Source organism: Streptomyces sp. NPDC002669 (genome assembly GCF_042889165.1).
In the GTDB taxonomy this organism is placed as follows: domain Bacteria; phylum Actinomycetota; class Actinomycetes; order Streptomycetales; family Streptomycetaceae; genus Streptomyces.
In genome coordinates, this window is record NZ_JBIAQQ010000017.1 from 114,953 (window position 1) to 172,623 (window position 57,671).

Annotated in this window: 47 protein-coding genes (2 of these 47 running past the window's edge); 35 read left to right on the plus strand and 12 right to left on the minus strand. The window is 73.4% G+C overall.

What is annotated here, in order from left to right:
- The 7 genes from ACFYW1_RS24330 to ACFYW1_RS24360 all read left to right on the plus strand — a co-directional run.
- Positions 1-345, plus strand: partial view of a LysR family transcriptional regulator gene (locus ACFYW1_RS24330; RefSeq protein WP_388996898.1) — the final stretch only. It extends 540 nt beyond the left edge of the window; 345 of the gene's 885 nt are visible here — the last part of the coding sequence; the start codon falls outside the window, past its left edge; it ends in the stop codon at positions 343-345.
- Positions 346-473: 128 nt separating this feature from the next.
- Positions 474-1,355 carry an ABC transporter substrate-binding protein gene (locus ACFYW1_RS24335; protein ID WP_388996901.1) on the plus strand — a complete coding sequence of 294 codons (882 nt, stop codon included), beginning with the start codon at positions 474-476 and terminating at the stop codon, positions 1,353-1,355.
- 243 nt (positions 1,356-1,598) lie between these two features.
- Positions 1,599-2,531, plus strand: coding sequence for a carbohydrate kinase (locus ACFYW1_RS24340; protein ID WP_388996904.1), 933 nt, complete (start codon positions 1,599-1,601; stop codon positions 2,529-2,531).
- Between the two features lie 198 nt (positions 2,532-2,729).
- Positions 2,730-4,007: a beta-ketoacyl-[acyl-carrier-protein] synthase family protein gene (locus ACFYW1_RS24345; protein ID WP_388996906.1), complete on the plus strand. Its 1,278-nt coding sequence runs from the start codon at positions 2,730-2,732 to the stop codon at positions 4,005-4,007.
- Between the two features lie 13 nt (positions 4,008-4,020).
- Positions 4,021-5,886, plus strand: coding sequence for an acyl-CoA dehydrogenase (locus ACFYW1_RS24350; RefSeq protein WP_388996909.1), 1,866 nt, complete (start codon positions 4,021-4,023; stop codon positions 5,884-5,886).
- 282 nt (positions 5,887-6,168) lie between these two features.
- Positions 6,169-6,444, plus strand: coding sequence for an acyl carrier protein (locus tag ACFYW1_RS24355; protein WP_388996911.1), 276 nt, complete (start codon positions 6,169-6,171; stop codon positions 6,442-6,444).
- Entirely contained in the window at positions 6,441-7,664 is a 1,224-nt protein-coding gene (locus ACFYW1_RS24360; protein WP_388996914.1) for a beta-ketoacyl-[acyl-carrier-protein] synthase family protein, read from the plus strand. The genes ACFYW1_RS24355 and ACFYW1_RS24360 overlap by 4 nt, the downstream gene beginning before the upstream one ends.
- A gap of 305 nt (positions 7,665-7,969) precedes the next feature.
- Here the strand turns inward: ACFYW1_RS24360 and ACFYW1_RS24365 are convergent, their stop codons facing one another.
- Positions 7,970-8,986 carry a DUF2382 domain-containing protein gene (locus ACFYW1_RS24365; RefSeq protein WP_388996917.1) on the minus strand — a complete coding sequence of 339 codons (1,017 nt, stop codon included), beginning with the start codon at positions 8,984-8,986 and terminating at the stop codon, positions 7,970-7,972.
- A 289-nt stretch (positions 8,987-9,275) separates the two neighbouring features.
- Between ACFYW1_RS24365 and ACFYW1_RS24370 the strand changes: the two genes are divergently transcribed.
- Together ACFYW1_RS24370 and ACFYW1_RS24375 are read left to right on the plus strand one after the other, a co-directional pair.
- Entirely contained in the window at positions 9,276-9,998 is a 723-nt protein-coding gene (locus ACFYW1_RS24370; protein WP_388996920.1) for an adenosylcobinamide amidohydrolase, read from the plus strand.
- 55 nt (positions 9,999-10,053) lie between these two features.
- On the plus strand, positions 10,054-10,962 hold the full coding sequence (locus tag ACFYW1_RS24375; protein WP_388996922.1) for an NAD(P)-dependent oxidoreductase: 909 nt from the start codon (positions 10,054-10,056) through the stop codon (positions 10,960-10,962).
- A gap of 55 nt (positions 10,963-11,017) precedes the next feature.
- Here ACFYW1_RS24375 and ACFYW1_RS24380 read toward each other — a convergent pair whose 3' ends face one another.
- Positions 11,018-11,998, minus strand: coding sequence for an RNA polymerase sigma factor SigF (locus tag ACFYW1_RS24380; RefSeq protein WP_388996925.1), 981 nt, complete (start codon positions 11,996-11,998; stop codon positions 11,018-11,020).
- 391 nt (positions 11,999-12,389) lie between these two features.
- Positions 12,390-13,031, minus strand: coding sequence for a TetR/AcrR family transcriptional regulator (locus ACFYW1_RS24385; protein ID WP_388996928.1), 642 nt, complete (start codon positions 13,029-13,031; stop codon positions 12,390-12,392).
- A gap of 162 nt (positions 13,032-13,193) precedes the next feature.
- Here ACFYW1_RS24385 and ACFYW1_RS24390 point away from each other — a divergent pair, with 162 nt between their 5' ends.
- The 12 genes from ACFYW1_RS24390 to ACFYW1_RS24445 all read left to right on the plus strand — a co-directional run bounded on the left by ACFYW1_RS24390 (position 13,194) and on the right by ACFYW1_RS24445 (position 28,441).
- Positions 13,194-14,624: an amidase gene (locus tag ACFYW1_RS24390; RefSeq protein ID WP_388996931.1), complete on the plus strand. Its 1,431-nt coding sequence runs from the start codon at positions 13,194-13,196 to the stop codon at positions 14,622-14,624.
- Between the two features lie 179 nt (positions 14,625-14,803).
- Positions 14,804-15,724: an NADP-dependent oxidoreductase gene (locus tag ACFYW1_RS24395; RefSeq protein ID WP_388996934.1), complete on the plus strand. Its 921-nt coding sequence runs from the start codon at positions 14,804-14,806 to the stop codon at positions 15,722-15,724.
- A complete protein-coding gene (locus ACFYW1_RS24400; protein ID WP_388996937.1) occupies positions 15,721-16,440 on the plus strand; it encodes a GNAT family N-acetyltransferase in 720 nt (239 codons plus the stop codon). Before ACFYW1_RS24395 ends, ACFYW1_RS24400 begins: the two co-directional genes overlap by 4 nt.
- 247 nt (positions 16,441-16,687) lie before the next feature.
- Entirely contained in the window at positions 16,688-17,908 is a 1,221-nt protein-coding gene (locus ACFYW1_RS24405; protein ID WP_388996940.1) for a PP2C family protein-serine/threonine phosphatase, read from the plus strand.
- A 170-nt stretch (positions 17,909-18,078) separates the two neighbouring features.
- Positions 18,079-18,750, plus strand: coding sequence for a TetR family transcriptional regulator (locus ACFYW1_RS24410; RefSeq protein WP_388996943.1), 672 nt, complete (start codon positions 18,079-18,081; stop codon positions 18,748-18,750).
- On the plus strand, positions 18,747-19,520 hold the full coding sequence (locus tag ACFYW1_RS24415; RefSeq protein WP_388996946.1) for an SDR family NAD(P)-dependent oxidoreductase: 774 nt from the start codon (positions 18,747-18,749) through the stop codon (positions 19,518-19,520). Before ACFYW1_RS24410 ends, ACFYW1_RS24415 begins: the two co-directional genes overlap by 4 nt.
- Positions 19,521-19,576: 56 nt before the next feature.
- Positions 19,577-20,617, plus strand: a complete 1,041-nt coding sequence (locus ACFYW1_RS24420) for an NAD(P)-dependent alcohol dehydrogenase (protein ID WP_388996949.1) — start codon at positions 19,577-19,579, stop codon at positions 20,615-20,617.
- A gap of 233 nt (positions 20,618-20,850) precedes the next feature.
- A complete protein-coding gene (locus tag ACFYW1_RS24425) occupies positions 20,851-22,065 on the plus strand; it encodes a cytochrome P450 (RefSeq protein WP_388996952.1) in 1,215 nt (404 codons plus the stop codon).
- Between the two features lie 50 nt (positions 22,066-22,115).
- Positions 22,116-22,895, plus strand: coding sequence for an SDR family NAD(P)-dependent oxidoreductase (locus ACFYW1_RS24430; RefSeq protein ID WP_388996955.1), 780 nt, complete (start codon positions 22,116-22,118; stop codon positions 22,893-22,895).
- Positions 22,896-23,206: 311 nt separating this feature from the next.
- Positions 23,207-23,719, plus strand: a complete 513-nt coding sequence (locus ACFYW1_RS24435; protein WP_388996958.1) for a hypothetical protein — start codon at positions 23,207-23,209, stop codon at positions 23,717-23,719.
- 133 nt (positions 23,720-23,852) lie between these two features.
- A complete protein-coding gene (locus tag ACFYW1_RS24440; protein ID WP_388996960.1) occupies positions 23,853-24,518 on the plus strand; it encodes a nitroreductase in 666 nt (221 codons plus the stop codon).
- A gap of 494 nt (positions 24,519-25,012) precedes the next feature.
- Entirely contained in the window at positions 25,013-28,441 is a 3,429-nt protein-coding gene (locus ACFYW1_RS24445; RefSeq protein WP_388996963.1) for a phosphodiester glycosidase family protein, read from the plus strand.
- Between the two features lie 222 nt (positions 28,442-28,663).
- On the opposite strand, the gene ACFYW1_RS24450 is transcribed toward ACFYW1_RS24445, so the two are convergent.
- Genes ACFYW1_RS24450 through dhaK form a run of 3 tightly spaced genes read right to left on the minus strand, consistent with a single transcriptional unit; the run spans position 28,664 to position 30,727 of the window.
- Positions 28,664-29,074 carry a PTS-dependent dihydroxyacetone kinase phosphotransferase subunit DhaM gene (locus tag ACFYW1_RS24450; protein ID WP_388996966.1) on the minus strand — a complete coding sequence of 137 codons (411 nt, stop codon included), beginning with the start codon at positions 29,072-29,074 and terminating at the stop codon, positions 28,664-28,666.
- The gene (gene dhaL / locus ACFYW1_RS24455; RefSeq protein WP_388996969.1) at positions 29,071-29,688 is read right to left on the minus strand and encodes a dihydroxyacetone kinase subunit DhaL; all 618 of its coding nucleotides are present in this window, start codon (positions 29,686-29,688) and stop codon (positions 29,071-29,073) included. Before dhaL ends, ACFYW1_RS24450 begins: the two co-directional genes overlap by 4 nt.
- Before the next feature lie 46 nt (positions 29,689-29,734).
- A complete protein-coding gene (gene dhaK / locus ACFYW1_RS24460) occupies positions 29,735-30,727 on the minus strand; it encodes a dihydroxyacetone kinase subunit DhaK (protein WP_388996971.1) in 993 nt (330 codons plus the stop codon).
- Positions 30,728-31,263: 536 nt separating this feature from the next.
- Between dhaK and ACFYW1_RS24465 the strand changes: the two genes are divergently transcribed.
- The 3 genes from ACFYW1_RS24465 to ACFYW1_RS24475 all read left to right on the plus strand — a co-directional run bounded on the left by ACFYW1_RS24465 (position 31,264) and on the right by ACFYW1_RS24475 (position 35,050).
- Positions 31,264-32,097 carry an NAD(P)H-binding protein gene (locus ACFYW1_RS24465; protein ID WP_388996974.1) on the plus strand — a complete coding sequence of 278 codons (834 nt, stop codon included), beginning with the start codon at positions 31,264-31,266 and terminating at the stop codon, positions 32,095-32,097.
- 368 nt (positions 32,098-32,465) lie between these two features.
- On the plus strand, positions 32,466-34,280 hold the full coding sequence (locus ACFYW1_RS24470) for a CocE/NonD family hydrolase (RefSeq protein WP_388996977.1): 1,815 nt from the start codon (positions 32,466-32,468) through the stop codon (positions 34,278-34,280).
- Positions 34,281-34,417: 137 nt separating this feature from the next.
- A complete protein-coding gene (locus ACFYW1_RS24475; protein WP_388996980.1) occupies positions 34,418-35,050 on the plus strand; it encodes a DUF2461 family protein in 633 nt (210 codons plus the stop codon).
- 275 nt (positions 35,051-35,325) lie between these two features.
- On the opposite strand, the gene ACFYW1_RS24480 is transcribed toward ACFYW1_RS24475, so the two are convergent.
- Positions 35,326-36,255 (minus strand): LLM class F420-dependent oxidoreductase, encoded by a 930-nt coding sequence (locus tag ACFYW1_RS24480; protein ID WP_388996983.1) that lies wholly within the window; start codon positions 36,253-36,255, stop codon positions 35,326-35,328.
- 323 nt (positions 36,256-36,578) lie between these two features.
- Here ACFYW1_RS24480 and ACFYW1_RS24485 point away from each other — a divergent pair, with 323 nt between their 5' ends.
- The 5 genes from ACFYW1_RS24485 (at position 36,579) to ACFYW1_RS24505 (ending at position 43,604) form a co-directional block, all read left to right on the plus strand.
- Positions 36,579-38,801: an NADP-dependent isocitrate dehydrogenase gene (locus ACFYW1_RS24485; RefSeq protein ID WP_388996986.1), complete on the plus strand. Its 2,223-nt coding sequence runs from the start codon at positions 36,579-36,581 to the stop codon at positions 38,799-38,801.
- A gap of 212 nt (positions 38,802-39,013) precedes the next feature.
- Positions 39,014-39,757 carry a glucose 1-dehydrogenase gene (locus tag ACFYW1_RS24490; RefSeq protein ID WP_388997094.1) on the plus strand — a complete coding sequence of 248 codons (744 nt, stop codon included), beginning with the start codon at positions 39,014-39,016 and terminating at the stop codon, positions 39,755-39,757.
- A gap of 251 nt (positions 39,758-40,008) precedes the next feature.
- Complete coding sequence (ctaD, locus tag ACFYW1_RS24495; RefSeq protein WP_388996989.1) at positions 40,009-41,739, plus strand: cytochrome c oxidase subunit I; 1,731 nt, start codon at positions 40,009-40,011, stop codon at positions 41,737-41,739.
- Positions 41,740-41,768: 29 nt separating this feature from the next.
- On the plus strand, positions 41,769-42,110 hold the full coding sequence (locus tag ACFYW1_RS24500) for a hypothetical protein (RefSeq protein ID WP_388996992.1): 342 nt from the start codon (positions 41,769-41,771) through the stop codon (positions 42,108-42,110).
- A gap of 132 nt (positions 42,111-42,242) precedes the next feature.
- Positions 42,243-43,604 (plus strand): NAD(P)/FAD-dependent oxidoreductase, encoded by a 1,362-nt coding sequence (locus ACFYW1_RS24505; protein ID WP_388996995.1) that lies wholly within the window; start codon positions 42,243-42,245, stop codon positions 43,602-43,604.
- A gap of 59 nt (positions 43,605-43,663) precedes the next feature.
- On the opposite strand, the gene ACFYW1_RS24510 is transcribed toward ACFYW1_RS24505, so the two are convergent.
- Both ACFYW1_RS24510 and rho read right to left on the minus strand, forming a co-directional pair.
- The gene (locus ACFYW1_RS24510; RefSeq protein WP_388996998.1) at positions 43,664-44,662 is read right to left on the minus strand and encodes an aldo/keto reductase family protein; all 999 of its coding nucleotides are present in this window, start codon (positions 44,660-44,662) and stop codon (positions 43,664-43,666) included.
- Between the two features lie 52 nt (positions 44,663-44,714).
- Positions 44,715-45,890 (minus strand): transcription termination factor Rho, encoded by a 1,176-nt coding sequence (rho, locus tag ACFYW1_RS24515; protein WP_388997001.1) that lies wholly within the window; start codon positions 45,888-45,890, stop codon positions 44,715-44,717.
- A 378-nt stretch (positions 45,891-46,268) separates the two neighbouring features.
- Here rho and ACFYW1_RS24520 point away from each other — a divergent pair, with 378 nt between their 5' ends.
- On the plus strand, positions 46,269-47,150 hold the full coding sequence (locus ACFYW1_RS24520) for a GNAT family N-acetyltransferase (protein ID WP_388997004.1): 882 nt from the start codon (positions 46,269-46,271) through the stop codon (positions 47,148-47,150).
- Positions 47,151-47,208: 58 nt separating this feature from the next.
- Here the strand turns inward: ACFYW1_RS24520 and meaB are convergent, their stop codons facing one another.
- Genes meaB through mutA form a run of 3 tightly spaced genes read right to left on the minus strand, consistent with a single transcriptional unit; the run spans position 47,209 to position 52,271 of the window.
- Entirely contained in the window at positions 47,209-48,198 is a 990-nt protein-coding gene (gene meaB / locus ACFYW1_RS24525; protein WP_388997007.1) for a methylmalonyl Co-A mutase-associated GTPase MeaB, read from the minus strand.
- Positions 48,199-48,210: 12 nt separating this feature from the next.
- A complete protein-coding gene (gene scpA, locus ACFYW1_RS24530; protein ID WP_388997010.1) occupies positions 48,211-50,412 on the minus strand; it encodes a methylmalonyl-CoA mutase in 2,202 nt (733 codons plus the stop codon).
- Positions 50,412-52,271, minus strand: a complete 1,860-nt coding sequence (gene mutA / locus ACFYW1_RS24535; RefSeq protein ID WP_388997013.1) for a methylmalonyl-CoA mutase small subunit — start codon at positions 52,269-52,271, stop codon at positions 50,412-50,414. The genes scpA and mutA overlap by 1 nt, the downstream gene beginning before the upstream one ends.
- A gap of 207 nt (positions 52,272-52,478) precedes the next feature.
- On the opposite strand from mutA, the gene ACFYW1_RS24540 reads away from it, so the two are divergent.
- The 5 genes from ACFYW1_RS24540 to ACFYW1_RS24560 form a co-directional block, all read left to right on the plus strand.
- On the plus strand, positions 52,479-52,874 hold the full coding sequence (locus ACFYW1_RS24540; RefSeq protein ID WP_351830046.1) for a helix-turn-helix transcriptional regulator: 396 nt from the start codon (positions 52,479-52,481) through the stop codon (positions 52,872-52,874).
- 49 nt (positions 52,875-52,923) lie between these two features.
- The gene (gene modA / locus ACFYW1_RS24545; protein ID WP_388997017.1) at positions 52,924-53,712 is read left to right on the plus strand and encodes a molybdate ABC transporter substrate-binding protein; all 789 of its coding nucleotides are present in this window, start codon (positions 52,924-52,926) and stop codon (positions 53,710-53,712) included.
- A gap of 107 nt (positions 53,713-53,819) precedes the next feature.
- Positions 53,820-55,766, plus strand: coding sequence for an ABC transporter permease (locus tag ACFYW1_RS24550; RefSeq protein WP_388997020.1), 1,947 nt, complete (start codon positions 53,820-53,822; stop codon positions 55,764-55,766).
- 314 nt (positions 55,767-56,080) lie between these two features.
- Positions 56,081-56,878 carry a tyrosine-protein phosphatase gene (locus ACFYW1_RS24555; RefSeq protein ID WP_388997023.1) on the plus strand — a complete coding sequence of 266 codons (798 nt, stop codon included), beginning with the start codon at positions 56,081-56,083 and terminating at the stop codon, positions 56,876-56,878.
- A 162-nt stretch (positions 56,879-57,040) separates the two neighbouring features.
- Positions 57,041-57,671 carry the 5' portion of a hypothetical protein gene (locus ACFYW1_RS24560; protein WP_388997026.1) on the plus strand. The gene runs 347 nt beyond the window's last position, so only the first 631 of its 978 coding nucleotides appear in the window; it begins with the start codon at positions 57,041-57,043; the stop codon falls past the right edge of the window.

The window sequence follows — 57,671 nt, forward strand, 5'->3', positions numbered from 1 at the left end:
ACGGAGGTGGACCTGGAACGGCTGGCGCGGGAGCTGTTCGTCGACTACCCCGACGGCACCGCCGCGCGGGCGCAGTCGGAGGAGGCGTTCGCGGCGATGGGGCTCTCCCGCGAGGTGGCGTTCGAGGTCAGCGGCACCGACTTCATCGTCCGGCTGGTCCGCAGCGGGCTCGGCATCGCCATGCTGCCGGCCGCCTTCGCGGCGGGACTGACCGGGGTGCGCGTGCTGTCCGTCCGCGACGCGCCCGCCCGGACGGAGCGGCTGGTCTGGAGCCGGTCCCGCCCCACCCCGGCGGCAGCGGCCTTCCTCGCCGGCCTCGGCATCGACCCGGACGCCGGTTCCTGAGGGGCGGATTCGCGCCGGATGCGCCACGGGGGCGACCGTCGAGGGATGCCCCGGCAGTCCGCTGGGCAGGTACAGGTGTACGAACCCGGGACGAGGGGCGGACCGGACGGCGGCGAGGAGCGTGTGACGTGAGGGAGCGGGCCGTGTGGCAATTCTCGGACGACCGGGGGCAGTTGGTGACCGCCGACCGCCGCCCGGAACGGATCCTGGCCTATGTGCAGGCCGGGGCGACCCTCTGGGACCACGGCATACGACCGAGCGGGCTGTTCGGCTCGGACCACGACGACCGCGCCGTGCCGGACGCCGCGAAGACCGGATCGCTGCCGCCGGACGAGATCGCCTACCTCGGCGCCGGCAGCGCCCTGGACGTGGACACCCTGCTGAGCGGCGGGCCCGACCTCGTGGTGGCCGTCAGCTACGGCGCCGGTCACGTCTACGGGCTCGCGCCGGAGACCGCCAAGCACCTGGAGGAGCAGGTCCCGGTCGTCGTCATCGACGTGGGCCGGGCACGCACCTTCGCGGAGATCGGCGACCGGTTCGCCCGGCTGGCCCACTCGCTCGGCGCGGCGGAGCCCGCGACGGCGACCCGGGAACTGGACGCCGCCCGGGACCGGCTGCGCACGCTCACCGCCGCCCCGTCCGGCCCCCGGGTCCTCGCCCTCTCCCCGGCCGGACAGGAGCAGGTCCACCTCGCCCGCCCCCGCACGTGGCCCGAGCTGCGGGTGCTGGCCGAGCTGGGCGTCGACGTCGTGGAACCGGCCGAGGGGCCCGGGGCGAGCTGGTCCACGGTCGACTGGGCGCGGGCCGCGGCCCTCTCCCCGGCCGTCGTGCTCGCCGACATCCGGTCCAACGCCGCGCCGCTCGACGAACTCCGGACGAACACCGACTGGGCGGCGATCGAACGGACCGCGCGAGTGGTGCCGTGGAACCCCGAACCGGTCTGCAGCGCGCGGGCCCACGCGCACTTCCTGACCCTGGTGGCCGACGCGCTGGAGGCCGCCCGGCACTGAGTGCGCCCCGCGCCGTCCCCGTACCGTGGCCCGTACGCACCCCGGAACACGGCCCGGGACCGAGCCCCCGGCCCCGAAGGGCCGGGGGATTTCGCCTGCCGCGCTCCGGCGCCGTCGGCCGGCCCCCCGACGCGGGACGGACGTCGGCGGGTGCCGGCAGCGGGGCCCCGCCGCGCACACGGCAGGATCGGACCCGACGCGTCCAGGACGCCCCGCCACCGCACTCCAGGAGAGCCCACCCTCATGCTCGACAGACTCGACCCGCTGGTCATCGGCGAATGCGTCGCCGACATCGTCCGGCTGCCGGGCACGGCCGACCGGGTCCACCCGGGCGGCAGCCCGGCCAACGTCGCCCTCGGCCTGGCCCGGCTCGGGCACGACACCACCCTGCTCACCCAGCTCGGCCCGGACGCCAACGGGCGGCTGATCAGGAACCACCTGACCGGGGCCGGTGTCGAGGTGCGCACGGACGGGGCCACGGCCGCCACCCCGTCGGCGGCCGTGACCCTGGACGCCGGGGGCCGGGCCGCGTACACCTTCGAGATCACCTGGACGCTCGGCCCGGTCGCCCTGGACCGGACCCCGCGCCACGTCCACATCGGATCCGTCGCGACGGTGATGGAACCGGGCGCGGCGACCGTCCTCGGCGCCGTCGAGTCGCTGCGGGCGTCCGCGACCGTCAGCTACGACCCCAACGTGCGGCCCGAACTGATGGGGGACCACGGGGACGCCGTGCGCAGGGTCGAGCGGTGCGTCGCGCTCGGCGACGTGGTCAAGGCGAGCGACGAGGACCTGGCATGGCTCTACCCGGGCCAGGACCCCGGACGGGTCGCCGAACGCTGGCTGGCCACCGGCCCGGCCCTGGTCATGGTCACCCGGGGCGGCGACGGCGCGCTGGCCTTCCTGCCCGGCGCACGCGTGGCGGTCGACGCCCTGCCCGTCGAGGTCGTCGACACGGTGGGGGCGGGCGACGCCTTCATGTCGGGCACCCTGCACGCCCTCGCCGCGCACGGGCTGCTCGGCGCCGACGGCCGGGAACGGCTGCGTGCGACGGACCGGGGCACGGTGGCCGACGTCCTGCGCCACGCGGTGGCCTCCGCCGCCGTGACCGTCTCCCGGGCCGGTGCCAACCCGCCGGACGCGACGGAGCTGGCGACGGCCCTCGAACGGGCCTGAACACCGGGCGCGCCGCCCCGGCCCGCGCGGCGCGCCGCCACTGCTGCGACCGGGTGGGAACACTCACCACGACGCGCGCAGCCGTTCGACCCGTCGGGGGTGTCAATGACCCGTTCGGGTAATGGGCCGCATCCTCTCCGGGGCTACTGCCGTTCGACAACCGGTAGGCGTGATCGATTACGGAGGAGGGGGCGGAACATGGCGCGGGTCGGCATGGGTGTCGCGGTGACGGGACTGGGGCTGGTGACGCCCGCGGGCGCGGAGGAGCGGACCTTCTGGGAAGGACTGTGCGCCGGGGTGTCGGTGGCCCGCGGCTGCGAGGAACTGGCCGGGCTGCCGGTCGACTTCGGCTGTCCGGTGGACGGGATCGACCTGGACCGGGCCGTCGGCGGGCGGGCGGTCTGGCGCATGGCGCGGTTCGTGAAGATGGCGCTGGTCGCCGCCCGCCGGGCGGTGGCGGACGCCGGTCTCTCGCCCGAGCGGTGGGACGGCGACCGGGTCGGCGTGGTGCTCGGCGTGGGGGTGGGGGCGGTCTCCGTCCTCGTCGACAACGTGCGCCGGCTCGACGACGGCGGACCGGACGCGGTCTCGCCGCTCCTGGTCCCGATGATGATGCCCAACGCCGCCGCCGGGGAGGTGGCCATCGCCCTGCGGGCGCACGGCCCCAGCCTGGCACCGGCGACCGCCTGCGCGTCCGGGGCCACGGCGCTCGCCGTCGCCCGCGACCTGTTGACGAGCGGCCGGTGCGACGTGGTGGTGGCCGGCGGCGCGGAGTCCGTGCTGACCCCGCTGGTGGTGAGCGCCTTCGCGGGGATGGGCGCGCTCTCCCCGCGCGGGGACGACCCGGCGGGGGCGTCGCGGCCGTTCGCCGCCGACCGGGACGGCTTCGTGATTGGCGAGGGCGCCGCCGTGCTCGTACTGGAACGCACGGACGACGCGCTCGCCCGCGGTGCCCGCCCGCGCGCCCTGCTGACCGGTGCGGGCTCCGCCACCGACGCCCACCACCCCACGGCCCCGGCGCCGGACGGCGGCGGGGCGCGCAAGGCCGTCGAGTCCGCGCTGGCGGAGGCGGGCTGGGCGGCCCACGAGGTCGACCACATCAACGCGCACGGCACGTCCACGGTGCTGAACGACGCGATGGAGGCCGCCCTGATCTCGTCGCTCTTCCCCCACCGCCCGTCGGTGACCGCCCCCAAGGGGGTGCTCGGACACACCCTCGCCGCGGCCGGGGCGATCGAGGCGGCCGCCACCGTACTGACCCTGGAGCACGGCCTCGTACCGCCCATCGCCAATCTGGACTCGCTGCCCGGCGAGTTCGGCCTGGACTGCGTGGTCAAGGAGCCCCGCCCCCAGCGCGTCGAGCGGGCGCTGAGCCACTCCTTCGGCTTCGGCGGGCACAACGTCGTGCTCGCCTTCCAGCGGTTCGCGGGCGACGGCCCGCCGCGCACGGAACCGGGTGTCCTCGCCATTGCTTGATCGTTATATTTTCATGACCGCAACGATCGACAGCCCTTCCGCCGAACGGTCCACGGATCTGCTCACCGGTGTCCTCCTCGGCGACGACTTCCGCCGGGAACACGGCCCGTGGCGACGGATGATCAGCACGGAACCGTTCCGCCGTTCCGACCTGCGCACCCCCGACGAGCGCCTGGCCCTCGTGTACGAGCGGCTGCGCGTCCTCAACGAATGCCTGGACAGCGGCGCCCGGCTGGCCGCCGACCCGCGCGCCCTCGCGGCCCTGCACGAATGGCTCGGCCCGGTCGACCCGGCGCTCGCCACGGTGGCCGGAATCCACTACAACCTCTTCCTCGGCAGCCTCCTCGACCACGGGGGCGACACCCCCCGCGACCTCTCCGACTTCCTCCGGCTGCGCAGCGTCGGCACCTTCCTCTGCACGGAGGTGGCGCACGGCAACGACGCCGCGGCCGTCGAGACCACGGCCTCCTACGACCGCGGACGCGACGGGTTCGTGCTGCACACCCCGCACGCCGGGGCCCAGAAGTTCATGCCCAACACCAGCCCGGTCGGCGGCCCGAAGACCGGACTGGTGGCGGCCCGGCTGATCGTCGACGGGGACGACCACGGCGTCTTCCTCTTCCTCGTGCCGCTCACCGACGCCGTACGAGCCCTGCCCGGCATCCGGGTGCGTCGGCTGCCCGCCCGCACCGGCAGCCCGGTGGACCACTGCCTGACCTCCTTCGACCGGGTCTTCGTGGAGCGCGCGGCGCTGCTCGGCGGGGAGCACGGACGCATCGGTGACGACGGGGAGTTCAGCAGTGCCGTGGCCAACCGGAGGCGCCGTTTCCTGGCCTCGATCGGCCGGGTCACCTCCGGCAAGATCTCGATGACCGCCTGCGCGGTCGGCTCGGCCCGCGCGACGCTCGCCGTGGCCGTCCGCTACGGGGGGCACCGGTACATCTCGGGTCCCCGCGGCTCGCGGCCGGTGCCGGTGATCGCCCACCGCAGCCACCACGGCCCGCTCGCCCACGCCATGGCCACCGTCTTCGCGATGAGCCTGCTGCACCGCAGGGCCCTGGACCGCTGGGAGCGGGCGGAGCCGGGGGAGGGGCAGGAGGACGCGGAGCGGCTGGTCGCCGTCGCCAAGGGGTGGATCACCTGGCGGGCGCGGTCCGTGATCGTCGAGTGCCGGGAACGCTGCGGGGCCCAGGCGCTCCTGGAGCACAACGGCATGAGCGAACTGGTCACCGGGGTGGAGGGCGCCATCACCGCCGAGGGCGACAACGTGGCCATCCACGCCAAGGCGGCCGCCGAGATGCTCTTCGCCGCCCCGTCGGCCGGGGCCGACGAACCCCCCGCCGCGACGGCCGGCGCGCTCGACGACCCCCGGTTCCTCGGCGGGCTGCTCGCGGCGCTGGAACGGATCTGGTTCGCGCGGGCCGGGGAACGGATCGGCCTCGCCCCGCAGGGCGACCGGCTGGCCCGGTGGAACGCGGCGTCCGGGCCCGCGCTGCGGGGGGTCGAGGCGCACGCGTGCAGCCAGGCGGCCGAGGCGTACGCGGAGGCGGTGGCCGCCCTGCCCGAGGGGCCCGCCAGGGACCGGCTCGACGAGCTGCAACGGCTGTTCGCGCTCGACGTCGTCGCCCGCAACAGCGGTGATCTGCTGGCCGCAGGATATTTGACGGCCAGTCAGGTCATGGGGCTGCCGGACGCGCTGGAGGAGCTGGTCGCCGCCGTCGCCCCCCGGCTCCCGGACCTCGTCGAGTCCTTCGCGCTGCCGCCGCAGGTGCTCGCGGACTGGCCCATCGCCGGTGCCGACTACCAGGACGCGTACGACGATCCGGCCGCCTCCTGGCACACGGACGGGGACCGGACGACGGCAGGGGAGGGGCGATGAGAGCCATGGGGGCGGTGGGAACAGGCGTACGTCCCTGCCGGGTCAGGGAGGCCGCCGGGGCCCTCGGGGTCCGTGTGGTCCTGCTGGCTTTCTGGGGCACGACGGCGGTTCTGGCCCGGTGGTGCCCGGGGCGCGGGGAGAGCGGTGCCGAATCGGTTCGGCACAAGGCGTAACTGGAGCCACTCCACTCAGTTGATCCGACGTGGGGACGACGTTCCCCCCGGGCCCGGCAGCCGGACCGAAAGACGGCCGGACGACGGCCGAACGACGAAGAGGAAGATCATGAGTGCGATTCATCCCAAGATCACCGAGGTGCTGACGCACATCTTCAAAGTGCCCGTCGGCGAGATCCGCCCGGACTCCACGATGGACAGCCTGGAGATGGACTCCCTGGCCGCCGCCGAGTTCGCCGTCCTCCTCAGGGAGACCGCCGACGGCGACCAGGACTTCGACCGGCTCCCCAAGAACGCCACCCTCGCCGACATCACCCGGTTCATCGAGGCGGCCGGCGGCGGGGCGCTGGTGGTCGGCGAGAGCGCGATGAGCAGCGCCCGATGAACAAACCGGCCATCGCCGTCACCGGCCTGGGCATGATCACCCCGGTCGGCAACGACACCGAGTCCACCTGGAACGGTGTGTGCGCCGGTGTCTCGCCGGCCCGCACCGTCGCGGAACTGGAAGGGTGCGAGATCGACTTCGCCTGCGTCGTCGACGGCATCGACCTGGACGCGGCGATCGGCGGCCGGGCGGCCTTCCGCATGGGGAGATACGTGAAGTTCGCCGTCCTCGCCGCCCGGGAGGCGGTCGCCGACGCCGGACTGGACCCGGCCCGGTGGGACGGCGGCCGGGTCGCGGTGGTCGTCGGCACCAGCAGCGGGGGCTCGGCCTCACTGACCGAGCAGGCCGTGGTGCTCGAACGGTCGGGGGCCGGGGCCACCTCCCCCTCGGGCATCCTGCTCACGATCCCGAACATGCCCGCCGCCGAGATCGCGATCCAGATGAAGGCCACCGGGCCCAGCCTGGCGCCCTGCACCGCCTGCTCGTCCGGTGCCACCGCACTGTCCGTCGCCCGCGACCTGCTGGCCACCGGGCAGTGCGACATCGCCATCGCGGGAGCCACCGAGTCGATCATCTACCCGGTGGCCATGGCAGGGTTCGCCAGGTCCGGGGCCGGGGCCCGGAAGGACGGCGACCCCGCCCTGCTCTGCCGGCCCTTCGCGGCCGACCGCGCCGGGCTGGTCATGGGGGAGGGCGCCGCCGTCATGGTGCTGGAACGGGCGGACGACGCCGATGCCCGGGGCGCCGTGCCCCGGGCCCTGCTGGCCGGCACCGGCGCGACCACCGACGCCCACCACCCGATCCGTCCCCATCCTTCCGGCGCGGTCGCCCGGGCGGCGGTGGAGGCCGCGTTGCGCGACGCGGACTGGGCGGCCGAGGACGTCGACCACGTCAACGCCCACGGCACGGCGACCCCGGCCAACGACGCCACCGAGGCCGCCCTCATCGCCCGGGTCTACCCCCACCGGCCCCCCGTGACCGCGCCCAAGGGCGTGCTGGGGCACTGCATGGGGGCGGCCGGGGCGATCGAGGCCGGGCTGACGATCCTCACGCTCCAGCGCGGTGTCGTACCGCCGATCGCCAACCTGGACGCCCCGGCGCCCGGGTTCGACATCGACTGCGTCACCAAGCAGCCCCTGCACCGGACCGTCCGGCGCGCCGTCAGCCACTCCTTCGGATTCGGCGGGCACAACGCCGTGCTCGCCCTCCAGCGTCCGTAGGCCGCGTCGGCGCCCACCGGACACGGCCCGCCCGACGGCCGCGGCGCGCGGCGCCGTCCCCGGTCCGTCGGCATGGGGTCCCGCCGGGCCCGCGGCGCCCGGTACCCACCGGCCACCGCGGGACACGCCCCGCAGGGCGTACGGCGGGACCCGGGGCCTCTCGTCCGGATCATGCCGGGCTCACGTGCCCCGGGGTCTCCCCGAGCTCCCGGCTCCGCCAGGGCCTTGCGGTCGCACGCACCGGACCCCGCTCACCGGTCCGGCCCGATCCGGACGGAAGGCCCTGGCGGACCCGGCCCGGTAGGTCAGCGGCGGCGACCCCGGCCGAACTCGCCTCCCGTGTCCTTGCCGCCGGTCTGGGTGCCGTCCGCGTAGTCGATCTGCTCCTTGCGGAGTTCGGCGGAGACCTCCTTCTGCTCGGTCACCTTCCGGGTCTCCATGCGCACCCGCTCCACGGGCACGGTCTCCTTGCGGGTGGTGGCGCGTTCGGCGTGCAGGGTGACCTCGATGTCCTGCTCGCGGATGTCCGCGCGCCCCGCCGGGCGGTCGCCGGGCTGGAGCGGTTCGCGCACCAGGCGCACCTCCTCGTGCGTCACGGGCACGGTCCGGGTGACGTTCTCGGTGACCACGTACTTGTGCAGCCGGGCCTTCCCGCTCTCGTACTCCTCGGTGCCGACCTGCAGCTGCTCCTCGCAGCGGATCATCTCCTCCTTGCCGCCCGGGTCGGCGGCGGACCGTTCGGAGCCGGCCCCGGCGCCGACGAGCGGACGGGCGGTGCCGGCCGCCCCGGTCTCGCGGCGCCCGCCCTGCCCCGTGCCGGACATGCCGGACGAGGTGGTACGGGCCGTTCCCGTGCCGGAGGCGGTGGTGCCGGGCATGGGCGTCCGGCCGGTCCCGGCGGTGCGTCCGGTGTCCGCCGCGCCCATGGCGCCGGTACCGGCCGCTCCCGCCGTTCCCGTGGTGCCGGCTCCCGGCCGGTCGCCGAACGAGGTGGCGGTGTTCCTGGGGAGGCCGTAGTGGTTGTAGAGCTCTTCCTCCTCCGCCACGGACAGATGTGCGTCCGCGTCCACCCGGGGCGCTTCCTTGACCCGTTCCTTCGGATGCGAGATGTGCAGGTCGGACCCCACTCGGCGGGCCCCGGCCAGCGGGACGAAGCTCTCCTTCATGCCGAACAGTCCGGTTTTCACCGTGATCCAGTCCGGGCGGCCGGTGTTGTCGTCGACGTACACCCGGCCCACACTGCCGACCTTCTCACCGTCGGTGTCGTACACCGTCAGGCCGTCGAGCTCTCCGGAATCCGTGAAACCGCCAGCGGTTCCCATGGCCGATTCCTCCTCGCCCGGGCGCGTCCTGTGGCGGGTCCATCAGGTGAGGCGCGTCCGAATTCCATCGCGCCTCACCCGGATGGACGCTGCAACTTCCCGGCCCCCGGCATCCGGCTGCCGCGCCTTCGGCGGTTCGGCGCTGGCCGCCCGCCGCGGCGATGCACGTCCCCGCACGGGGTTAGGCCGATCGGGTGACGTGGGAGCGGGAACCGGGCCGGGGTCCGGCGCCGCCGGAACGGTACGACCGCCACGGGCGGTCCACCCGGCCGCCGGACCTCCGGCACATATGATCGACGGGCCACAAGCCGACCCCGTCCAGCCGCGCCACCGGAGGTGCCCCATCGGTTCCGTACGCATCCGGCTGCCCGAGCAGCGCGGCGAACTGCTGGCCCGGCACGAGGACGGCGCGGACCTCCACCATCTGGTGTGGCGCCTCGGACCGGGGTGGCGGGTGTGCTCCAGCGCCGTGCTCGGCGGCGGCATCGGCCCGCGCGAGTGGATCCTCAACGCCCAGGTGCCCGGTGGCTACCCGCGCCTGGACCCCGACCGGCACCTCGCGGAGATCGCCGCCGCGGAAGGTCTCACCGGCCCCGGCGCGGGACTGATGACCGCCGCCGACGTCACCGCGCACACCCGCGCGACCGACGGGGGAGCGACCGCGACCGCCACCTGCGGCCTGGGCGTGCGCGGCTGGGCGGCCGCCCCGGCGGAGGGGACCCAGGGGCCGCCGCCCCCGGGCACGATCAACATCGTCGTCACCCTCCCCGTGCCACTCTCCGACGCCGCGCTCGTCAACGCGGTCGCCACCGCCACCGAGGCCAAGGTCCAGGCGCTCCTGGACGCGGGCCTCGACTGCTCGGGCACCCCCACCGACGCCGTGTGCGTCGCGGTGCCCGCCCCGGGGCCCCGTCCCGCCGAACTCTTCGCCGGGCCGCGCTCCCGCTGGGGCGCGCGACTCGCCAGGGCCGTGCACGCTGCCGTCCTCGACGGGGCGCGGCGGCAATCCTGAGCACCACGGCGCCGCGCACCGCCCCCGGGGCGCGGCCGACGAAGGGAGCCCACGCATGACCCCGAGCGCCACCGACCCCGCCCCGCAGCGGCCGGTCGTCGCCGTCCTCGGCACCGGAACCATGGGATCGGGCATGGCCCGCAGCCTGCTCAGGGCCGGAATCGAGGTCCGCGCCTGGAACCGTACGCACGCCAGGGCGGCCCCGCTCGCGGCCGACGGCGCCACGGTCGCGGAGACGGCCGAGCAGGCCGTGCGCGGCGCCGACGTCGTCCTCACCATGCTCAACGACGGACCTTCCGTGGCCGCCGCGCTCGACGCCGCGGCCGGGGGGCTGCACACCGGTCAGGCGCTGCTCCAGAGCACGACGGTCGGGCCCGACGCCACCGCCGAGCTCGCCCGGCGCACGGCGGAGCTGGGACCGGTCTATCTCGACGCGCCGGTCTCCGGTACGAAACAGCCCGCGGAAGAAGGCGCGTTGACGGTCTTCGTCGCGGGCCCGGCCGCCGTCCGCGGGAGGGTCGAACCCGTGCTGGACGCGATCGGGCGGCGCACGGTCTGGGTCGACGAGGCCCCGGGGGCGGCCTCGCGGCTCAAGCTCGTGGTCAACACCTGGGTGATCACCATGGTCAACAACATCGCCGAGTGCCTCAACCTCGCCGAGGGGCTGGGCGTCGATCCGCGGACCTTCCTCGACGTCATGAAGGGCGGCCCGCTGGACACCGCCTATCTGCAGGGGAAGTCCGCCGCGGTCCTCTCCGGCGACCTCGCCCCGAGCTTCGCCCTGTCCACCGCGCTCAAGGATACCCGGCTCATCCTGGACGCGGCGCGGGCGGCGGGGGTGCGGCTGGACCTGGTCGAGGCGTCGGCCGAACGCTTCGCGCGCGCCGAGGCGGCGGGACACGGCGGCGAGGACATGATCGCCACGTACTACGCGGGCCGCGCCCCGGACGCCACCGCCGGCTGAGCCCCGCCGCCCGGTGCCGGGCGTTCCGGGCGGCCCCGGGCCGTCGCGGCGGGGGTCATTCCTCGACGAACATCCCGCTGCGGAGCTTGTGGAGGATCCGGCCGAGCAGCCGGGACACGTGCATCTGCGAGATGCCCAGCTCCTTGCCGATCAGGGCCTGCGTCATCTCCTGGCCGAAACGCATGTCGATGATGCGCCGCTCCCGGCTGTCGAGGCGGCCGAGGAGCGGCGCGAGCGTGTGCAGGTTCTCGACCGCTTCCAGGGCGGGGTCCGGGCCGCCGAGCACATCGGCGAAGGTGCGCCCCCGCTTGTCGGGCCGCCCGTGGGCGGCCGGGGCGGCCGGCATGTCCAGCGAGCCCGCCGCGTACCCGTTGGCCGCCACGATGCCCTCGGTGACCTCGTTCTCGCTCAGCCCGAGCTGCTCGGCGAGCTCCGGGACGGTGGGGTCGCGGTCGAGCTCGGTGACCAGCGACTCCTTGGTCCGGGCGAGGTCCACCCGCAACTCCTGCAACCGGCGCGGGACGTGCACCGCCCAGGTGGTGTCGCGGAAGAATCGTTTGATCTCCCCGGTGATGTACGGGATCGCGAAGGTGGTGAACTCCACCTCGCGGGAGAGGTCGAACCGGTCGATGGCCTTGATCAGCCCGATGGTGCCGACCTGGACGATGTCCTCCATGTCGTCGCCCCGGCTGCGGAACCGCCCCGCGGCGAACCGGACGAGGGAGAGGTTCATCTCGATGAGGGTGTTGCGCGCGTACTGATGGGCGGGGGTCCCCTCCTCCAGGACCCGGAGCCGGTCGAAGAACAGCCGGGACAGCTCGCGCGCGTCGGCCGGGGCGACCTTCCCCGCGTCCTCGATCCACGGCAGTCCGCCGCTGTCCCCGGCTGTTTCCGCGGCCGGTGCGCCCCCGTCGGGCTCCGGGCCGGTCGCCGGAACCGCGTCGGTGCCGGCCGGTGTGTCGTCCGGTACCGGTCGTGCGCGGTCCGTGCTCCCGGTCCGCTCCGCACCGGCGGTCCGCGCAGTGTGCGCCGTCATCTCGTCACGCTCCCCTGGTCGAAGGCCATGAGGTGTGAGCGCCTGCCCACGGAGGAAGATCCCATGCGGGGAAACGGGAAGTCGATCAGGCCGGGCGGCGGCAATGGCCGGGAATCGTCGTGATGCCCCGTCATATCAGCCTGGAAGAACGGCGGAAGGACGGAGGTGGGTGGCGGTGCGGGCGGCCGGCACGGCCGGGACGGCGAAACCGCCCCACCGGTACGGGGGAGCCCGGTGGGGCGGTCTCCTTCAGACTGCCACAGCCATCGGCGCAATGGGGACCGATCGGCGCATATCCAACGGTAGTTGAGTCGAAATCGACGGTGCGGCCACCCGTGGACCACGGGCGCCGGTCACCGTACCGGCCCTGCCCGCGATGCCTGATGGGTAATCAGGAGGCGGGGTGGGCCGGCCGGGAGAGGCGCTCCCAGAGGTTTTCCAGATGCGTGTGCACGACCTCCCGTGCCTCCTGCGGCCCGAGGTGGCCGATGAGGACGTGCGCGGTGAGGCCGTCCGCGAGGGCGAGGAGTGTGCGGGCCTCGACGAGCGGATCGAACGGCGCGGCACCCTCTGGGCCCCCGGCGTCCTCGGCGCTTTTCGCGGCTTCTGCGGCGAGCCGGGCGAACACCCCTTGCAGGGCCGCGTAGTTCGACCGGAGCGTCCGGGCGAGAGACTCGTCCACGGCGGCCTGCGCGAGGAAGGCGAGCCAGACCCTGGCCTCGGCGCGGTGCGCCTCGTCGAGCAGCGACACCTCGGCGGCCGCGTGCCCCAGGGCGGTGCGGGCCGACTGGGCCGGGCTCCTGACGAGGCGGGCGCGCACCCGCTGGCCCACCTGCTCGCCGATGTGGCCGAGCGTGAACACGAGCATCTCCTCCTTGGTGCGGAAACACCGCTGGACGGCGCCCATCGACACCTGCGCGCGGGCGGCGACGTCGCGAAGGGTCACGCCCTCCAGCCCGTGTTCGTCGGCGAGGCGGCAGACCGCCTCGGCGATGAGATGACGCCGGCCCGCGTGATCCACCTGCTTGGGCATGTCCGGCCGCCTCCTGTCCGTGTCCCCGGTCGTTTCCGGGGCGCAGTTTATTCGATGCACCCGTATCGGTTCCGGGGTACCGTTCCGATACAGGCGCATCGGAACGTGTGCCGGAGGAGACCGCGCGCCGTCCGGGCGCGCGCCGGGGAGGAAGGAACCGCCGTGCGGGACCCCTTGTGGAAGATGTCCGCCACCGAGCAGGCGGAGGCGGTGCGCACGGCCGGGATCTCGGCCGTCGAGCTGATCGACAGCCACCTGGAGCGCATCGCCGAGGTGAACCCGCGGGTGAACGCGGTCACCCAGCTCCTGGCGGAGCGGGCCCGGGCGGACGCGGCGCGGACGGACCGGCGGCGGGCCGCGGGCGAGGAGCTGGGGCCGCTCGCGGGCGTGCCGTTCACGGTGAAGGAGAGCACCCCAATCGAGGGCGTGCCGACCACGTTCGGCGCGAAGCGGTTCCGCGACCTGGTCGCCCGGGCCGACGCGCCCCCGGTGGCGCGGCTGCGCGCGGCCGGGGCGATCCCCATCGGGCACAGCAACATGCCGACCCTGATCCTGGCGGGGATGCACACCCGGAGCGAACTGTTCGGCGACACGGCCAATCCGTGGCACCCCGGCCTGACCCCGGGCGGCTCCAGCGGGGGCGACGCGGCGGCCGTCGCCACGGGCATGGCACCGCTGGGGCTCGGCAACGACTCCGGGGGATCGGTGCGCGTCCCGGCCCAGTTCTGCGGCGTGGCCGGATTGAAGCCGTCCACGGGCCGGTTCCCGGCGGACCACCGCGTCCTCGGCCCGGACGACCCGGGCCCGGCCTCCCAGATGCTGGTCACCGACGGCCCGCTGGCCCGGAGCGTGGCCGACCTCCGGCTGGCCTACGAGGTGCTGGCCGGGACCGACCCGCGCGACCCGAGGGCCGTGCCGGTGCCCCTGCGCGGCGAACCGCTGCCCGGCCCGGTGCGGGTCGCGGTCGTGGCGGACCCCGGCGGGCACGGCGTCCACCCCGCCGTGCGCGGGGCCGTCCGGGCCGCCGCCGACGCCCTGCGCGACGCCGGGTACGAGGTGTGCGAGGTGGAGGACGTGCCCCGGATCGACGAGGCGCTCGACGCGTACGGCCGGATCACCGTGACCGAGTTCGCCCCCACCTGGCCGGTGGTGCGCACGCTGCTCGGCGACGGCGGGGACCGCTACATCGCGAGGGCGATGGAGCGGACGCCGCCCGCGAGCGCCGACGAGCTCATGAAGCTGATGGGCACCTGGATGGGCATCCGCCGCTCGTGGGCCGAGTTCCTCGACACGTACCCGCTGCTGCTCGGCCCCTCGTTCACCGAACCGCCGGTCGAGCCGGGGCTGGAGTCGCGCGACGACGCGGGCCGGGACCGGGTCGGTTCGGGCATGCGCCTGTGCACCGTGACCAGCTTCGTGGGCGTGCCCGCCGTGGCCGTGCCGACGGGCCTGGCCGACGGGCTCCCCTGCGGGGTCCAGATCGTCGGACGCGCCTTCCGGGAGGACCTGTGCCTGGACGCGGCCCGGGCGGTCGAGGACCGGCTCGGAGTGCTCACCCCGATCGACCCGCGCCCGGCGGGCCCGACCGGCTGACCCGGGCCGCCCGGCCGCGGCGCGTGCCGGACCCGCGCGCCCGGCACGACCCGGACGGCGGGCCCGGCCGTCGCGGCTCGATGAGCACCTCGGCCCCGGGAATACCCGCAGGCACGCGGGCTTTGCTGTTGCTGTGGCGGCCGGTCCGGCCGCCGGTACCGGGAACAGGAGAGGGAGCCATGCCCCAGGCGTACGTGTTCACCCGCAACGGCGGACCGGAGGTGGAGGCACTCGTCGAGCGGGACGTGCCGGTGCCGGGGCCCGGCGAACTGCTCGTCGCGGTCCGGGCGGCCGGGGTCAACCCGGTCGACTGGAAGCTGCGCACGGGGTACGTCAGGCCGGGCGGCGAGCGGCAGCCGTTCCCCACCGTCTTCGGCAGCGAGGCCGCCGGGGTCGTCGAGGCCGTCGGGCCGGGGGTCGAGGGCTTCGCGGTCGGGGACGAGGTCTTCGGCAACCCGGTGGCCGGCGGGTACGCCGAGTACACCCTGCTGCCCGTGGCGGTGACGGCGCACAAGCCGGCCGGACTGTCGTTCGTCGACGCGGCGGTGCTGCCGGTCGCGGCGGCCACCGCGTACGACGGCATCCGGCAGCTCGGCCTCGCCCCCGGCGCCACCCTCCTCGTCACCGGGGCCGGGGGCGGAGTGGGGACGGCGGCGGTGCAGCTCGCACGGCACGAGGGCGTCCGGGTCGTCGGTGTCGCGAGCGCCGCCAAGAAGGACTTCGTCGAGTCGCTCGGCGCGGTCCACGTCGACTCCGGTCCCGGCTTCGCCGAACGGGTCCGGGCGGCGGCCCCCGAGGGCATCGACGCGGTCTTCGACCTGGTCGGCGGCGACACGCTCAGGGCCGCGGCCCCGCTGCTCGCGGACCCGGCCGCACTGATCAGCGCGGGCGGCAAGCCGCTGGCCGTGGAGCTCGGCGGGGCGGCGGTCGCACGGGCCCGCACCCGCGCCGTCCTCGAAGCGGTGGCGGACCTCGCCGTCACCGGAGTCCTGCGGGCACGGGTGACCCGGACCTTCCCGCTGGCGGAGGCGGAACGGGCGCTGCGTGCCGTGGAGGACGGGCACGTGCTCGGCAAGGTCGTGATCGAGGTGGCCCGATGAGCCCCCGGTCCTCCGCCGGCCCGCACCCGCTGGACAACCCGGTCCGCGCCGCGCTGACCGGCCCGCACGGCCACTTCGCCGAGCGCCGCGGCCGCATCCTGCGCTACCCGGTGGACGTGGCCCCCTGGGTCGCGCTCCCGGAGGAGCCGCAGGCCGAGGACTGGGCCGACGCCGCGGCGCTCGCCGGACCCGGGGGCGCCATCTCCATCACCGCCTTCCGGGAGCCGCCGCCGAAGGACTGGGAGGTCTTCTTCGACGCCGAGGGCGTCCAGCTCGTCGACGCCGGGGTCGAGGCCGCCCCGTTCCCGCAGGCCGTACGGCTCGGACCCGCCGACGTGCCCGACATGCTCGCCCTGGTCGAGCGCACCCGGCCCGGACCCTTCCTGCCCCGCACCGTCGAACTGGGCACCTACCTCGGGGTCCGGCGCGAAGGGGTGCTCGTCGCGATGGCCGGCGAACGGCTGCGCCTGCCCGGCTGGAGCGAGATCAGCGCCGTCTGCACCGACGAGTCGGTACGCGGCCAGGGGCTCGGCACCGGCCTCGTGCGCGCCGTCGTCCACGAGATCGGGCAGCGCGGCGAAACGGCGTTCCTGCACGCCGCGGCCTCCAACACCGACGCCGTCCGGCTCTACGAATCGATGGGATTCGTGCTCCGCCGCCGGACGTCCTTCCTCGGGGCGCTCGTACCGGAACACGCCGTGCCCGCCGCACACTGACCCGCCCGCCCCGAGGCCACGACGCCCGGCAGCCGACGGCATCCGCCGCCGCCCGGACCCCGGCCCCGGAGGCGTCAGGAGGGGGACCTTCGGCCCGAAGCGTCCGGGCCGAAGGTCCGTACCCGCTTCGCACGGGGACCTTCGGCAGGGGCCGACGGGCCGTAAGCCTCGTGATCCGCCCCCTCGGACCGGGTGGACTGGAGACGGACGCCGGCACGGGGCCGGCGGAGCGCGGGAGGAGTCAGCTGTGACGATCGGGCGTCGCCGGCGTCGGCGTGCGACACGTGGAACGGCACTCCCGGGCACGGCGGACGCGGGGGAGGCCGCCGCACGCGCGCCGCGGGTCGGCAACCCGGCGCTGTTCGCGGGGCTGGCCCTGCTGACCGCCCTGGTCGTCCTCCTGGACATCGAGACCGGGACGGACCTGCACCTCGTACCCCTGCTGGTGGTCGTCCCCGCCCTGGTCTCCGTCTTCGGGACGATCCGGCAGACGGTGGGAGTGGCCACCTGGACCATGATCGTCGTCGTCTGCTCGCGCCTGGTCACCGGCGGGACGTTCTGGGACGTCACCATCGGCGTCGCCTTCACCGCGCTGGCCTGTTTCCTCGGCGTCGGCTCGTGCGCGCTGCGGATCCGCCACGCCGCCGAGATAGCCAGGCTGCGCTCCGCCGCCGGCGCGCTCCAGCGCCAGATCCTGCGCCCGCTGCCGATCCCGACCGAGCAGGTCCTCGCCCACGGCATCTACACGCCGATCGAGGAGGACGGCCTGGTCGGCGGCGACATCTACGAGGTCGTCGAGTCGCCCTACGGGACCCGGGTGATCATCGGGGACGTCCAGGGCAAGGGGCTCGCCGCGATCGGGGCGGGCTTCGCCGTGCTCGGGGCGTTCCGGGAGGCGGCCATCCGCGAGCCCGACCTGACGGGGGTGGTCGATGCCCTGGAGGACGCGGTCGCCCGGCACAACGCGTTCTCCGCCCAGACCGGCGAGACCGAACGCTTCGTCACCGCCCTGGTGCTCGGCCTCGACGGGAGCGACCGGGTCCGGGCCGTCAACTGCGGCCACCTGCCGCCCCGGCTGCTGCACGGGGACACGGCCCGCGCGCTGCCGCTGCGCCGCACGTCCGTCCCGCTGGGCATGGCGGAGCTCAGCCCCGAGGCCAGAGCCTCGGAACCGCTGGACTTCCCGGCCGGCGCCACGCTCCTGCTCTTCACCGACGGGGTCACCGAGGCCCGCGACGCGTCCGGCGCCTTCTACCCGCTGGACGCCCGGCTGCCCCGCTGGGCGGGACTGGAGCCCTGCGCGGTACTGGACGCGCTCCACGCGGACCTGGAGGCGTTCTCCGGCGGCGTCCGGCGGGACGACATCGCCGCGCTCGCCCTGCGCCGGACCACGGTGGCCGAATCGCGCCGGACCGGGGACCCGGGGCACGGTGCCCGCCGGGCCGCCGAGGTGTTCAGCGCCCGTTGACCGCCGGAGCCCGGGGAGCGGCCGGTGCCGTACGCGGCCGACACCTGCGGGAGAAGCACGGAAGGGCGCCCCGCGGACGTTCTCCATGGCACGGCACGGCACGGCGCACCGAAAAATGTCCCGACGAGACTTGTGTCGCGTCGGGACATTTTCAGGTGTACGGTACAACCATGAATCCGGAACGGAAGAGCCCGGAACGGCGGAGCCGCAAGGCCCGCAGGACCCGGGACGCACTGGCGCAGGCCGCGTCCGAGCTCGTGCTCGAACGGGGACTGCGGGAGGTGACGGTCGAGGAGATCGCGGAACGCGCGGACGTCGACCGGCGCACCTTCAGCCGGTACTTCACGAGCAAGGAAGCCGCGGTCCTGGACTCGGTCCGGGGCGACGGCGACCGGATCAACGAGGCCCTGCGGGCCCGTCCCGCCGGCGAACCCCCGCTCACCGCCTACCGCCGCGCCGTGCACGACTGGCTCGACGACCCCGGCGCGCAGGCGTGGCACCGGCGCGCCGGGATCTTCGACCTGCTGGTCCTCGCCGAGCGGGAGCCGACCCTCTACGCGGCGTTCCACCACATCCGGGTGGACGCCCAGGAGGACTCGATCGCGATCGTCGCCGAGCGGCTCGGAGTCGATCCGGACCACGACCTGCGCCCCGCCGTCACGGTCGCCGCGGGCGCCGGGGCACTCCTGGCGGCCCAGGCCGCCTGGGCGCGGGCCGGACAGCGGGAAGACCTGCCCCGACTGGTCGGGCAGGCATTCGACGCCCTCTCCGGGGAGCTGCTCACGCCGCTTCCCGCCGGACCGGCGCCGCACAGCACCACGGAAGGAAACGCACCGTCATGAGCACCCCCCTCACCCCCGCCGACCAGGAGTTCGCCGGCCGGACCGCCCTCGTCACCGGCGGAGCCTCCGGCATCGGCCTCGCCGTCGCCCACCGCCTCGCCGCCGGCGGCGCGAGCGTCGTCGTCGCCGACCACGACGAGGACGCCGCCCGCAAGGCGGTCGCCGAGCTGGAGAACGCGGGCGCCCGGGCCGCCGCGGTCGCCATGGACGTGACCGACCCCGCCTCCGTCGAATCGGGCGTCCGGTTCGCCGTCGACACCTTCGGCGCCCTGCACCTCGCCGTCAACAACGCGGGCATCGGCGGTCCCAGCAACCCCACCGGCGAGTACGCGGTCGAGGACTGGGACCGGGTCGTCGCCACCAACCTCAGCGGCGTCTTCTACTCGATGCGCCACGAGATCCCCGCCATCGTCGCCGCGGGCGGCGGCGCCGTCGTCAACATGGCGTCGATCCTCGGCACCAACGGCTTCGCCGGCTCGCCCGCCTACGTGGCCGCCAAGCACGGCGTCGTCGGACTCACCAAGACGGCCGCCCTCGAATACGCGGCGCGGAACGTCCGCGTCAACGCCGTCGGCCCCGGCTTCATCGACACGCCGCTGCTGCGCAACACCGACGGCCCGGCCCGCGACCACCTCGTCTCGCTGCACCCCGCGGGACGCCTCGGCACGGCCGAGGAGGTCGCCGAACTGACCGCCTTCCTGCTCTCCGACCGCGCCTCCTTCATCCACGGCAGCTACCACCTGGTGGACGGCGGTTACTCCGCCTCCTGAGTGGCGGCACGACCGACGGGGGTGAGCAATGGAACGAAGCGAGCGAGGAGAATCCCATGAAGGCAGTCCAGTACCGCACCGCCGGCGCGGCACCCGAGGTCGTCACCGTGCCCGACCCGGAACCGGGCCCCGGACAGGTGCTGATCGAGGTCACCGCCGCGGGCGTCTGCCACTCCGACATCGCCGTGATGAGCCAGCCCGCGGAGCAGATCCCCTTCCCGCTGCCGCTCACCCTCGGCCATGAGGGCGTCGGCACCGTGGCCGCCCTCGGCGACGGCATCGACGGCCTTCCGGTCGGCACGCCCGTCGCGGTCTACGGCCCGTGGGGCTGCGGCACCTGCGTCAAGTGCGCCGAGGGCAAGGAGAACTACTGCCTGCGCGCCAAGGAACTCGGCATCATGCCGCCCGGACTCGGGGCGCCCGGCGCCATGGCCGAGTACATGATCGTCGACGACCCGCGCCATCTGGTGCCGCTCGGCGACCTCGACCCGGTCCGGGCCGTACCGCTCACCGACGCCGGGCTGACCCCGTACCACGCCATCAAGCGCTCGCTGCCCAAGCTGGTGCCGGGGGCCACCGCCGTCGTCATCGGCACCGGCGGCCTCGGCCACGTCGCGATCCAGCTGCTGCGCGCCATGACGGCCGTCAGGGTCATCGCCCTCGACGTCTCCGAGGACAAGCTCGCCCTCGCCCGCGCCGTCGGCGCCCACGAGACCGTCCTGTCCGACGAGAACGCCGCGGCGAAGATCCGCGAACTGACCGGCGGGACCGGGGCGCAGGTCGTCCTCGACTTCGTAGGGGCGCCGCCCACCGTCGCCACGGCCGGGGCCTCGGCCGCCATCGACTCCGACGTCACCGTCGTCGGCCTCGGCGGCGGGGCGCTGCCGGTCGGCTTCGGCTCCCTGCCGTACAACACGACGGTGACCTCCCCGTACTGGGGCTCGCGCTCCGAACTCGCCGAGGTGCTCGAAATCGCCCGCACCGGAGCGGTCGAGGTGCACGTCGAGACGTACGGCCTGGACGAGGCGCCGCTGGCGTACGACCGACTGCACCACGGCAGGATCAACGGCCGCGCGGTCATCCTCCCCAACGGCTGAGCGGACCGGATCCGCCTTCCCGCGGCCGGGGCGAATCCGCCCCGGCCGTGCGCCGTGCGCCGTACGGCCGGGGCCACCGGCCCCCGCATCCCCACCCGGGGCGCGCGGGCCGTTGCCCCGGCCGATGTGCGCCGTCGCACGCCCTTTCACGCTCCGTCGCACTACCCCGACGATGAACTCCTGTACCGCAGACACCCGTTCCGGCCGTGCCGCAACGCAGACGGGAGATCTCCATGGGACAGCAGCCGATCGTCATCGACCCCGCGGGGCGCGACATCCACGGCGAGGCGGCGGAATTCCGGCGCCACGAACCGGTCGCCCCGGTCGAACTCCCCGGCGGTATCAGGGCATGGGCCCCCGCCGGATTCGACGTGCTCAGGCAACTCCTCACCGACGACCGCGTGTCCAAGGACCCGAACCGGCACTGGCCGGCCTGGCAGGAGGGAAAGCACCGGGACGGCTGGATCAACAACTGGGTGGGCGTGACCAACATGTTCACCGCCTACGGCGCCGACCACCGACGGCTGCGCGGGCTCGTCGCGCCCGCCTTCACCAAACGGCGGACGGACGCGCTGCGGCCCCGTGTCGAGGAGATCACCGCGACGCTGCTCGACCGGATGGCCGCCGTTCCCGACGGCCGGACCGACCTGCGGGCCGCTTTCGCCCACCCACTGCCGGTGGCGGTCATCTGCGAGCTCTTCGGCGTCCCCGAGGACCGGAGGACCGACAGCGCACGCCTCGTCGGCGAGATCTTCGACACCACCGCGACGCCGGAGGCCGCCCTCGCCACCCTGCACGAGGCGTACGCACTCCTCACGGGCCTGGTCGCCGCCAAGCGCGAGCGGCCCGCCGACGACCTCACCAGCGTCCTGATCGCCACCCGGGACGAGGAGGGCTCCCGCCTCACCGAGGACGAACTCGTCGACACCCTCCTCCTGGTCGTCTCCGCCGGCCACGAGACCACCGTCAACCTGATCGGCAACGCCGTCCACGCCCTGCTCACCCACCCCGAACAGCTCGCCCGGGTACTGGACGGAGAGTTCTCCTGGGACGACGTCATCGAGGAGACCCTGCGCTGGTCCCCGCCGGTCGCCAACCTCCCGCTGCGCTACGCGGTCGAGGACATCGAGCTCCCCGGCGGAGCCACCCTCGTGCGCGGCGACGCGATCCTGGCCCCCTACGCCGCGGCCGGCCGCGACCCCCGACGGCACGGCCCGGACGGGGACCGCTTCGACGTCTCCCGGGCCGACAAGGAGCACCTCTCCTTCGGCCACGGCGTCCACTTCTGCGTCGGCGCCCCACTGGCCCGGCTGGAGGCGTCGATCGCCCTTCCCACCCTGTTCGACCGCTTCCCCGGCCTGTCCCTGGACGAGGGGGCGGCACCGGCCGAGCCGCTGGAGTCCTTCATCTCGTACGGCTTCGCCACCCTTCCGGTGCGTCTCGTCTGAAATGCCCGCCCGGCTCCTGCCGCCGTGGACGTGCCGTCTAGGGTGCGGACATGACCTCGCAGCGCTATCTCTCCGAACTGTTCTCGCTGGACGACCGGGTCGCCGTGGTGACGGGCGGCAGTTCCGGGATCGGCCGTGCGATCGCCGGTGCTCTCGCGCGGGCGGGCGCGCGGGTCGTGATCGTGGCGCGCAAGGAGCCGGAACTGGCCGCCGCGGTCGACGAACTGGTCGCGGAGGGCTGCCGGGCGGCCTGGGTGAGCGCCGATCTGAGCACCCGCGACGGAGTGCGGGCGGCCGCGGAACGGGCGGCCGAGGTGTTCGGCGAGCCCGACATCCTCGTCAACAGCGCCGGGATCAACCTGCGGCCGCCCATGGACGAGCTGGGCGAGGACGTGTGGGACGCCACGATGGCGGTGAACCTGGAGGCGCCCTACCTGCTGGGACAGCGGTTCGGGCCCGGCATGGCCGAGCGGGGCTTCGGACGGATCATCCACGTCACCTCCCAGCAGGCGCACCGGGCGTTCGTCCAGAGCGGCGCCTACGGGGTCTCCAAGGGGGCGCTGGAGTCGCTGGCCCGTTCCCAGGCCGAGGCGTGGTCGCCGCACGGCGTCACCTGCAACACGCTGGTGCCCGGCTTCGTCATGACCCCGCTCAACGCACGGCTGTCCTCCGACCCGGAGAAGGTGGCCGCGCTGGCCGCGCGCACGATGGTCGGCCGCAACGGCCTGGCCGAGGACTTCGCCGGAGCGGCGGTGTTCCTGGCCGGCCGTTCCTCCGGATACGTCACCGGACAGGCGATCTTCGTCGACGGCGGACTGTCCGTCCACTGAGCCCGGCACACGCCGTCAGGACCGGGCCGGGCAGTCGGTCCGCGGGGAGTTCCCCGTGAGGGTGCGCGAGGGCGTCCCCGCGGACGTGATCAGGAGGAGGCCGGCCAGGTGTTGTCATCACAGACGGCACAGGCAGGTGGGTCTCACGTGCACCGGCACGGTCGGACGGGCGGCGGCCATGACGGCTCCGTATGCCTCGGCCGGTCCGGATGCCGCACGAGGATGCTGCGGCATCCGGACCGGCCGGGGCAGGCAGGGAGGGACCGGACGGCCCGTCCTTCCCGGGTGCGGCCCCGCCCTATGCTGGGCGGATGTCCGCCGACGGAGTGCCGCCGAACAGCCGGGGCAGTGAGAAGCCCGGCACCGAACCGGAGTTGCCCGCGACCCTGCACATCGCCGGGCTCGCGCTGAGCCGGGTGGAGAGCCCGCCCTCACTGGCCTGCTGGAGCGGCGATTTCCCGGTACCGGCGGGCGCCGACCCGGCCGGGGTCAACCTGGTGATCGAACCGCCCGCACCGCCGCAGCCGGCCACCCTCCGGCGCGCCCACGATGTCGTGAGCCGGTTCGACGTCCTCGTCGCCCGGGCCGTGGAGTACTGCCGCGTCCGGCTCCGGGAGGAGCGGTACGGACTCACGGCCGAGGAACTGGACCGGCTGGACCTTCCGGAGCCGCCGTGGGGACTCCCCGAGGCAACGGTGTGGAACGACCGGAGCTGGATGATCCGCTTCGCCGAGAGCGGGCTCGGCATGGGCGACCCGTACGGAATCCTCGTCACCTTCGACGGGACCCGGCCCGTCGACGTGCAGGGCGCCGACGACGAGTGACGAACCGCCCGCCGGACCGTCGGCCCCCACGACCCGACGGCCCGTCAGGAGGCTGCCGGAGCCGGGCGACGGCCGGCGTCGACCGTTGAATACGGTGGGGGCGGACCGTTGTCGAGCGGGAGGGCGAGAGAACGTGGATGTGTACGAGGCCGTGGAAAGCCGCCGGGCCGTACGGGCGTTCAGCGACGAGCCGGTGGCTGTGGAGACGCTCGAACGCGTGCTGTCCGCAGCCGGGCGGGCCCCGTCGAGCGGGAACCTCCAGCCGTGGCACGTGTACGTCGTGACCGGCGACCCCCTGGCCGAGCTGAAGGAACGCGCGACGGCCAGGGCACTGGCCGGGGACCCGGGCGACGAGCGGGAGTACCCGATGTACCCGGCCGACCTGACCCCGCCGTATTTGGACCGCTTCGCCGCCGCGGCCGCCCAGCGCTACGCGGCGCTGGGGATCGAGCGCGACGACCCCGAGAGGCCCAGGAAGATCGCCGCCTTGAACACGCGGGCGTTCGGGGCGCCGGCCGTCCTGTTCTGCTACCTCGACCGCGCGATGGGGCCCGGACAGTGGGGGGACGCGGGGATGTACCTGCAGACGGTCATGCTGCTGCTGCGGGCGGAAGGGCTGCACAGCTGCCCCCAGGTGATGTGGACGATGTACCGCGAGACCGTCGCCCGGGCGGTCGGGGCAGAGGACGGGCTCACGCTGTTCTGCGGGCTCGCGATCGGATTCGAGAAGGAGGGCGTGCCGCCCCTGCGCACCGGACGGGCGGACATGACGGAGACCGTGAGCTTCATCGGCGCGTGATCACCGGGAGAACCGGGCCGCCCGAGTACCCCGGGGCCCGGGCCGGAGGTACGGCGCCCGAACCGATGACGTGTCCGCCGCGCGGGCCAACGGCCGCCCGCCGCACCGGGGACGAGCCGCCGAAGACCCGGGGGACGGAGAGTCCGACGTACTCGCCCCTGGCGCCCCGCCGTCGTGAGCGAACACCGGTCCGGTGACGTACCTGCCGGGGAACCCTTCCGGACTCTCTCCCGCGAAGATCGTTGTCGTCATCGGACCGACGTGCCCTGTTCGCCGTGCGGTTCCCGATGCCCTCTGGTGCGCGACGACGCGCACGGCCATGCTGTCCGCCGACAGCATGCGCCGCCCGCAGGAAGGGCCGTGCAACCCGCGTGATCCCAGGAGGATTTGTGGTTCTTGGCACAACCGGCCGGGCGACCGGACCACGAGGAAGGGCCGCGCGCGGGCGCGGGACGGCGACACGATCGCTCGTGCTGCTCGCGACCGTGTCCGCGATGACCGTCGGTACGATCGCCCCCGCCCTCGCCGACCCGAACCCCGATCCCCGCCCCCGCACCGCCGCCGAGATGCTCAGACCGGTCGCCCCGCCGCCCGCGAGCAACCCGGCGGGGGAGCCCCGGTCGGTCGCGGACGGGGACGGCATCGAGACGGCACGCACCTCCCGCCCGATCGCCCCCGGCATCCGCCTCGACTCGTACGACCGGCTCGAATCCGACAAGTGGCTGCGGGTCGACCACCTCTCCGTCGACCTGGGCGGCGGCGAAGTGCGCGCCGACTACCTCTCCTCCGGCAAGGTCTCCGACCGGCACACCGTCTCCGAACTCGCCGCCGGACACGACGCGGGCCGCGGCCGCCGCACCGTCGCCGCGATCAACGCCGACTTCTTCGACATCAACCAGACCGGCGCACCCGAGGGGATCGGCATCAAGGACGGGGCCACCGTCCAGTCGCCCGCCCCCGGCGTCAACCGGGCCGTCGGCATCGGCCCCGACAGCGCGGGCCGGGTCCTGAACCTGTACTTCGAGGGAACGCTCACCCTGCCGGCCGGGGAACGGCCGCTCACCGCGTACAACGCCGCCAATGTGCCGTCCGGCGGGGTCGGCGCGTACACCTCGGCCTGGGGAACCGCCGACCGTGCCCTGACCGTGGACAACGCGCGCCCGGTCGCCGAAGCGACGGTACGCGACGGCAAGGTCGTCTCCGTCTCGCACACCCCCGGATCGGGCGCCGTCCCCGACGGCACCACCGTCCTGGTCGGCCGCGAGGCCGGAGCCGCCGCACTCGACGCCCTGAAGCCCGGCGACCCGGTCTCCCTGACCTACCGGGCGCGCACCGACGCCGGGGCCGTGCCGCGCACCGCCGTCGGCGGCCGGGAACTCCTCGTCGTCGACGGGGTCGCGCAGAACCACGACGGCCAGGGCAACAACACCGCCGCGCCCCGCACCGCCGTCGGCTTCTCCAAGGACGGCCGGACCATGCAGGTCCTCACCGTCGACGGACGACAGGCCGACAGCGGCGGCGTCACCCTCACCGAACTCGGCCTGATGATGCGGCGCGCCGGTTCGTACAGCGCCCTCAACCTGGACGGCGGCGGATCGTCGACCCTCGTCGCGCGCGAACCCGGCAGCGACGACCTCCGGGTGGAGAACAGCCCGTCCGACGGCAGCGAACGCACCGTGCCCAACGGCCTCGCCCTCACCGCCCCCGACGGCAGCGGCCGGCTCAAGGGCTTCTGGGTGCAGCCCCGCACGCCCGCGGCCACCGCACCCGGCGTCGACCCCGTCAGGGGCGGCCACCCCGACCGGGTCTTTCCCGGACTCACCCGACGCCTCGCCGCGACCGGGTACGACGAGACGTACGGCCCGGCACGGGGCACCCCGCGCTGGCGCACCGCGCGGGCCTCGGTCGGCACGGTCGACGGCGGCGGGCTCTTCACCGCACGCCGCGGCGGCACCATCACCGTGAGCGCCGCGCAGGGGCCGGCGCGCGGCAGCACCACCCTGACGGTCCTGGACGCCCTGGCCCGCATCCAGCCCACCACCCAGCGGGTGGGGCTCGCCGACGCCGAGGCCACCGGCACGTTCGGCATCGTCGGACTCGACGCCCACGGCACCAGCGCCCCCGTCGAACCGCGCGACGTCGCGCTCGACTACGACCGCGCGCTCTTCGACATCCGCGACGACGGCCGGGGCTCCTTCACCGTCGCCTCGCGCACCGGCTCCGGCGCCGGACTGATCAGGGCGACCGTGGCGGGCACCACCACCGTCCTCGCCGCCGGTGTCGGACTCACCGAACAGCCCGTCTCCTCCTTCGACGACGCCGGGTCCTGGAAGTTCAGCCAGGCCCGCGCGAGCGGATCGCTGGAGGCCACCCCCGACGGCCGCACCGGCACCGGACTGCGGATCCGCTACGACTTCACCGGCTCCACCGCCACCCGCGCCGCCTACGCCACCCCGCCGGGGCCGGTCACCGTGGCCGGCCAGCCCCAGTCGTTCAAGCTGTGGATCAAGGGCGACGGCAAGGGCGCCTGGCCGACCCTGCACCTCAAGGACGCCGCGGGCTCCGACCAGTTGCTGCGCGGCCCGTACGTCACCTGGACCGGCTGGCGGGAAGTCACCTTCGCCGTGCCGCAGGGAGCCGCCATGCCGCTCTCCGTGCACCGCTTCTACCTCGCCGAGACCGCGGCCGCCAAGCAGTACACGGGCGACATCGTCATCGACGACCTCACCGCCCAGGTGCCGCCCACCGTCGACCTTCCCGAACAGGCCGCGCCCGCCGACGACCTGATCGACACCGCGGCCGTGACCGGGCGCCGGGACTGGCGGTTCGCGGTGATGTCCGACGCCCAGTTCGTCGCCCGCGACCCGGACAGCGCGATCGTCGCCCAGGCGCGTCGCACCCTGCGCGAGATCAGGGCGGCCCGCCCCGACTTCCTGGTCGTCAACGGCGACCTGGTCGACGAGGGCGCGCCCGAGGACCTGGCCTTCGCCCGCCGCGTCCTCACCGAGGAACTCGGCGACGCGCTGCCCTGGTACTACGTACCGGGCAACCACGAGGTGATGGGCGGGAAGATCGACAACTTCGTCGGCGAATTCGGGCCCGCCCAGCGCACGTTCGACCACAAGGGCACCCGCTTCGTCACGCTCGACACCTCCAGTCTCAGCCTGCGCGGCGGCGGCTTCGCCCAGATCCGGCAGCTGCGCGCCCAGCTGGACGCGGCGGCGAAGGACCGCGCCGTCGACTCGGTCGTGCTGATCGAGCACGTGCCGCCGCGCGACCCGACCGTGCAGAAGGGCAGCCAGCTGGGGGACCGCAAGGAGGCGGCCCTGATCGAGCAGTGGCTCGCCGACTTCCGCCGCACCACGGGCAAGGGCGCGGCCCTCATCGGCAGCCACGTGGGGGTCTTCCACGCCTCGCACGTCGACGGGGTGCCGTACCTGATCAACGGCAACTCCGGCAAGGCCCCGGCCGGGGCCGCGGACGAGGGCGGATTCACCGGCTGGTCGATGGTCGGCGCCGACCGCGTCACCGCGGGCGAGCAGGCCGCCGCCCGCCTGAGGCCGTGGCGGGGCGGACCCGACTGGGTCTCCGTGCAGACCCGGGCGCACGTCGACGCACTGAACCTCGACGCGCCCCCGGTGCTCGGCACGGGAAGCCGTACGAAGGTGACGGCGACGGTCACCCAGGGCAGCCGCGCCGTCCCGGTCGGCTTCCCGATGGCCGCGGACTGGACCGGCTCCCCGAACGTCCACATCGGTGACCGACACGGCGCCCGCCCCCGGCACACCGCGGTCCTCGACCCGTCCACCGGAACGCTCACCGCGCTCCGGCCGGGCACGATCACCCTCGCCGTGACGGTCAACGGCACGACGCAGCGGACCCAGGTCAGGATCACGGCGACCGGGGCCGCACCGGCGGCCTGACGTCCGGAGACCCACCGGCGGCCCGCCGCCGCCCGCGCCCACGACCCGGCACGGGCGGCGCCGGGCCGAACCGGCCCCGGCACGGTGTACGGGCATGCCGAGTCCGAACCGGCCCCGGCACGGCGTACGGGCCGCCCGGGCCGAACCGGCCCCGGCACGACGGACGGGCGGGCCGCACCAGGACACCCGGTGCGGCCCGCCCGTCGCGGGTTTCCGTCCGCCTCACACCTTGCGGTAGCCGTACGCCTCCGTCGCCGCGGCCTCCACCGCCGCGATGTCGCCGCCCGCCGATGCGGTGACCACCGCGGCCACCGCGCCCTCCACGAACGGCGCGTCCACCAGCCGCGAGCCCTCCGGCAGCTCGTCGCCCTCGGCCAGCAACGACTTGACCGTGAGCACCGCGCTGCCCAGGTCCACCAGCAGCGCGACACCGGCACCGGAGTCCACCGACCTGGCGGCCTCGGCGATCAGCTCCGCGCTCGTCCCGAGACCGCCCGCGGGAGTGCCGCCGGCCGCCGCCACCGGGGCCGTCGCACCGCCCGCGGCGAGCCCCTTGGCCAGCTCGGCGACGGACTCGGCCACCGGCCCGCTGTGCGAGACCAGCACGATCCCGACCTGCTTCCCGTCGCTCATGCCCGTTCCCCGTCCGTCTTCTCCCCGGTGTCGGCCAGCGCGGCGATCAGCAGGGCCGAGGACGTCGCCCCCGGGTCCTGATGGCCGATGCTCCGTTCGCCCAGGTAACTCGCCCTGCCCTTGCGGGCCTGCATCGGCACTGTCGCCGCGGCCCCCTTCTCCGCCGCCTCCCGGGCCGCCCCGAACGAGGTGCTCAGCGCCTCGACGGCCGGCAGCAGCGCGTCGAGCATCGTCTTGTCCCCGGCCTGCGCCCCGCCCAGCTGCGCCACGGCCGCCACACCCACCCCGAAGGCGTCCGCCAACTGCTGCGGCGTCACCTCGGGGGCATCGCCCAGGGCCTTTCCGGTACGGCGCAGCAGCGTCCCGTACAGCGGGCCCGAGGCACCGCCGACCGTCGAGATCAGGTTCCGGCCGGCGAGCATCAGCACGGCGCCGGGCGTCTGCGGCCGCTCCTCGTCCAGAACGGCGGTCACCGCGGTGAACCCGCGCTGCATGTTGCTGCCGTGATCGGCGTCCCCGATCGCCGAGTCGAGCTCGGTGAGACGGTCCGCCTCACGGCCGACCAGGGCGGCGGCCCCGGTCATCCAACGGTGGAAGAAGTCGGCGTCGAGCACATGATCTCCTTGTCGCTGTGGCATGACGGAATGCGGTACGGACGGATCAGCGGCCCCAGCGCAGCGCGGGCGTCTGCACCGGCGCGTCCCAGAGCCGCAGCAGTTCCTCGTCCACCTGGCAGAGCGTCACCGAGCAGCCCGCCATGTCGAGCGAGGTCACATAGTTCCCCACGAGCGTACGAGCTGCCACCACACCCCGCTCGGACAGCACCCGCTGGACCTCCGCACCGAACCCGTAAAGCTCCAGCAGAGGCGTCGCCCCCATGCCGTTGACCAGCACGATCACCGGGCCGGTCGGTTCGAGGTCCTCCAGCACCGTGTCCACCGCGAAGTCCGCGATCTCCCGCGACGTCATCATCGGACGCCGCTCCCGCCCCGGCTCGCCGTGGATCCCGATGCCGAGCTCCAGCTCGCCCGGCGGCAGATCGAAGGTGGGGGAGCCCTTGGCCGGTGTGGTGACGGCCCCGAGGGCCACCCCGAAGCTCCGCGACGACTCGTTCACCCGCCGGGCGACGGCCGCCACCCGGTCCAGCGGGGCGCCCTCGTCGGCCGCCGCCCCGGCGATCTTCTCGACGAACAGGGTCGCCCCCGTGCCCCGCCGGCCGGCCGTGTACAGGCTGTCGGTCACCGCCACGTCGTCGTTGACGAGCACCTGGGCGACCTGGATCCCCTCGTCCTCGGCGAGCTCGGCGGCCATCTCGAAGTTCAGGACGTCACCGGTGTAGTTCTTGACCACGAACAGCACCCCCGCCCCGCTGTCGACCGCGGCAGCGGCCCGCACCATCTGATCGGGCACGGGCGAGGTGAAAACCTCCCCGGGGCAGGCCGCGGACAGCATGCCGGGACCGACGAACCCCGCGTGCAGCGGCTCGTGCCCGGAACCGCCGCCGGAGACGAGCGCCACCTTTCCGGCCACGGGCGCGTCGCGCCGCACGACGACCCGGTTCTCGACGTCCACGGTCAGCTCGGGGTGGGCCGCGGCCATACCGCGCAGCGCGTCCGCGACAACGGTCTCGGGAACGTTGATCAGCATCCTCATGGATATCTCCTGGTGAGATGAGCAGGCAAGCTGCCCGGCCGGGTCTTAGCAGGTCGGAGTGGATGTATCGAGTTCTTGATCTTGGCGCTCCGTGATGCCGGACGACGGTTTTCCGCGGTGCTGAGGCCGGCCGAATGCCGAGTTTTCCGATGAAGCGTCATGGTCGAGTCGGTGCGGGCGGCCTTTGCGAGTGCGCATCACGGCGCAATTATCGACGGAAGGGGGCGGGCGCGCACTGGTGCGACATCGACGGGATCGGGACGATCCCGGGCGCCCGGTGTCCGCCCCGAGGTGCGACGCGGACTTGGTGCCCCGGTCAATGGTGTGTGGCGCGACCGTGCGGCTGTCCAGCCCGCCCTCGCCGTCCCCTGTGCGTCGGGGGTGGCCGAAGGAGGCGTTGCCGGGAGCGAGCCGTTGAAGGGGCGGATGTGCGGCCGGGCCGGCCTTGACACCTTGCCGGCGATCTCCTTGACCTCAAGTTTGGTCGAGGTTCTAGTGTTTTCGTCGGTTGCTCGTCCGACGAGGGGAGAAGACGCGTGATTCTCGTGACAGGTGCCACCGGGAACATAGGAAGCGCTCTGCTCAAGGGGCTGCACGCGTGCGGTGCCGGGCCGTTGCGGGGGCTCACCCGGGACGCCGCGCGGGCCTCGTTCCCCGAAGGGGTGGAGGCGAAGGAAGGCGACTTCGCCGACATGGCTTCCCTGGAGCCCGCGCTGGACGGAGTGCGCTCGCTGTTCCTCGTGTCGCGGATGGGCCCTGATGCCGACATCCTCGATGCCGCCCGCCGGGCGGATGTCGAGCATGTGGTGCTCGTGTCGTCCATCACCGCCCAGACGCATCCGCATCTGGGTCCCGCCCGCGAAAACATGGCTGTCGAACGGCTGGTCAAGGACAGCGGCATGGCCTGGACGATTCTGCGGCCGACGCAGTTCGCCTCGAACGCCATGTGGTGGGCGGCGTCGATCCGTGAACGCCGAACGGTCCGCGTGCCGTATGCGGACACCGGGCTGCCCACGATTCACCCCGCGGACATCGCGGCGGTGGCGCAAGCGGCTCTGACCGAGCCCGGTCACCGGGGGCGGACCTATGCGCTGACCGGCCCGGAGCGGGTGACGGCCCGGCAGCAAGTGGAGGCCATCGCGACGGCGTTGGGGCGGGAGGTGCCCTTTGCGGAGACCGGCCGGGCGGAGGCCCACCGGCACATGTCCACGTTCCTGGGAGCCGAGGCCGCGGACGCGGTGCTGGATGTGACGGGCGGGGACGTCAACGACGAACTGCTGGCGGTGCGCGACACGGTCTCAAGGGTCACCGGATCCCCCGCCAGGCCGTTCCACCAGTGGGTTTCGGAGAATGTCGCCGCCTTCCGCTGAGGCGTCCGTCCCCGAGTCGCGTTCATGCGTACTCAGTTCGGGCCTCACACGTGGGCCGGTAGCGCGACGTCCGGGTGTCCGTCAGGGGCGTCAACCTGTCGATGGTTGCGTCAATGATCCGTTCGCGGCCGCTGCGACCGCGCGCCGCCGGTGGCCGCACCCCTTCGGGCCTGTTCGCAGAAGGCCACCGGCCGGGTCCGACCCGTTCGCGGAACGCGCCGCCGCCGGGGCCACAGGCTGAGGTTCCTCCAGCCGATCGAGTGCGACCGGCCGCCCTTCTGTTTCGGTGTGTGTCTTCCTGCCCATGATCCGCCTGGCGCCCCGATGGGCGTCCTGATTGTCCGGACACAGAAGGAACGGAGCGGTTCATGACGACAGAAGGCGGAGAGCCCATCGCGTCGGTCACCGACGCGACCCTCGCCGACATCGCGGCCAACGGCATCTGGCGCGGCGCGAGCCTCGACATCAACCCGTCGGTGCTCACCGTCGCCCGGGCCCTGCTCGCGGCCCTCCAGGGCACGGCCCCGGCCGGGGCGCTGCCCGAGGAGCTGCGGGAGCTGGTGGAGCGGGTCCTGCGGGAGGCCGGGGTGAGTTTCCCGCGCATTGCCGTGACGGAGGAGATCGGTCTCTCCGCGTTCGCGATCAAGCAGAAGACCTCGGAGCCACGCCCGGTGGTGATCGTGCCGGCCGGGTGGAACCCGTACGGCTGGATGCCGTTCATGGTCGGCTACCTCTCCCTGGCGGCGCGCGGTTACCACGTGCTGGCGTACACGCCCCGCGGATTCGGCGAGCCGGGCGGGCCGTTCACGTCCGACGGGTTCATCGGCGTCGCCGGACCGGACGACTGGTCGGACGGCTCGGCGGTGATCGACCACGCGGAAGGGCTGTTCACGCCGAGCAAGGTCGGGTTCATGGGCCTGTCCTACGGTTCCGGGATCAGCCAGCTGGTCGCCGCGCACGACGAGAAGAACCGGGTCGCCGCCGTGGCCGCCCTGAGCACGTGGGGCAACCTGGCCACCAGCCTCTACGACAACGGCACCCGGCACGAGAAGGCCGTGGAACTCCTGATCGCCTTCACCGGGGCCGAGAAGGGCAAGGAGAAGGAGAAGTTCGACGAGGCGACGTGGGACATCCTCCAGAACTTCCAGAACGGGCAGAACATGAAGGAGGTGGTGGAGTGGGGCACTGTGCGTTCCCCGGAGACCTACGTGGACATCACCAACGCCCGGTCCATCCCGACCTTCTACTCGAACACCTGGCACGAGAGCCTGTTCCCCGCCGGTGAGGCGATCGCGACCTTCGAGAAACTCACCGTTCCCAAGCACCTGAACCTGTGGATCGGCGACCACGGCGCCCCGGAAGGCGTCGGCATCACCGGCATGCCGAGCGGTACCCCGTTCCGGGGCTATCTGACGCCGATGACGGAGACCTACGCCTGGCTCGACCACCACCTGCTCGGGAAGGGCAGTGAGGTGCCCGGCTGGCCGGTGGTCAGCAGCCAGGTGATGTTCACCTACAAGACCAAACCGGCCGGCGTCGGCGGTGACCGGATCGTGGAGGCAGCACGGCGCGAACCGTTCCACTCCTGGTCCGAGGCCACCACCGGCACCGAGGCCTGGTACCTGAACGGCACCGACGGGGACGGCGGGGCCGCCCTGTCCGACAAGCCGTCCGCGGGCTGGAGCCGGGCCTTCACCGCCGGGCACGAGACCACCGCCACCGCCATGGACGACATCATGGAGACCGGACAGAAGGAGTGGTTCGGCAACCCCAAGCCCTACGACCCGGCCGGCTTCGAGGCGGACCGGCTCCTGGTCTGGACCACCGAGGAACTGGCGGGCGGACGCCGTATCCGCGGCGCCGCAGAGCTCAGGCTCACCGTCCGCATCGAGGAGGGCGATGCCGCGACCCTGGTCGCCTACCTCTTCGACGTGGCCCCGGACGGCACCGCCCGGATCATCACCCACGAGCCCCTCACCGCCACCGGCCTGGACACCGGCACGGACCGGACCGTCGGCTGGACGCTCCAGCCCGCCGCCTACGACCTCGCCGACGGCCACCGCCTCGCCCTGGTCGTCAACAGCCGGGACCGCCTCTACGCGTTCACCGGCACGAAGGACGCCACCACCACCATCACCTCCACGACCGGCCAGGAAGCAGTCCTGGAACTGCCACTCGGCTGACCGACACCCCCGGACGCCACCGGGCGGGCACTCGTGCGCCGAACCCGCCCGGTGGAAACGCCACGGACGACACCGGCCGGGTGCCGCAGGGCGTTCGCGGCCCACAGCGCGGACCATGGCCGAGCTATCCTCCGCGCATGCGCAGACAGTTCACCGGCTGGCCGGAGCAGGCCATGGACGTGTTGTGGCAGCTCCAGGGCGAACCGTCCAAAGCGACCCGGGAGCGCTGCCGCGCGGACCGCGAACGCCTGGTCAGGCAACCGATGATCGCCCTGCTCAACGAGGTCGCGGACGCCGACCCCCGGTACGAGGACTTCTCCGTCTGGCACTACCGCACCGACTCCTGGTGGTGGCAGAACCAGGGCGCGGTGATCCGAATCGGGCGCAAGGTCGAGATCGGTCTCCGGTTCTCCCTGGACGGCCTGCGGATCCAGGGCGCCTGGTGGTACCCCGACCCGGGCCAGGTGGACATGTTCCGCAGGGCCGTGGCCTCCGAGGGCAGCGGCCGCGAACTGTCCGCCATCGTCGAAGACGTGCGGCGCAAGGGCTACGACATCTCCGGGGACGTGATGAAACGCCCCCCGCGTGGCTATCCGGCGGACCACCTCCGTGCAAACCTGCTGCGCCACCGTTCGCTGATCGCCGCCCGTTCTTTCGGCTGCGAGGAATGGCTGCACACTTCCGAAGCGGTCGAGCAGGTCCTCTCGGCCGCCACCGACCTGGACGCCCTGCTGCTGTGGCTGGCCCGCCACGTCAAACGCACCGCCTGACCCCATCCGGGCTTCCGAAGCCGCTCATTCCGGAGCGGACGGTTCGCAGAGTGGCTGCCGGGAGCCGAGTGAACGGCGCAGGAGCGCCGAGGCTCCGGGAACGGTGGGGTGTCGTCCGCACCTCAAGGGGCTGGACCTGCAAGGCCGACGCCCGCCGGGGGAGGTCCTGACCCGCCCCCGGGCAGCTCTCCTGGAAGTCGGCGTCCTCGACCGAGGGGCGCCCCCCCCGGGGCCGGGCGCTCCTCCCGTCCGGCCCCGGCTTCGGCACCGTGCCGTCAGACGCCCGCCGCGCGGGCCGCCGCGTACACCTCGGCCGCCACGTCGATCAGCTCCGCGGCGTCGCGCGTCGTGCCCTGGAGGTCGATCAGGAACTCCGGGACACCCGTCGCGGCATGGGCCGCCAGGTCCTCGACGATCTGGGCGACATCGCCGTGGAACGCCTCGCGGCCCGCCCCGGCGACCGGCTCGGCGCTGTACCTGGCGTTGACCCGCACGCAGACGTCGAGCGGCCGTTCCCGGCCGCGCTCGGCCGCCAGGTCCCGGACCTGCTTCCACTGCTCGGCCAGCCGGTCGGCCCCCATCGCGACGGGCATCCAGCCGTCCGCCCGGTCGACCAGCCGGCGCATGGCCCGCGGACCGGTCGCCGGCAGATAGACCGGAATGGGCCGCGCCGGCTTCGGGCCGACCTCGGACGGGACGATCGTGGTCAGCTCGCCCCGGTAGGAGACCGGGTCCGGGCCCCAGACGGCCGCGCACACGTCCAGCAGCTCGTCCAGGACCGCGCCCCGCTTCTCGAAGGGGGCCACGGAGGCCGCCGCGTACTCGTCGAGCGACCAGCCCGTGCCGAGCCCCGCGACCACCCGGCCGCCGCTCGCGGCGTCGAGCGAGGCGAGCGAACGGGCCAACTGGAACGGCACGTGCAGCGGCGCGACCAGGACACTGGTGCCCAGCCGGGCCCGCTCCGTCGCCCCGGCGGCGAGCGCGAGCGTGATCAGCGGATCGGCGACACCGCGGTACTGGTCGGGCCACGGCAGCCCCGGTATGCCGTACAGCCCCTGCGTGGGGGACTCGGGGAAGACGATCCGCTCGAAGACCCACAGGCTCTCGTAGCCGGTCTCCTCCGCCGCGCGCGCCACGGCGGCCACGTCGCGGCCGATGTCGTACTGCTTCATCTGCGGAAGACCGAGACCGATCGGGACCGGCATGTGTGCACTCCTTCGGACGGGCAGTGGGACAACCACCGTATGACACTTGCCCGTTGAGTGGTCGATGCGCTGTCCGGAGCGGCGCGGGAAGGCTGCGGACGGCCCGCGCGGGACGCGGTGGGGGCGGGGCGCGGAGACGGGTGCGCGGGCCGGCAGGGGCGGCCGGGGACGGGGCCGCCGGTCCGGAGCGGGGTGGTACGGACCGCCCCCGACAGGGGCGACGCGGGGCTTCGGCCCGGGGGAGACGGGGTCCTGTCGAGTCGGGGGCGATCACGAGATATCTTGATGTCAAGCAATGTTGTAGACGTGGAGCGGAGCACAGGGTGACTGACTCGACCATCATCTATACGCACACCGACGAGGCCCCGGCCCTGGCGACCTATTCGTTCTTGCCCGTGGTCCAGGCCTACGCCTCGACGGCCGGTGTCAACGTCGAGAGCCGGGACATCTCGCTGGCCGGGCGCATCATCGCGGGCTTCCCCGAGCGCCTGGAGGAGGGCCAGCGCATCGAGGACGCGCTCGCCGAGCTCGGCGAGCTGGCCAAGCGGCCCGAGGCCAACATCATCAAGCTGCCCAACATCTCGGCGTCGATCCCGCAGCTGAAGGCCGCCATCGCCGAGCTCCAGGCGCAGGGCTACGCGCTTCCGGACTACCCGGACGACCCGCAGACCGATGAGGACAAGGACGTCCGCGCGCGCTACGACAAGGTCAAGGGCAGCGCGGTGAACCCGGTGCTGCGCGAGGGCAACTCCGACCGCCGCGCCCCCGCCTCGGTCAAGAACTACGCCAAGGCGCACCCGCACCGCATGGGCAAGTGGTCCGCCGACTCGAAGACGAACGTCGCCACCATGGGCGTCGACGACTTCCGTTCCACCGAGAAGTCCGTGGTCATCTCCGAGGCCGGTTCGCTGCGCATCGAGCTGGCCGGTGACGACGGCAGCACCACCGTGCTGCGCGAGTCGGTACCGGTGCTCGCGGGCGAGGTCGTCGACGCCGCGGTCATGCGCGTCGCCGCCCTGCGCGAGTTCCTCACCGCGCAGGTCGCCCGCGCCAAGGCCGAGGGCGTGCTGTTCTCCGTCCACCTCAAGGCCACCATGATGAAGGTCTCCGACCCGATCATCTTCGGCCACGTGGTCCGCGCCTTCTTCCCGAACACCTTCGCCAAGTACGGCGACGTGCTCGCCGCGGCCGGCCTCTCCCCGAACGACGGCCTCGGCGCCATCCTCAACGGCCTGGACGGCGTGCCGCACGTCGGTGCCGAGATCAAGGCGGCCTTCGAGGCCGAGCTCGCCGAGGGCCCCGCCCTGGCCATGGTCGACTCGGACAAGGGCATCACCAACCTGCACGTGCCCAGCGACGTCATCGTCGACGCCTCCATGCCGGCCATGATCCGCACCTCCGGCCACATGTGGGGCCCCGACGGCCAGGAGGCCGACACCCTCGCCGTGCTGCCCGACAGCAGCTACGCGGGTGTCTACCAGGTCGTCCTCGACGACTGCCGCGCCAACGGCGCCTTCGACCCGTCGACCATGGGCTCGGTCCCGAACGTCGGCCTGATGGCGCAGAAGGCCGAGGAGTACGGCAGCCACGACAAGACCTTCGAGATCCCGACCACCGGTACGGTGCGGGTCCTCGACGGCAAGGGCGAGGTCGTGCTGGAGCAGGCCGTGGGCGCGGGCGACATCTTCCGCATGTGCCAGGCCAAGGACCTGCCGATCCAGGACTGGGTCAAGCTCGCCGTCACCCGGGCCCGCGCCACCGGCGCCCCGGCCGTGTTCTGGCTCGACGAGGACCGCGCCCACGACGCGCAGCTGATCGCCAAGGTCAAGACCTACCTCGCCGACCACGACACCGACGGTCTGCAGATCGAGATCATGTCGCCGGAGAAGGCGACCGCCTTCTCGCTGGAGCGCATCCGCCGCGGCGAGGACACCATCTCGGTCACCGGCAACGTGCTGCGCGACTACCTGACCGACCTGTTCCCGATCCTGGAGCTGGGCACGAGCGCGAAGATGCTCTCCGTCGTCCCGCTCATGAACGGCGGCGGCCTGTTCGAGACCGGTGCCGGCGGCTCCGCGCCCAAGCACGTCCAGCAGCTCGTCAAGGAGAACTACCTGCGCTGGGACAGCCTGGGCGAGTTCTTCGCGCTCGCGGCCAGCTTCGAGCACCTGGCGACGACCACGGGCAACGCGCGCGCCAAGGTCCTCGCCGACACGCTCGACCGCGCGACCGGCACCTTCCTCAACGAGGACAAGTCGCCGAGCCGCAAGCTGGGCGGCATCGACAACCGCGGCAGCCACTTCTACCTGGCCCTGTACTGGGCCCAGGAGCTGGCGCAGCAGACCGAGGACGCGCAGCTCGCGCAGGCCTTCGGCGAGCTCGCGAAGACGCTGGCCGAGCAGGAGCGGACCATTGTCGACGAGCTGATCGCGGTGCAGGGCTCGCCGGCCGACATCGGCGGCTACTACCAGCCCGACCCGGCCAAGGCCGCCGCCGTGATGCGCCCCTCGGAGACGTTCGTCCGGGCCATCGCCTCCATCGGCTGACGGAACGACCGCGCGAACAGCGGCGGGAGGGGTGCGGCCGACGCGGCACCCCTTCCCCCCTCCGCCCCGGCTGGCACCACGCCCGGCCGGGGCTCTTCCGTGTCCGGGACCGGCGTCGGGCGATCCGCGCGAACCGGGCACGGGGAGCCGCCCCGGCCGGTAGGTTCGCTTGCCCGGACCGACCGGACCGCCATGGAAGGGCAGGAACCGTGCTGACAGGGCTGACAGGCAAGAACGCCGTGGTCACCGGAGGATCGCGGGGCATCGGACGCGCGATCGTCGAGCGGCTGTGCCGCGACGGGGCGCGTGTGGTCTTCAACTACGCCACCGACGACGAGGCGGCCGAGGAGGTCGTCCGCACGGTACGGGAGAACGGCGGCGAGGCGCGGGCCGTCCGGCAGGACCTCGCGGACCCGGACGGCGCGGAACGGCTGATGGCGGTCGCCGAGGAGGAGTTCGACGGGCTGGACATCCTGGTGAACAACGCCGCCCTGTGCCCCACCCCCTCCCTGATCGTGGACACCGACCCGGAACTCTTCGACCGGGTGATGGCGGTCAACACCCGGGCGGCCTTCCTGACGATCCGCCACGCGGCCCTGCGGATGCGCGACGGCGGACGCATCGTGAACATCTCCACGGCCAACACCGTGCGATCGGGCCCCGGCATCTCCGCCTACGCCGCGAGCAAGGGCGCGCTCGAACAGCTCACCGCCGTGGCGGCCCAGGAACTCGGCCCCCGCTCGATCACCGTCAACACCGTCTCGCCCGGCGCCACCGACACCGACATGCTGCGCGCCGCCAACCCGCCGCAGGCGCTGGAGACGGTCGTCGGCATGACCCCCCTGCGCCGGCTGGGGGAGCCCGCCGACGTGGCCGACGTGGTCGCCTTCCTCGTCGGCCACGACGGGCGCTGGCTCACGGGGCAGAACGTACGGGCGACGGGCGGGCTGGCCTGAGCGCCGCCCGACGGGCCGGCCACGGCACCGGTCGCGGACACCCCGGACACCCCCTGCGTCCGGCGGCGCCCTGACGGGTGAATGTCGCGCGACGGCGGGCGCAGGGCCGCGCACAGCCGCCGCACGGCTGATTTGCTGCACCTGGAATCCGGGGTGACGCGCGTGGGCCGGTCCGCGGGCCGGCCGGGTGGGCCGGGATCCCCTGCCGGGCGCCCGGCCCGCCCGCGCACGACGATCGAAGGAGCGTCCCAGTGACGACGACGGGCACAGCAGGGGAAACCGGGTCGGAGGAGACGTACGCGAACGAGCTCCCGGTCCACGCCGAGGAACCGGGAAACGTCGTCGTCAAGTGGCTGACCACCACCGACCACAAGACGATCGGCACGCTCTACCTGGTCACGTCGTTCGCCTTCTTCGTCCTCGGCGGGGTGCTGGCCCTGGTCATGCGCGCCGAACTGGCCCGCCCGGGAATCCAGATCGTGTCGCCCGAGCAGTTCAACCAGGCGTTCACCATCCACGGCACGATCATGCTGCTGATGTTCGCGACGCCGCTGTTCGCCGGATTCACCAACTGGATCATGCCGCTGCAGATCGGCGCGCCCGACGTGGCGTTCCCCCGGCTGAACATGTTCGCCTACTGGCTGTACCTGTTCGGCTCGATCATCGTCGTGGCCGGCTTCCTCACCCCGAACGGGGCCGCGGACTTCGGCTGGTTCGCCTACTCCCCGCTGACCGACGCGGTCCGCTCGCCGGGCATCGGCGGCGACATGTGGATCATGGGTCTGGCCTTCTCCGGCTTCGGCACGATCCTCGGTTCGGTCAACTTCATCACCACGATCATCTGCATGCGCGCCCCCGGCATGACGATGTTCCGCATGCCGATCTTCACCTGGAACGTCCTGCTGACCGCCGTGCTGGTCCTGATGGCCTTCCCGGTCCTCGCCGCGGCCCTGCTGGTGCTGGAGGCGGACCGCAAGTTCGGCGCCCACGTCTTCGACGCGGCCAACGGCGGCGCCCTGCTCTGGCAGCACCTCTTCTGGTTCTTCGGCCATCCGGAGGTGTACATCATCGCCCTGCCGTTCTTCGGCATCGTCAGCGAGATCATTCCGGTCTTCAGCCGGAAACCGATCTTCGGCTACGTCGGCCTGATCAGCGCGACGATCGCCATCGCGGGCCTCTCCGTGACCGTCTGGGCCCACCACATGTTCGTCACGGGCGCAGTGCTGCTGCCCTTCTTCTCGTTCATGACCTTCCTGATCGCCGTACCGACCGGGGTGAAGTTCTTCAACTGGATCGGCACGATGTGGCACGGGGCGCTGTCCTTCGAGACCCCGATGCTCTGGTCGATCGGCTTCCTGGTCACCTTCCTGTTCGGCGGTCTGACCGGGGTGATCCTGGCATCGCCCCCGATGGACTTCCACGTATCGGACTCGTACTTCGTCGTCGCACACTTCCACTACGTCGTCTTCGGCACCGTGGTCTTCGCGATGTTCGCCGGATTCCACTTCTGGTGGCCCAAGTTCACCGGAAAACTGCTCGACGAACGACTCGGCAAGATCACCTTCTGGACGTTGTTCACGGGCTTCCACGGCACGTTCCTGGTGCAGCACTGGCTCGGTGCCGAGGGCATGCCGCGCCGCTACGCCGACTACCTCGCCGCGGACGGCTTCACCGCGCTGAACACGATCTCGACGATCTCCTCGTTCCTGCTCGGCCTGTCGATGCTGCCGTTCCTCTACAACGTGTGGAAGACCGCCAAGTACGGCACGGACGTCGGCACCGACGACCCGTGGGGCTACGGCCGTTCGCTGGAGTGGGCGACCTCCTGCCCGCCGCCGCGGCACAACTTCCTCACCCTGCCCCGGATCCGTTCCGAATCCCCGGCCTTCGACCTGCACCACCCCTCGCTCCGCGCGCTCGACGAGGCCCTCAACCGCCCCGGCGGCGAGATGACCGGCGTCCCGGAGGACACCCGGCCGTGAGCACGGCGTCCCGGGATGGGGAGGAACGAGTGGACCCGGACGAGGACACCGCCCGCGGACTGGCCCAGCTGCAGGGCTACCTGCTGTGGAGCGCCGAGGTCGAGGAGGCCCGCCGACGGGCGGCCCGCTTCACCGACGGGCTGCCCTGGCTCACCACCGCCCAGCGCGAGGACGTGGAACGGGCCTACACGGCCGACCGGCTCGCCGCCGCACGGGCCGCGCTCACCCGGATCGCCACCAGGTCCACCGCGTTGCGCGGCGAGTACGAGGCACGCTACCGCAGGCTCAGGAAGCGCTGCGTGGCCACCGGCGTCGTGCTCGTCGGCGCGGCCGGCGGCGCCTGCGCGGCGCTCGCCCTGCTGTCCCGCTGACCGGGCGGTGTCGTCCGTCCGCCGTCCTCAGCAGGCGAAGTCCGCGCCGACTCGTAAGGATGAGTGACGACGTGCGCGTGCGACGTGGCAGGCGAACGGACGACCGTGCAGGCCCGAGAAGGGACGAAGACCGTGGCACGACCCAGAATTCTCGTTGTCGGCGCCGGATTCGCCGGAGTGGAATGCGTACGCCGTCTGGAGCGCGGCCTCATCCCCGGCGAGGCGGAGATCGCGCTCGTCGCCCCCTTCTCGTACCAGCTCTACCTGCCCCTGCTGCCCCAGGTGGCGGCCGGTGTGCTCACCCCGCAGTCGGTCGCCATCTCGCTGCGCCGCAGCCAGAAGCACCGCACCCGGATCATCCCCGGCGGGGCCATCGGGGTGGATCCCGGGGCGAAGATCTGCGTCATCCGCAAGATCACCGACGAAATCGTCTACGAGCCCTACGACTACATCGTGCTCAGCCCCGGCAGCATCACCCGCACCTTCGACATCCCCGGCCTGCTGGACCACGCGCGGGGCATGAAGACCCTGGCCGAGGCCGCGTACGTGCGCGACCACGTGATCGCCCAGCTCGACCTCGCCGACGCCAGCCACGACGAGCAGGAGCGGGCCTCGCGCCTGCAGTTCGTGGTGGTCGGCGGCGGATACGCGGGCACCGAGACGGCCGCCTGCCTGCAACGCCTCACCAGCAGCGCGATCAAGCGCTATCCCCGGCTCGACCCGGAGCTGATCAAGTGGCACCTCATCGACATCGCCCCGAAGCTGATGCCCGAACTGGGGGACAAGCTCGGCAGCAGCGCTCTGGAGGTGCTGCGCGCCCGGGGCATCGAGGTGTCGCTCGGCGTCTCGGTCGCCGAGGCCACCGCCGAGACGGTCACCTTCACCGACGGCCGGGTGCTGCCCTGCCGCACCCTGATCTGGACGGCAGGGGTCGCCGCGAGCCCGCTCGTCGCCACCTTCGACGCGGAGACGGTGCGCGGCCGGCTCGCCGTGACCGCCGAGATGAGTCTGCCCGGCTTCGACGGCATCTTCGCGCTCGGCGACTGCGCGGCCGTGCCGGACCTCAGCAAGGGCGACGGCGCGGTCTGCCCGCCCACCGCACAGCACGCCATGCGCCAGGGCCGCCGGGCCGCCGACAACCTCATCGCGACCCTGCGCAACCAGCCGCTGAAGCCGTACGTCCACAAGGACCTCGGCCTCGTCGTGGACCTCGGCGGCAAGGACGCCGTCTCCAAACCGCTCGGCGTCGAGATGCACGGGATCGCCGCACAGGCCGTCGCCCGCGGCTACCACTGGTCGGCGCTGCGGACCAACGTCGCCAAGGCACGGGTCATGACCAACTGGGTGCTGAACGCCGTCGCGGGCGACGACTTCGTCCGCACCGGCTTCCAGTCCCGCAACCCCGCCAAGCTGCGCGACTTCGAGTACACGGACGCCTATCTGACCCCGGCCCAGGTCCGCGAGCACACCGCCGCGCTGCACACCGGCACCTGAAGCCGCGGCATCCGTCCCGGCGCGGGCGGCGACCGCCGCCGGGACGGACGCCGGCCCGGTCAGCTGCCGCCCGCGTGTCCCGCCGTCAGCTCGGGGTTCCGCTCCACCACCGGGTCCAGGATGTCGTCGATCCCCTTCAGCAGCTCCGCGTCCAGCGTCACCCCGGCCGCCCCGACGTTCTCCGTCACCTGCTCCGGCCTGGACGCGCCGATGATCGCGGCGGAGACGTTCGGGTTCTGCAGCACCCACGCCACCGCGAGCTGGGCCAGGCTGAGACCGGCACCGTCGGCGAGCGGCCGCAGGCGCTGGACGCGCTCCAGCACCTCGTCGCGCAGCCAGCCGGCCACCATGTCGGCGCCGCCCTTGTCGTCCGTCGCCCGCGAACCGGCCGGGAGCGGGGCACCGGGCCGGTACTTGCCCGTGAGCGCGCCCTGGGCGATCGGGGACCAGACGATCTGGCCGATGCCCAGCTCCTCGGAGGCGGGCACCACGTCGCTCTCGATGACCCGCCACAACGCGGAGTACTGCGGCTGGTTGGAGATCAGCGGCACCCGCAGCTCGCGGGCCAGCCCGTGCGCGGCGCGCAGCTGGTCGGCGGTCCACTCCGAAACGCCGATGTAGAGGGCCTTGCCGGAGCGGACGACATCGGCGAACGCCTCCATGGTCTCTTCCAGCGGCGTCGAGTGGTCGTAGCGGTGGGCCTGGTACAGGTCCACGTAGTCCGTCTGCAGGCGGCGCAGCGAGTTGTCGATGGATTCCATGATGTGTTTGCGCCCGAGCCCCCGGTCGTTGTGTCCGGGGCCGGTCGGGAAGTAGACCTTGGTGAACACTTCGAGGTCCTCACGGCGTTCGCCCTTGAGCGCCCGGCCCAGGACGGCCTCGGCACGGGTCTCGGCGTAGACGTCGGCGGTGTCGAAGGTGGTGATTCCGGCGTCCAGGGCGGCGCGGATGCAGGCGGCGGCCGTGTCCTCCTCCACCTGGGATCCGTGGGTGAGCCAGTTTCCGTAAGCGATCTCACTGATGGTCAGGCCGCTGCGACCGAGCCGGCGGAACTCCATGTGACTGCTCTCCCTGCGTTCGTGGGGTGCGTCGTGCGATGGCCCGGCCATGCTATTGCGTCGGTCCGGTGCTCTCCGGGCGGACCCGGGCGCCCGGGACGGTGCGCCGGACGGCGCCGAGGAACGCGGCGTTGTCCGGTGTACGGCGGAGCCGGTCGAGCAGGGTTTCGAGCGCGGACTGCGGATCCCTGGTGAGCAGCGCGCGCCGCAGCCCCCGTACCGCCCGCAACTCGCCTTCCGGTACGAGGAGTTCCTCGCGCCGGGTGCCGGAAGCGGGGATGTTCACGGCTGGGTGGACGCGCCGGTCCGCCAGGGCGCGGTCGAGCCGGAGCTCCATGTTGCCGGTGCTCTTCAGCTCCTCGAAGAAGTAGTCGTCGGCACGGGAGCCGGTCTCCACCAGCGCGGTGGCCAGGATGGTGAGGGAGCCGCCCTCCTCGGCGAGTCGCGCGGCGCCGAAGAGCTGCTTGGGGCCGAGCAGGGCGGCCGCGTCGACGCCGCCGCTGAGGGTGCGTCCGCCTGCGGCGGAGGCGTTGTTGTGGGCGCGGCACAGGCGGGTGAGGGAGTCGAGCAGGACGACGACGTCCCGGCCCTGCTCGACCAGTCGCCTGGCGCGCTCGACCGCGAGTTCGGCGAGCGCGATGTGTTCCTTCGCCGGCCGGTCGAACGTCGAGGCCAGCACCTCGCCCCGCACGGAGCGGCGCATGTCGGTGACCTCCTCGGGGCGTTCGTCGACCAGCACCACCATCAGATGGCACTCGGGGTGGTTGGCGGCGACGGCGGCGGCGATCTGCTGGAGCAGCACCGTCTTGCCGGTCCTGGGCGGAGCGACGACGAGCCCGCGCTGCCCCTTGCCGATCGGTGCGACCAGGTCGACGAGACGCATCGCGGCGCCGCCGGACGGTGTCTCCAGTCGCAGCCGCTGCCGGGGATGGAGCGGGGTGAGGTCGCAGAAGCGCGGCCGGCCGCGAAGTGCCCGCGGGGGAAGGCCGTTGACCCGCTCCACGGCGGACAGGACGCGGGGCCGGTCGCAGAACCCCTCGACCAGGTCGCCCCGGCGCAGGCCGTGGCGGCGGATCAGGGCGGCCGGGACCGCCACGTCGTCCGGGGAGGCGAGACCGCCCCGGACGCGCAGCGCGCCGTTTCCCTGGTGTGTGGTGTCGAGGACGCCTTCGGCCTCCTCGGTGGTCGACTCCCGGTGCAGGAGCGGGTGTTCAAGAGTGCTGGTCATGGAGGGCGGTCCTTTCGCGGACATGGCGAACGAAGGTGCCGGACGGCGCGGGCGGAAGGGATCACGCCGCGCACGACGGGCGGGAAAGCTCGGACCGGAAGAACCGGGCCCGAACTGGGTGAGGTGAAACGGAAAGCCGGATCGCCGGTCGGAAGAGGACGGGCGTGACGGCTCCGGAGAGGTGAATCGGCACCGGCACCTCGAAACGAGGCGTACACGTGTGCTGATTGCACGGTACCACGGCATCCGGGCGCCGGCGGCCCGATGCGGCAGGGCCCCGATATGCGGTTGCCGCGGCGTTCGCGGAGTGATGTGGTTCTCCGGGCCACCCGCCCGTCCATCCGTTCCGACCTGCGCCCCGGGCGCAAAGGAGTCGCTTTGCCGCTACGCATCACCGCACTGACCGACCCCGAGCGGTCCGGCGGGAGCCACCGCCTGGCCTGGCTCGCCTCCGATTCCGAGGGCAGCCCGATCGGCTCGGCGTTCCTGCGGGTCTTCACCCGCGAGGGCCAGGACCACTTCGCCGAACTGGAGCTCAACGTCCACCCGGCCGAGCGCCGCAAGGGGGTCGGCTCGCGGCTGTTCGACACGGCGGTCGCCGCCGCCCGCGAGGAGGGGAGGCGCAGCGTCGTCGCGCAGGCCAGGGCCGGTTCCCCGGCGGATGCTTTCCTGCGGGCCAAGGGACTGCGCACGGTGCTGACCCTCGTGTACGTCCGGCTCCCGCTGGCGAAGGCCGACACCGGCGCCCTGCGCCGGATCGTCGGGCAGCCGCATCCGGGCTACCGGCTCGTCTCCTGGGACGGCACCGTCCCGGACGAACTCGCGCCGACGTTCGCCGCGTCCCGCCGGGCCATGGACGACATGCCCATGGGCGACACCGACTTCGGCACGGTCGTCTGGGACGTGGACCGGGTCCGGTCCGTGGCGGCGGCCGTCGCGGCACGCGGCGACCTGCTGCACACGGTCGCGGCGGTCGACGAGTCCGACGGCACGATCGTGGGCTTCACGGAACTCGTCGTCCCGGGCGACAGGAAGGGCGACGCCCAGCACTACGGCACCGCAGTCCTTCCCGAGCACCGGGGGAACGGCCTGGGCCGGTGGATGAAGGCCCGGTCCGTCCTACGGGCCCGGGAGAGCCACCCGGACCTGGAAGGGCTGCTGACCGACACCGCCGACAGCAATGCGCACATGCGGCGCATCAACGAGGAGTTCGGCTACGAGCCGACGCACACGTCGGCCGAGTACCGGCTCGATCTGTAGGAACCGCCCGGGGGCCGGAGCCCGGGGTCTCGCCCCGGCCCCCCCGGCCCCCTCCGGATCAGACCGTGCCGCGGAACGCGCCCAGGATCTGCTCGGCCGCGAGCGTGGCCGTCAACTCGCCGTCCCGGACCCGCTGTTCGAGCTCCGGGGCGAGCGCACGCACCGCCGGATGGCCGCGCAGGCTCTCCAGCAGCTCGTCCCGCACCATCGTCCACGTCCAGTCGACCTGCTGGTCGCGCCGCTTCGCGGCGAGCCGACCGGTCGATTCGAGCAGCGCGCGGTGCTGCTCCAGCCGTTCCCACAGGGTGTCGAGCCCAGTGGACTCACGCGCGCTGCAGGTGAGCACCGGAGGCGTCCACGCCGCGTCCGCCGGGTGCATCAGCCGCAGCGCACCGGCCAGTTCGCGCGCCGCCGCCCGCGCGTCGCGCTCGTGCGGACCGTCCGCCTTGTTGACCGCGATGGCGTCCGCCAGCTCCAGGACGCCCTTCTTGATCCCCTGGAGCTGATCGCCGGTACGGGCCAGGGTCAGCAGCAGAAACGTGTCGACCATGTTGGCCACCGCCGTCTCCGACTGGCCGACGCCGACCGTCTCCACCAGCACCACGTCGTACCCCGCGGCCTCCATCACCACGATGGACTCCCGGGTCGCCTTCGCCACCCCGCCGAGCGTGCCGGCCGTGGGGGACGGGCGCACATACGCCGCCGGGTCCACCGCGAGCCGCTCCATCCTGGTCTTGTCGCCCAGGATGGAGCCCCCGGTACGGGTGGAGGAGGGGTCGACGGCCAGCACCGCGACCCGGTGCCCGAGCCCGGTGAGCATCGTGCCCAGCGCGTCGATGAAGGTGGACTTGCCCACGCCGGGCACCCCGCTGATGCCGATCCGCCGGGCCGCACCGGAGTGCGGCAGCAGTTCGCGCAGCAACTGCTGGGCCAGCACCCGGTGATCGGGGCGGGTGGACTCGACGAGGGTGATGGCCCGCGCGATCTGCGCACGCCTCCCGTCGAGCACCCCCTTCGCGTAACTGTCGATGTCGATCTTCACGGCCATCTGGTCAGCGGCTCACAGCTCGTGGCCGAGCTCGGTGCCGAGCCGCGTCACCAGGTCGTACGCGGCGTCCGGGATCACCGTGCCGGGCGGGAACACGGCCGTGGCGCCCGCCTCGTGCAGCGCGTCGACGTCCTGCGGCGGAATCACCCCGCCCACCACGATCATGATGTCCTCGCGCCCCTCGGCCGCCAGCTCCTCGCGGAGCGCCGGGACGAGCGTGAGGTGCCCGGCGGCCAGCGAGGAGACGCCCACGATGTGCACGTCCGCCTCCACCGCCTGCCGCGCCACCTCGGCCGGCGTCTGGAACAGCGGGCCGACGTCCACGTCGAAGCCCAGGTCCGCGAAGGCCGTCGAGATCACCTTCTGGCCGCGGTCGTGACCGTCCTGCCCCATCTTGGCGACCAGGATGCGCGGACGGCGCCCCTCGGCCTCCTCGAACCTGTCCACCAGTGCCCGGGTCCGGTCCACGGAGGGGGACTCACCTGCCTCGTTGCGATACACACCGGAAATCGTACGGATCTGACCGGCGTGCCGTCCGTACACCTTCTCCAGGGCGTCCGAGATCTCGCCCACGGTCGCCATCGCGCGGGCCGCGTCGACGGCCAGCGCCAGCAGATTGCCCTCCAGGCCGGGGCCCGGCTCCCGCTCGGCCGCCGCGGTCAGGGCATGCAGCGCGGCCCGGCAGGCCGACTCGTCGCGCTCCTCGCGCAGCCGGCGCAGCTTCTCGATCTGCTGGGCGCGCACCGAGGAGTTGTCGACCTTGAGCACCTCGATCTGCTCGTCGCTCTCCACCCGGTACTTGTTGACCCCGATCACCGGCTGGCGGCCGGAGTCGATCCGCGCCTGGGTGCGGGCCGCGGCCTCCTCCACCCGGAGCTTCGGGATGCCCGCGTCGATGGCCTGCGCCATGCCGCCCGCCGCCTCGACCTCCTCGATGTGCTGCCAGGCCCGGCGCGCCAGGTCGTACGTCAGCTTCTCCACGTACGCGCTGCCGCCCCACGGGTCGATCACCCGGCCGGTGCCCGACTCCTGCTGGAGCAGCAGCTGGGTGTTGCGGGCGATCCGGGCCGAGAAGTCCGTCGGCAGGGCCAGCGCCTCGTCGAGCGCGTTGGTGTGCAGCGACTGGGTGTGCCCCTGGGTGGCGGCCATCGCCTCCACACAGGTCCGGGTCACGTTGTTGAACACGTCCTGCGCGGTCAGCGACCACCCGGACGTCTGCGAATGGGTGCGCAGCGAAAGGGACTTGGCGTTCTTCGGCTCGAACTGCCCGACCAGCTTGGCCCAGAGCAGCCGGGCCGCCCGCAGCTTCGCGATCTCCATGAAGAAGTTCATGCCGATCGCCCAGAAGAACGACAGCCGCGGCGCGAACGCGTCCACGTCCAGCCCCGCCTCCCGCCCGGCCCGCAGGTACTCCACCCCGTCCGCCAGCGTGTACGCCAGCTCCAGATCGGCCGTCGCACCCGCTTCCTGGATGTGGTAGCCGGAGATGGAGATCGAGTTGTAGCGCGGCATCTTCTGCGAGGTGTACGCGAAGATGTCGGAGATAATCCGCATCGAGGGCTTGGGCGGGTAGATGTAGGTGTTGCGGACCATGAACTCCTTCAGAATGTCGTTCTGAATGGTCCCGGCCAGCTTCTCCGGCCCGACGCCCTGCTCCTCCGCGGCCACGATGTACAGCGCGAGCACCGGGAGCACCGCGCCGTTCATCGTCATCGACACCGACATCCGGTCCAGGGGGATGCCGTCGAAGAGCTGACGCATGTCGTAGATGGAGTCGATCGCCACCCCCGCCATGCCGACGTCACCGGTCACCCGCGGGTGGTCGCTGTCGTAGCCGCGGTGGGTCGGCAGGTCGAAGGCGACGGACAGGCCCTTCTGGCCGGCCGCGAGATTGCGGCGGTAGAAGGCGTTGGACTCCTCGGCGGTGGAGAAACCGGCGTACTGCCGGATCGTCCAGGGCTGGTTGACGTACATCGTCGGGTACGGGCCCCGCAGGTACGGGGCGATGCCCGGGTACGTGTCGAGGAAGTCGAGCCCTTCCAGGTCGCGCCCGGTGTACAGCGGCTTGACCGCGATGCCTTCCGGGGTCTGCCACAGCAGGTCGTCGTCCGACCCGCCGGAGGACTCCTTCACCGAGGCACGCCACTGGTCCTCGGACACTTCGGCGGCATCGCCCGGACCGAGGTCGATCCCGGAGAAGTCGGGGATACGCATTACGCCACATCCATACGGTCGAGGAGGGAGGAGAGCACGGCCACCACGTCGGAGCCGGCGAAGACGTACTCGTCGACACCGGCGTGCTCGCCGGGCCGGCCCGCGAGGAACACCCGCTGCGCGCCCGCCGACCGCAGCGCCCCGGCCACCGCCGCGGCCTGCTCGGCGTAGAGCGCGTCGCTGGAACACAGGCACGCCACGGTGGCCCCGGAGGCGGAGAACGCCCCGGCGGCCGTCGCCGCGTCGACGGAGACCGGGTCGTGGACCGGCTCGATGCCGCCCGCCCGGAACAGATTGGCGGCGAACGACGCCCGCGCGGTGTGGGCCGCGGCGGGCCCGAGCGCGGCGAGGAACACCTTCGGCCGCTGCCCGGTCGCCGCGAGGTGCGCGTCCGACCGGGCGCGCAGCGCCTCGAACGCCTCGTCGCGCCGGACCCGGGGCAGACCGCCCGGGGCCACCGGATCGGCGGGGGCGGCCTCGCGCTCCACCGGACGCTCCGCCAGCAGCGGGAACTCGCTCACCCCGGTGATCGGTTCCTTGCGACGCGCCAGGTCCTTGCTGCGCGTCGCCCAGGTCGCCGCGAGACGCTCGCGGATCATCCCGGAGCGCAGGGCGGCGGCCTGACCGCCGGAGCGTTCGATCTCCTGGAAGAACGACCACGCGGCATCGGCGAGTTCGGCGGTGAGCCGCTCCACGTACCAGGAACCGCCGGCCGGGTCGATCACCTGGGCCAGGTGCGACTCCTCCAGCAGGATCGTCGACGTGTTGCGGGCGATGCGCCGGGCGAACGCGTCCGGCAGCCCCAGGGCGTGGTCGAACGGCAGCACGGTGACGGAGCCGGCCCCGCCGACCCCCGCGCCCAGACAGGCCAGCGTCGTCCGCAGCATGTTCACCCACGGATCGCGCCGCGTCATCATCACCGGGGACGTCACCGCGTGCTGGCGCTGCGCGCCGGCCCCGGCGGCCCCGCACACCTCGGCCACCCGGGACCACAGCCGGCGGGCGGCCCGCAGCTTGGCGATGGTCAGGAACTGGTCGGCGGTCGCCGCGTACCGGAACTCCAGCTGCCCGCATGCCTGCTCGACCGTGAGACCGGCCTCCGTCAGGTCCCGCAGGACGGCGACGCCGGTCGCCAGCGAGGCCCCCAGCTCCTCGGCGGCCGAACCGCCGGCCTCGTGGTACGGCAGCGCGTCCACGGTCAGCGCCCGCAGCCCGGGGAACTCCCGCGCGCACCGCAGCGCCCAGCGGACCGCGTCCGAGGAGTCGGGCTCGGTGCCGCCACGGGCCGCCAGGGCGAACGGGTCGGCGCCGAGATTCCCGCGGAGGGCCGGGGCACCGACCCCGCGCTCCGCGGCGATGCGCAGCAACTCCGTGGCGGCGGCGTCGAGTTCGCCCCCGGCGTCGAGGACCACGGGGGCCAGGTCGAGAAGGACGCCGTCCAGCGCCCTCGCCAGACCGGACACCGGTACGCCCCCGGCGCCGCCCACGGTCAGCCACAACGAGGTGACGCCGTTCTCCAGGTCGGCGAGCACCGCCTCGTTGAGCCGCGCGGGATCCGCGAGGGTGTGCCGCTGCCGTACGTCCCAGCCGCCCGCCGCATTGCCCTCGGCGGTGCTGCCGCGGGTGAAGGGGGCGAAACCCGGATATCCGGCATCGGGCGCGCTGTCGCGCGAAGTATAGAGAGGGCGGGTGATGAGCCCGTCCTCCACCGTGGTGGACAGCGCTTCCTCGGCGGCCGTCCCCGCGACCTCCTTGCCCGACTTGCGCAGCACGCCCTCGACGAGGCGTTGCCACTGCTCATGGGCGGGGGCGGGGAATTCGGCGGCCAACGAAAGCCCGTCGGCAGGCAGGACCGTCATGCCCAGATGCTAGGTCAGGTCGCTATAGGCCAGCATGGGTTCCGCTTGTGACCTTGCACTCTGCCGACCGCACTTGATCCTTCACGGACCGTGGCGTAACCCGGTCGCCGCAGACGCTTGTCGGTTCCTCCAGGGCACCTGGTATTTGCTCCACAGAACGCCTCAGAACATTGCAGATGCAAGATTCATTCGAATATCTTGTCGCACATGCAGTCCTACACCATCGGGCAGGCGGCGCGTCTGCTGGGCGTGAGCCCCGACACGGCCCGCCGCTGGGCGGACGCCGGAAGGGTCGCCACCCACCGCGACGAAAGCGGCCGCAGGGTCATCGACGGCCGCGACCTGGCCGCGTTCTCCATCGAGGTCGGCCAGGGCGGCGGAGGCGAGGACGACCCCTCGTACACCTCGGCCCGCAACGCCTTCCCGGGCATCGTCACCGCCGTGAAGCTCGGCGACGTCGCGGCGCAGGTCGAGATCCAGGCGGGCCCGCACCGGCTGGTCTCCCTGCTCACCCGGGAGGCCGTCGAGGAACTCGGACTGGAAGTCGGCATGCGGGCCACCGCTCGGGTGAAGTCCACCAACGTGCACATCGACCGCGTCTGACCGCGCGCCGCCCACGACGCGTCCCCCTCCCCAAGGAGCCCCCGTCACCATGACGACCACCCCCGGCAGGCGCCGCGTCGCCGCCGCGCTCACGACCGCCGCCCTGCTGCTCCCGCTCGCCGCCTGCGGCGGCGACGGGCAGGAGTCCGCCGGGAAGTCCGCACCGTCCTCCGGCGCCCGGCTGACGGTCCTCGCGGCGGCCTCCCTCACCGACGTGTTCAAGGCGGCGGGCGCCGCGTACGAGAAGGAGCACCCGGGCACGAAGGTGGCCTTCTCCTTCGCGGGTTCCCAGGAGCTGGCCGCCCAGGTGAAACAGGGCGCCCCCGCCGACGTGCTGGTCACGGCGGACACCAGGACGATGGACGGGCTGTGGGACGACACCGGGACCCCCACCGTCATCGCGAAGAACCGCCTGGTCATCGCCACCGGGGAGGGGAACCCGAAGAAGATCGGCGGCCTGAAGGACCTGACGGACCCCGGCCTGAAGGTCGTCCTGGCCGCCCCCGAGGTACCGGTCGGCCGTTACAGCGAACAGGTCCTCGACGCCCAGAAGCTCACCGTGAAGCCGGTCTCCCAGGAGCCCAGCGTCCGTGCCGTCCTCAGCAAGGTCGAGCTCGGCGAGGCGGACGCGGGCATCGTCTACCGGACCGACGCGGCCACGGCCCCCGACGAGGTCGACGCCGTCGACATCCCCGACGCGCAGAACGCCGTCGCCTCCTACCCGGCCGCCACCCTGCGCCAGTCCGGCGACAGCGAGGCCGCGACGGCGTTCGTGAAGTGGCTGAGCACCCCCGCCGCGCAGAAGATCCTCCGGGCGGCGGGCTTCCAGCAGCCGTGACCCGCCGCGACCGGCCGGCACACCGCGTACCGGTGGTGGGACGGCCGGCCCGCCCGGGGGAGCCATCCCCTCCCCGGGCCCGTACCGACCCCATTCAGGGAATCCTGATGAGAGCCCTCCGCAGCCGGGCGCCCGGTGTGCGCACCCCCGTCGCCCTGGCCCTTCCCGCCCTGCTCGCCGTCGCGTTCCTGCTGGTGCCGCTGATCGGCGTCCTGGCCCGCACCCCCTGGGCCGGCCTCGGGGCCCATCTGACCGATCCGGACGTCACCCGGGCGCTCAGACTGTCCCTGCTGGTCTCCTCCTGGGCGCTGGGGCTGTCCCTGCTGCTCGGGGTGCCGCTGGCCTGGCTGCTGGCCCGGGTCGACTTCCCCGGCAAGGCCCTCGTCCGCTCCCTGGTCCTGCTGCCGATGGTGCTGCCGCCCACCGTCGGAGGCGTGGCCCTCCTCCTCGGCTTCGGCCGACGGGGACTGCTGGGCCCCTGGCTGGAGGGCACCTTCGGCATCACCCTGCCCTTCCACACGTCGGGCGCGGTGGTCGCGGCGACCTTCGTCGCGATGCCGTTCCTCGTCATCAGCCTCGAAGGGGCCCTGGCCGGCCTGCGCCCCGCGTACGAGGAGACCGCGGCCTCCCTCGGGGCCCCGCCGGTCCGGGTGTTCCGCACCGTCACCCTCCCGATGGTCGCCCCCGGCCTCGCCGCCGGGGCCGCCCTCACCTGGGCGCGCGCACTCGGCGAGTTCGGGGCGACCATCACCTTCGCGGGAAACCTGCCGGGCACCACGCAGACGCTGCCCCTCCAGGTCTATCTGCTGCTCCAGGAGTCCCCGGAGGCCGCCACCTCCGTCTCGCTGCTGCTGCTCGCCATCGCCATGGCCGTACTCGTCGCGCTGCGCGGGCGGTGGACCGGAACGCCGCGCGACCGCTCGCGCGCCCCCGGCCCCGTCCCGGACGACCCGAAGGACCCGGCCGCGACGCACCTCCCGGCCGGCCGGGAGGTGCCGCCCCCCGCCCGGCGGGAGCCCTGCCCGCTGCACGCCGAGGTGACCGGCTTCAACCGGCTGACCCTCGACGCCCCGCCCGGCACCACGATCGCGGTCGTCGGCCCCAACGGCGCGGGCAAGACGACCCTGCTGCGCGCCCTGCTCGGCCTGACCCCACGTGCCGTCGCCCGGCTGCGCCTCGGCGACACCGACGTCACCGGACTGCCCCCGCACCGCCGCCAGGTCGCCTGGGTGCCGCAGGACGGCGCGCTCTTCCCGCACCTGAGCGCGCTGACGAACACGGCGTACGGGCTCCGGGCCCGCGGCGTCCCCCGGGCCGAGGCCCGGCGCGAGGCGCAGCGGTGGCTCGACCGGCTGGGCGTCGGCCACCTCGCCCACCGCAGACCCGCCCAGCTCTCCGGCGGCCAGGCCCAGCGCGTGGCCCTGGCCAGGGCGCTCGCCGCCCGCCCCCGGCTGCTGCTGCTCGACGAACCCCTCGCGGCCCTCGACCAGACCACCCGTGCCCACGTCCGGCACACCCTGCGCACCCACCTTGCCGGGTTCGGCGGCGTCTGCCTGATCGTCACCCACGACCCCGTCGAAGCGGCGTCGCTGGCCGACCGGGTGCTCGTGCTCGACGAGGGCCGCACCCTCCAGTACGCGACCCCGGCCGAGGTGACCCGGCATCCGCGCTCGCCGTGGGTCGCCCGGATGCTCGGCCGCAACGCCTGGCCGGGCACCGCCGCCGGCGACGGCACCCTCGCCCTCGCGGACGGCGGCCGGCTGGTCGCCGCGGACGAGCCCGCCGGGGGGACGGCCGTCCTCGCGGTCATCGCGCCGGAAGCGGTCGCGGTGCACCGCGAGCGGCCGGCCGGGAGCCCGCGCAACGTCTGGCCCGGCACCGTCCGCGAACTCACCGCCGTGGGCAGCCGGATCAGGGTGGCCCTCGCCCTCGACGAGGCACCGGACCTGGTCGCCGAGATCACCCCCGAGGCGGCGGCCGAGCTGGGCCTCGGAGAGGGAACGGCCGTGTGGACGAGCGTCAAGGCGACCGAGGTCACCGTCGTCACCCGGTGAACGGACCGCTCCCGATCCGGGCCGGACGCGTGCGTCCGGAAAAACACGGGACCGGAAATTCGATTCCCGCCCACCGGCCCGTGCGGCAAAAGGGTGGAGAGGAGACCGGGAGGGCAGGAAAAGAGCCGCTTTCCCCTGTGGAGCGCCCCTGACCTGGGGCTGGGAGGGGGGTGGCTTCACATTTCCTTTATCTCCATAGGGGTTCCCGATCGCCGTCGACCGGCGTTTTACTTTGTCGATTTCCCGGGCGCGTGCAACGTTTGACCGGCCAGGTCGAATCAATGCGCACACACGTCGGGACAGGGGAATTCATCGTGCAGACCGCCAGGGCCGTCCCGGCATCCACCGTCCTCAACCTGCGCGACCTGGGCGGCATCGCCCTGGACGGGGGCCGGCGGGTCCGGCCGGGGGTCGTGCTGCGCTCCGGGCAGCTCAGTGGGCTCGACGCGGCGCAGGACTCGGAGGTGGCCGCGCTCGGCATCCGTACCGTCGTCGACCTGCGGACCGCCGACGAGCGCTCCGTGGCACCGGACCGGCTGCCTCCCGGGGCGCGGCTGTTCGTCGCCGACGTGCTCGGGGACAACCCGGGCGTGGCCCCCGCCCGGCTGCGCGCGCTGCTCACCGACCCCGCCGAGGCGCAGCGGCTGCTGGGGGGCGGGAAGGCGGAGGAGATGTTCGCCGGGACCTACCGGCAGATGGTCCTCTCACCGGGTGCCGCGGCCGCCCACCGGGCCTTCGTCGAGACGGTCGCCGACGACCGGGCCCGTCCGGTGCTCTTCCACTGCACGGCGGGCAAGGACCGGACCGGCTGGGCCGCCGCGCTCCTGCTGATGATGCTCGGTGCGTCGCGCGAGGCGGTCCGGGCCGAGTTCCTCGCGGTGAACCCGGTGGTGCGGGCCGCCTTCGCCCCCTACGTGCGGGACTTCCTCGACGCGGGCGGCGACCCGGAGATCGCGGCCGCGATCAGCGAGGTCCGGCCCCGGTACCTCGACACGGCGCTGGACGCCATGGACGAGCGGTGGGGCGGGCTGGAGGGCTATGTGCGCGACGGCCTGCGGATTCCCCGGGCCGCGCTGGAGCGGCTGCTCGGCGGACTCGTGGTGCCCGCCTGAGCCGGACGTCCCGGCGTCCTCCCCGGGCGCGCCGCCGGGCCCGCCCTTCGCGGGATGGCGGGAGAAGATGCCGCCCTCCCGGGTTGACTTGATACCCCTAGGGGGTATCTTGTGGTGTGTCGGGGGGCGCGGCCTCCCGACCCACCCGAGGAGGAAACCGTCATGAACAACGCCCTGAGGATCACCGCCTTCGCCGCCGCGCTCGCCGCGACCTTCGGAACCGCGTACGGCGTGGGCAGGAGCGTCGACCCGCTGGTGGCGGCCGAGGACCGCCCCGCGCAGCACGGCGGCCACGGCGGGGGAGAGGAGGCGGGCGAGGGGAAGGAGAAGCCGAAGGCCGCGGCGGACCACGCGGCCGGCGGCCTGGGGATCTCCGACGGCGGGTACACGCTGGCGCTGGAGAACCCGGTGGTCCGCGCCGGGGCCCGCAGCGAGATCCGGTTCACCGTCAAGGACGACAGCGGGCGCAAGGTCACCGCCTACCGGCGCGAGCACGGCAAGGAACTGCACTTCATCCTCGCGTCGAGCGACCTCACCCAGTACCGGCACCTGCACCCCGTCCGCGCGGCCGACGGCACCTGGTCGACCTCCGTCGAACTGCCCGAGGCCGGTGGCTACCGGGCGTTCGCCGACTTCACTCCCGCCGTCGCGGGGGCCGAGAACCTCACCCTGGGCGCGGACCTGGCCGTCTCCGGCGCGTACCGCCCCGCCCCGCTGCCCACCCCGCGCGCCACCGCCGAGGCCGACGGGTACGACGTCGCGCTCGACGGCGGCCTCCGGGCCGGCCGGTCGG

Bases quoted from the DNA above. Each gene is read 5' to 3' on its own strand.
- ACFYW1_RS24480 (WP_388996983.1), bottom strand. From the start codon at position 36,255: ATGCCGGTCCCGATCGGTCTCGGTCTTCCGCAGATGAAGCAGTACGAC.
- ACFYW1_RS24360 (WP_388996914.1), top strand. From the start codon at position 6,441: ATGAACAAACCGGCCATCGCCGTCACCGGCCTGGGCATGATCACCCCG.
- ACFYW1_RS24445 (WP_388996963.1), top strand. From the start codon at position 25,013: ATGACCGTCGGTACGATCGCCCCCGCCCTCGCCGACCCGAACCCCGAT.
- ACFYW1_RS24380 (WP_388996925.1), bottom strand. From the start codon at position 11,998: ATGACGGCGCACACTGCGCGGACCGCCGGTGCGGAGCGGACCGGGAGC.
- ACFYW1_RS24395 (WP_388996934.1), top strand. From the start codon at position 14,804: ATGCCCCAGGCGTACGTGTTCACCCGCAACGGCGGACCGGAGGTGGAG.
- meaB (WP_388997007.1), bottom strand. From the start codon at position 48,198: ATGGCCGTGAAGATCGACATCGACAGTTACGCGAAGGGGGTGCTCGAC.
- ACFYW1_RS24385 (WP_388996928.1), bottom strand. From the start codon at position 13,031: ATGCCCAAGCAGGTGGATCACGCGGGCCGGCGTCATCTCATCGCCGAG.
- ACFYW1_RS24435 (WP_388996958.1), top strand. From the start codon at position 23,207: ATGTCCGCCGACGGAGTGCCGCCGAACAGCCGGGGCAGTGAGAAGCCC.
- ACFYW1_RS24345 (WP_388996906.1), top strand. From the start codon at position 2,730: ATGGCGCGGGTCGGCATGGGTGTCGCGGTGACGGGACTGGGGCTGGTG.
- ACFYW1_RS24550 (WP_388997020.1), top strand. From the start codon at position 53,820: ATGAGAGCCCTCCGCAGCCGGGCGCCCGGTGTGCGCACCCCCGTCGCC.
- ACFYW1_RS24510 (WP_388996998.1), bottom strand. From the start codon at position 44,662: ATGGAGTTCCGCCGGCTCGGTCGCAGCGGCCTGACCATCAGTGAGATC.
- ACFYW1_RS24475 (WP_388996980.1), top strand. From the start codon at position 34,418: ATGCGCAGACAGTTCACCGGCTGGCCGGAGCAGGCCATGGACGTGTTG.
- ACFYW1_RS24370 (WP_388996920.1), top strand. From the start codon at position 9,276: ATGATCGACGGGCCACAAGCCGACCCCGTCCAGCCGCGCCACCGGAGG.
- ACFYW1_RS24540 (WP_351830046.1), top strand. From the start codon at position 52,479: ATGCAGTCCTACACCATCGGGCAGGCGGCGCGTCTGCTGGGCGTGAGC.
- ACFYW1_RS24400 (WP_388996937.1), top strand. From the start codon at position 15,721: ATGAGCCCCCGGTCCTCCGCCGGCCCGCACCCGCTGGACAACCCGGTC.
- ACFYW1_RS24340 (WP_388996904.1), top strand. From the start codon at position 1,599: ATGCTCGACAGACTCGACCCGCTGGTCATCGGCGAATGCGTCGCCGAC.
- mutA (WP_388997013.1), bottom strand. From the start codon at position 52,271: ATGACGGTCCTGCCTGCCGACGGGCTTTCGTTGGCCGCCGAATTCCCC.
- rho (WP_388997001.1), bottom strand. From the start codon at position 45,890: ATGACCAGCACTCTTGAACACCCGCTCCTGCACCGGGAGTCGACCACC.
- ACFYW1_RS24355 (WP_388996911.1), top strand. From the start codon at position 6,169: ATGAGTGCGATTCATCCCAAGATCACCGAGGTGCTGACGCACATCTTC.
- dhaK (WP_388996971.1), bottom strand. From the start codon at position 30,727: ATGAGGATGCTGATCAACGTTCCCGAGACCGTTGTCGCGGACGCGCTG.
- ACFYW1_RS24415 (WP_388996946.1), top strand. From the start codon at position 18,747: ATGAGCACCCCCCTCACCCCCGCCGACCAGGAGTTCGCCGGCCGGACC.
- ACFYW1_RS24365 (WP_388996917.1), bottom strand. From the start codon at position 8,986: ATGGGAACCGCTGGCGGTTTCACGGATTCCGGAGAGCTCGACGGCCTG.
- modA (WP_388997017.1), top strand. From the start codon at position 52,924: ATGACGACCACCCCCGGCAGGCGCCGCGTCGCCGCCGCGCTCACGACC.
- ACFYW1_RS24450 (WP_388996966.1), bottom strand. From the start codon at position 29,074: ATGAGCGACGGGAAGCAGGTCGGGATCGTGCTGGTCTCGCACAGCGGG.
- ACFYW1_RS24420 (WP_388996949.1), top strand. From the start codon at position 19,577: ATGAAGGCAGTCCAGTACCGCACCGCCGGCGCGGCACCCGAGGTCGTC.
- ACFYW1_RS24430 (WP_388996955.1), top strand. From the start codon at position 22,116: ATGACCTCGCAGCGCTATCTCTCCGAACTGTTCTCGCTGGACGACCGG.
- ACFYW1_RS24350 (WP_388996909.1), top strand. From the start codon at position 4,021: ATGACCGCAACGATCGACAGCCCTTCCGCCGAACGGTCCACGGATCTG.
- ACFYW1_RS24375 (WP_388996922.1), top strand. From the start codon at position 10,054: ATGACCCCGAGCGCCACCGACCCCGCCCCGCAGCGGCCGGTCGTCGCC.
- scpA (WP_388997010.1), bottom strand. From the start codon at position 50,412: ATGCGTATCCCCGACTTCTCCGGGATCGACCTCGGTCCGGGCGATGCC.
- ACFYW1_RS24470 (WP_388996977.1), top strand. From the start codon at position 32,466: ATGACGACAGAAGGCGGAGAGCCCATCGCGTCGGTCACCGACGCGACC.
- ACFYW1_RS24410 (WP_388996943.1), top strand. From the start codon at position 18,079: ATGAATCCGGAACGGAAGAGCCCGGAACGGCGGAGCCGCAAGGCCCGC.
- ACFYW1_RS24425 (WP_388996952.1), top strand. From the start codon at position 20,851: ATGGGACAGCAGCCGATCGTCATCGACCCCGCGGGGCGCGACATCCAC.